The organism is Pandoraea sp. PE-S2R-1, from assembly GCF_002179865.1.
GTDB lineage: Bacteria > Pseudomonadota > Gammaproteobacteria > Burkholderiales > Burkholderiaceae > Pandoraea.
In genome coordinates this window covers 458,114-515,784 of record NZ_NGUR01000007.1, presented here as the reverse complement: position 1 = coordinate 515,784, position 57,671 = coordinate 458,114, and the positions used below count along the sequence as shown (strand labels likewise).

Sequence of the window (57,671 nt, the reverse complement as noted above, 5' to 3'; positions counted from 1 at the left end):
GCCACGCCCTGATTCACCTGAACCACGGGGCTCATGCGCTCCAGATTGATCTGGTGCAGGATGCCGTTGCCCGGGGGAATCACGTCGACGTTCTTGAACGCCTTCTTGGTCCAGTTGATGAAGTCGAAACGGTCCTCGTTGCGACGGTCTTCAATGGCGCGGTTCTTCGCGAACGCATCCGGATCGAACCCGCCGCATTCGACGGCAAGCGAGTGATCGACCACGAGTTGTGTCGGCACGACAGGGTTGACCAGCGCCGGGTCGCCGCCTTGCGCCGCGATGGCATCGCGCAGGCCGGCGAGATCGACGAGGGCCGTCTGGCCGAGAATGTCGTGGCAGACCACGCGGGCGGGGAACCACGGGAAATCCAGATCCCGGCGTCGCTCGATCAGTTGTTTGAGCGACTCGGTCAGCGCCGCCGGGTCGCAGCGGCGCACCAGGTTTTCGGCAAGCACACGCGAGGTGTAGGGCAGCGTGTCGTAAGCCCCCGGGGCAATCGCCTCGACGGCGGCCCGGGCGTCGAAATAGTCGAGCGACGTCCCGGGCAGGGATTTACGGTAGTCGGTATTCATCATTTGTGAGGAAGTTATAAGTCCGGCAAGTCCGACAAGTCCGACCTTAAGCCGGACAGCGCTCAGCGCTTTTCGATCGGCACGAACTTCTGATCTTCCGGCCCGGTGTAGTTGGCGCTCGGACGAATGATCTTGTTGTCGATGCGCTGCTCGATGATGTGCGCGCTCCAGCCCGACGTGCGTGCGATCACGAACAACGGCGTGAACATCGCGGTCGGCACACCCATCATGTGGTAGCTCACGGCACTGAACCAGTCCAGATTCGGGAACATCTTCTTGACGTCCCACATCACCGTCTCGAGACGCTCGGCAATGTCGTACATCTTCGTGTTCTGCTGATCCTTCGACAGCTCGTGCGCCACTTCCTTGATCACCTTGTTGCGCGGATCGCTCACGGTGTAGACCGGATGACCGAAGCCGATGATCACTTCCTTGTTTTCCACGCGGGCGCGGATGTCGGCTTCCGCCTCATCCGGCGAGTCGTAGCGCTTCTGAATCTCGAACGCCACTTCGTTGGCGCCGCCATGCTTCGGGCCGCGCAGTGCGCCAATAGCGCCCGTGATGGCCGAATGGATGTCCGACCCCGTGCCCGAAATCACACGCGCCGTAAACGTCGACGCGTTGAATTCGTGCTCGGCGTAAAGAATCAGCGAGGTGTGCATCGCACGCACCCACAGGTCGGACGGCTTCTCGCCATGCAGCAGGTGCAGGAAGTGTCCGCCGATGCTGTCGTCGTCCGTTTCCACGTCGATGCGCACGCCGTTCTGGCTGAAGTGGAACCAGTACAGCAGCATCGAGCCGAAGCTGGCCATCAGGCGGTCGGCGATATCGCGCGCGCCCGGGATGTTGTGATCGTCTTTCTCCGGCAGCACCGTGCCGAGCACCGACACGCCAGTGCGCATCACGTCCATCGGGTGCGCCGCAGCGGGCACGGCTTCCAGCGCCGTCTTGACCGCAGCGGGCAGCCCGCGCAGCGACTTCAACTTGGCCTTGTAGCCCTTGAGTTCGGGCACCGTCGGCAGCTTGCCGTAGACCAGCAGGTAGGCGATTTCTTCGAATTCCGAGGTCTGGGCCAGATCCAGAATATCGTAGCCACGGTAGTGCAGATCGTTACCCGAACGGCCCACCGTACACAGCGCGGTGTTACCGGCGGTCACGCCCGACAGGGCCACGGACTTCTTGGGCTTGAAACCGGTTGCAGTCGTCTCGCTCATGCTTTCCTCCAGATCAGGGGTTCGGTTATTTCTGTTGTGCGAACAGGGCGTCGAGCTTCTGTTCATAAGCGTGGTAGCCGATGCTCTCGTAGAGCTCGGCGCGCGTTTGCATCGTGTCGAGTACGGCCTTTTGCGTGCCGTCGCGACGAATCGTGTGATAGACGTTCTGCGCTGCCTTGTTCATGGCGCGGAACGCCGACAACGGGTACAGCACCAGACCGACTTGCGCGCTCTTGAGTTCTTCGACGGTGAAGAGCGGCGTCGAGCCGAATTCGGTGATGTTGGCCAGCACCGGCACCTTCACGGCATCGGAGAACTGGCGATACATCGGCAGTTCGGTCATGGCTTCGGGGAAGATCATGTCGGCACCGGCTTCGACACACGCACATGCGCGATCGATCGCCGCTTGCAGGCCTTCGACGGCCAGCGCATCGGTACGCGCCATGATCACGAAGTTCTCATCCGTGCGGGCATCGACGGCGGCCTTGATACGGTCGACCATTTCCTGCTGGGTCACGATCGCTTTGCCGGGACGGTGGCCGCAACGCTTGGCACCGACCTGATCTTCAATGTGCATCGCACCTGCGCCGAACTTGATCAGCGATTGCACGGTGCGCGCGATGTTGAACGCCGACGGGCCGAAACCGGTGTCGACATCCACCAGCAGCGGCAGATCGCATACGTCGGTGATGCGGCGCACGTCGGTAAGCACGTCATCGAGCGTGGAAATCCCCAGATCGGGCAAGCCCAGCGAACCGGCAGCGACACCGCCGCCGGACAGATAGATCGCCTTGAAGCCCGCGGCTTTCGCCAGCAAGGCGTGATTGGCGTTGATCGCGCCGACAACCTGCAACGGTTGCTCGGTCTTGACGGCCTCGCGGAAGGCGGCGCCGGCCGAACGAATGGTATGCGTCACTTGAGTCCCTCGGTCGTGTTGCGCCTGATGGCATCGACCACCGGCGTTCGATGGCGATGACCGCAGGCGCGGTGAGTGTGTGTTGATGCGTGCGGGTGCCGTCTGTACTGCCCGAAACGGCGAATAGTTCTTGGGTAGCGGCTTGTAGATAGCAATGGGCGTGCCAGCGAGCGGCCTCACTGCGGCGGCAATTCTCGCCTCGCCGCTAACACATTCATTTAGCAGCGGAAATTTGGCGCGCTTGTGACGTTTACGTCAAGTGCCGCGAGGCTCGGTCTCGCTTGGCAATTTCCCATATGTCGCAATGCGTTTCATTTTGAAACATGAAATGGAACATTTGAGACATCGTGCTACGATAACGCGATTCGTTTCACGGCGATAGCGGGATGTTGCCCCCCTTCCTGCGTCGCCAAGCCACTCAGGATCTGCGTATGCCCGCCTCCACCTCCGACGCTTCCCGTCTGCCGCTTGCATTGTCGCGCTCAGGCATTGCCTTGCCTGCCACCGCCGTGCGCAAGCCGGTGATCTGGGCGGTCGGCATCAGCAAGCTCGGCGAGTTGTATCGCGACATCGTTCCCGACTACGCAGCGCAGGCCGACGTGGAGATCATCGACAAGGGTTACGAAGCGGTCATCGAAGCGCTTGAGCGGCTTCCCGCAGGCAGTGTCGACGGTATCGTCGCGGCGGGCTCGAACGGGGCCTTTCTGCGCGAGCGTGTCGCGTTGCCCGTGGTGCTCGTCAAAGTGACCGGCTTCGACGTGATGCATGCGCTGGCGCGCGCACGCCGCGCGCTGCCCTCGACGTCGCCGGCCTCGCGCATCGCCCTTGTGTCCTATGCACGCCCGGCGCCGGAATTCGAGCGCTTCAAGCATGCCTTCGGCCTCGACATTTCACAGCACGCCTATCTCGATGCGCACGATGCTGACGACCTTGTTCACCGTCTGCGCGATGAGGGCGCGGAAGTCATCGTCGGCCCCGGCCTCGTGACCGAACTCGCCGAACGCGCGGGTCTCACCGGCGTGTTTCTGTATTCGCAGGACTCCGTGCGCGCTGCCTTCGATACGGCGCTTGAAGTGGCTCGCTTCGGGCGCATTGAAGCGCAACGCCGCGAGCGGCTCGACACGGTGCTGCGCCACCTTCGCGAAGGCGTCGCGGCGGTCGATCTGAACGGACGCATTGAAGCGATGAATGCGTCGATGGCGGGCATGCTGGGCGTGACAGTTGCCGACGTCGTCGGCCGGCCGCTCGACTCCATTGCCCCCGGGCTCGACATTTCCCGCACGCTGGAAAGCGCGAGCGCGGAACTGGAGGCGATCGTCACGATGGCGGGCAAGACGTGGGTCGTCAACCGCATTCCGCTGCTCGATCAGGGCACGCTTACGGGGGCACTGCTCACTTGTCAGGATTCACAAGCGTTTGCGCGGGTGGACCGCTCGTTGCGCTCACGGCATCGGCCACGCCATCTGGTGGCACGCTACCGGCTCGACGACCTGATCGGCGACTCGGCGGCCATGACACAAGTGCGCGCCCTCGCACGCCGCTATGCGCAAACCGATTCGACCGTGCTGGTGCACGGCGAGAGCGGCACCGGCAAGGAGTTGCTGGCGCAAGGCATTCATAACGCGAGCCGGCGGCGCGACTATCCGTTCGTCGCGATCAACTGCGCGGCATTTCCCGAGACATTGCTGGAAAGCGAGTTGTTCGGTTACGAGGACGGCGCGTTCTCCGGCGCACGGCGCGGCGGCAAGGCGGGGTTGTTCGAGACCGCCCATAACGGCACGATCTTTCTCGATGAAATCGGCGAAATGCCGATGCCGTTACAGACGCGTTTGCTGCGCGTGTTGCAGGAGCGGGAAGTGCTGCGCTTGGGCGCCAACGAACCGATTCCGTGTGACGTTCGGGTGATTGCTGCGACGCACCGCGATTTGCGCCAGCAAGTGGCAGCCGGTGTGTTTCGCGAGGACTTGTATTACCGGCTCAACATCCTGCGCATGGTGCTGCCGCCGCTGCGCGAGCGCATGGAGGATTTGCCGCGTCTCACGCCCCTGTTTCTCGAACGGGCGCTTGCGCGGGCAGGGGCGCGCATGAGCGTCGATGCGCTGCAAGCCTCGCTGTTGCCGCTGCTCGCCATGTATCGCTGGCCGGGCAATGTGCGCGAGTTGGAGAACCTGCTGGAGCGTATTGCGGTGGTGTGTGCCGACGTCGTGAATGCGCGCGAAATCAGCCGTGCGCGATTGATCGAGATTGCGCCGGAGTTGGGCGGCGCGGCGGAGTCCGAGACTTCGCGGGATTTGCAGGATGTTTCAAAAACGAACGGCGGCCGGGAAATACGTGCGAACGCAGATCAGGCGAACACACCTGCCGAGGCGCCGCTGACCGGCCGTGAACGCCGCGCTGCCGCCGAACTTGAGCGCATTCACACGACGCTTGCCGCCTGCGGTGGTGACCGCATGGCGGCATGCGAAGCGCTGGGCATCAGCCGTTCGACGCTGTGGCGCAAGCTGCGTTAATGCTGGTGGCGGATACGCTCCCACATATCGTGCCAGTCGAGGCGTTTGTGCTCGGGGCCTGACTCGTCGTGGTGCGTCACCCAGAAGTGATCTACGAGCATGCCGATCGCGAAACCCACCAGTAGCGCTACCAGCATCATCGAGACATTGATCATGGACATGGCAACCTCCTGTCGATCGGAATGTCGATTCCATTCTAGTCAAGGGTTGCCATATCAGAGGGGAAATCTGACGAATGAGCAGTCGTGGATGGCTCACCTGACACGACACTTCCACGCACGGAACAATATTTGAAAGTCATCTCGCCCGGGATATCCGAACATCGGCATCAAAGCAGGAGATGCGCACGTCATCGTCTCGCAATCACCTGATTCTGTAATTCTTATCGAAAGAAGGTATTCCAACACTTACCGCAACGCCTTCACGATGACAACTTCATCTCTGGTCTTTCGATGGCTCATTCCCGCAGTTGATGGACGCTCGGCTGCGGAGATTGAAGCTTTGACGGAAATGGCGAGGCAACTATCTTTGCCAAGGATCAAACGATATTCTGGATACGCCTTTGTGGCGTCCTTCTTTGCACCGTTGATTCTGTATGCGATTGGATACATCCAATGGGCCGCCGCATTTCCGCTCGAAATGTCAGCGATCCTTTCAGGCTTGGCAGGACTTCTTTCGGTACTGTCATACCGCGTTTTGACGGCGGTATTCGACGCACTGATTCTCAAACCCGCTATCCACGATCTTTTAGATGTTTCCCGCAGCGCGAAAACACCACGCTGTTGAACCCGCGAGGAATCACTCAAACTCGTGTTGCTTTGATTCGCTCAGCGGCACTTCGTACGACCAGCACATGTGTGCCGGGCGAGAGAAAGGGAACTGATCGGGCTGCGGACGGACTGACAAGCCCCCTAGCCATTACGTCGAGCGATATGGGCCAGGGCGTGGTGCAACTTACCCTGGGCCTGCTTCCATTCTTACCAGGTCGCGATCAGCGCACCCTTGAACTGCGTCTTGATGAATTCCTTCACTTCGTCCGAGTGGTAGGCATCGACCAGTTGCTTGACCCACGGCTTGTTCAGGTCTTGCGCACGCACGGCGATCAGGTTGGCGTACGGGCCCTTCAGGTCTTCAATGGCGATGGCGTCACGTTGCGGCACCAGACCCGCTTGCGCAGCGAAGTTCGTGTTGATCGACGCAGCGTCCAGATCCGGCAGTGCGCGCGGCAATTGGGCGGCTTCCAGTTCGACGATCTTCAGCTTCTTCGGGTTTTCGGCGATGTCCAGCGGCGTGGCGTTCTTGCCTTCGAGGCCGGCGCGCAGCTTGATCAGACCTTCCTTCTGAAGCAGCAGCAGCGCGCGGCTGCCGTTGGACGGGTCGTTCTGGATACCGACCTTGGCACCGTTGGGCAGATCCTTCAGCGACTTGTACTTCTTCGAGTAGAACCCCAGCGGCGAAACGTACGTGAGGCCGGCGGTCACGAGCTTGTAGCCACGGTCCTTGACCTGGCTGTCCAGAAACGGCTTGTGCTGGAAGCCGTTCGCGTCGAGGTCGCCCGCGTCGAGCGCGGCGTTCGGCTGGGCGTAGTCGCTGAATTCGATGATCTTGATTTCGAGGCCGCGTTGATGGGCCACTTTCTTCACGACTTCGAAGATCTGCGCATCCGAGCCGGCCATGGTGCCGACCTTGAGGGGCTTGTCGGCCGTTTGGGCCGAAGCGCCGAGCGAAGCGAGCGCAAACGTTGCGCCGATGAATGCGTTGATCAGTTGACGGGACAGCATGTTCGATTTCTCCTTCGATGCTTGTTTGACTTATTGGAACCTGTTGGGTCGCAAGGGTCGTCTGCGCGGTGTAAAGGCTCCGAGGTGCCTCACAAGTGCCAGCGCGCGGTTGGCGGCCAGCCGGCAGCGACCCAGACCCCGGATGCTGCCATAGATAGGGGTTAACGCGAAATACATTATCGGCATTTCGATATCCCTTGGCGATATCGATAGCGCAGGCAAATCACGGGGAAGTGGATCGAGACATGGATCAGTGCTCGCGCACAAAAAAACGCCCCTTCGGATAACCGAAGGGGCGCTTCGCCGGGAGAACAGCCTGATCACGGGCCGGGGGGGTGGCACGGCTGACGGTAACACCGGCAGCCGGTCGCGTCAGGAACCGACGAACAACCTGCGAAACTCGCTAGCCAACTTGATCTCTGGACAGACCCCGCACGCGCTGTGCCGAACGCGTGCGGGCCCGCCACCGCCACTGACTCAGGGGCACGGCTCTTCGCCGCCCTGGCCATTCATCGAACATCCGCCGCCTGCGCCGACATTGCCCGGACCGCCGAACGCGGAGAGTCCACCGCCGCCCGCCGCCCCGCCCAATCCGCGCCCACCCGGGCCCGCAACACCGCCACCGCCACCGCCGCTGCTGCCGCTAGCGCCGATGCCGCCTCCGGAACTGCCACCACCGGAGCTGCCGCCGGAACTACCCCCTGAGCTGCCACCTGAGCTGCCCCCTGAGCTGCCCCCTGAGCTGCCGCCGGAACTACCGCCCGAGCTGCCACCGGAACTGCCGCCTGAGCTGCTACCGCCGGAGCTGCCGCCACTGGAACTGCCGCCCGAGCTACTTCCACCGGAACTGCTACCGCCCGAGCTACTTCCGCCGGAGCTGCTACCGCCGGAGCTACTTCCACCGGAACTGCTGCCACCAGAGCTGCTGCCGCCGGAGCTACTGCCGCCGGAGCTGCTGCCGTGGCTCCCGCAGCCGCAGCCGCCAATCCCGACACCGCCGGGGCCTGTGCCCGTCCCGGTTCCGGTGCCACCAAATCCGCCGAGGCCGCCGAAGCCGCCATTGCCGATACCGCCGCCGCCGCCGAAGCCGATGCCACCGCCTCCGCCGCGTCCACCCCCGCCGCCACCGGCCGCATAGGTTGCATTGATCGCAATTCCGCAGAGCATCAGCGCTGCTGCTGTACCTACTAATGTCGCCTTGAACCCGTTCATGGTCCCCTCCCCGCGCACGCGCACGACTCACTTCGGAACACACCCGACCCCGCCAAAAGGTCCGGCATTACGGCGTGAGCGCAGCTACGAAAAACGCGGGCAATACTGGGCCGGCCCGTGCACCAATGCACAGGAACCCCTTGCCAACAGCCTGCGGAAATCCGGGTTGGCGCTTCGCCATACACGCTCGATGTACGCGAATTTCGTGCCAGAGTACTCAACCCATTGATTTATAAGGAACCATTAATTAGATTTGCGAGACATCGAAGGTCGAGGTGCAGAAAGTGTTTCGTTCATGAAACGCTTACAACCTGTGCCTCGGCGAAAGCGGCCGGTTTTGTCGGCCCGTTTTCGCATGAAGCCGCATGAATGCTGGATTAGCGCGGCATGACGGCCGAATGGTCACGTCCGTGGCTCGCGATACACCCGTGCGTGCCTCGCCGGGCTGGCGCGTGTTACCCGTGGTTGTGAGCAGCGCGCCCGCCCGGATCAGGCGCGAACGCGCTCCCTCGCCTCGCGCAACAGCGCTTGCGGTGGCTTGCCCAGCGTGCGGACAAACGCACGGCGCATGCGCTCTTCATCGCCGAAGCCAGTGATATCGGCCACTCGCGCAATCGACGCTTCGCCGTCCTCCAGCAACGCCTGCGCCGCTTCGAGCCGCAGCTTCTCGATGGCCTTGGCCGGCGTCAGCCCGGTCTGCAACGTGAATTCACGGCTGAAGTGGCGTGCGCTCCAATGCACCTGTGCAGCCAGTTGCTCCACCGACAACGGTTCTCGCAAATGTTCACGGGCATAGGCGAGCGCGGTGCGCACCCGATCCGAATTCGGCTCCAGCGTGGATAACGTCGAGAACTGCGACTGCCCGCCAGTACGCCGGTAGTGCACCACCAGCTGGCGCGACGCCTCACGTGCAACGTCGCCGCCAAAGTCCGCCTCGACCAGTGCCAGCGCCAGATCAACGCCCGCCGTCATGCCGGCCGATGTCCACACGTGGCCGTCATTGATGAAGATGCGGTCCTCTTCGACGATCACCTCGGGATAGTTCTGCGCGAGCGCATGCGCCTGTCCCCAGTGCGTGGTTGCGCGGCGCCCGTTGAGCAGGCCCGTGTCGGCCAGCACGAAGGCGCCGGAGCAGATGCTCGCCATTCGCCGCATGCGCGGCGCGACACGACGCAACGCCGCGATCAATTCCGGCTCGGTCGGCATCACGATCGTCGCCCCCGCGACCAACAGCGTGTCGAAGCGCCGACGGCCAATCGCCTCGGTCGCCACGGAAATCCCCGCCGAATCGCGCACCAATCCCCCAGACACGGAGACAACGCTCACGTCGTAGAGCGGCGCCGGCCGCCCGAAATTGGCGATCTCGAAAACGGACATCGCCGCGAGCGAAATCATCTGAAACCCCGGATACACCACCAACCCGATGCGTAACGCCATGGCTGACAACGTGCCGGGTGCACGCCGGCGCGAGAGATTGCAATGCTTTGGATTCTAGTCGGCGGCGCAATTCAGCGCCGGACAAAAATGTCCTGAAAAGTGGTTTTCCTGTCATTTGAGACATTGGCAATCGAGACCACACTGAAGTCATTGGCCAGCGTCATGCCGCAACTCCGCTACTGGCGTCATTGCGAACCACGCGGCCAACGCACTCAGTCACGCACTCGACTTGTTACTCATTCGCATAGGAAATTCATCATGTCGCACGCCACAGTCAACACCACAGCCACTCCCTCACACGCACCGGGCACCGCCCTCGTGACCGGCGCGTCCTCCGGCATCGGCGCTATTTATGCCGACCGTCTTGCCCGTCGCGGTCACGATCTGATTCTCGTGGCCCGCAACACCGGCCGCCTGCGCGAAGTTGCCCAACGCATTCAGGCCGAAACCGGCCGCCACGTCGACATTCTCAGCGCCGATCTCGGCACCCGTGAAGGACAGGCCCGGGTGGAAGCGCGTCTGCGCGAAGACGCCCGCATCGACACGCTCGTCAACAACGCCGGCTTCGGCGCCGTTGCGCCGCTGCTGCAAGCCGACGTCGAACAAATGAACACGATGATCGACGTCAACGTGACCGCCCTCACCCGCCTCACCTATGCCGCCGTGCCAGGTTTTGTCGCGCGCGGGCGCGGCACGATCATCAATATTGCGTCAATCGTTGCCATCGCGCCCGAGCTGCTCAACGGCGTCTACGGCGCAAGCAAGGCCTTCGTGCTCACGCTGTCGCAATCGCTGCATCACGAGTTGGCGGATAAGGGCGTGCGCGTGCAGGCGGTTCTGCCCGGCGCCACGGTGACGGAATTCTGGGATGTGGCGGGCAAGCCGCACGGCGAGTTGCCGCAGGAATGGCTGATGTCGTCGCAAGACTTGGTCGACGCCGCGCTGGCCGGACTCGATCAGGGGGAAATCGTCACCATTCCGCCGTTGCAGGACGGTGCCGAGTGGACCGCCCACGAAGCCTCGCGCCGTTCGCTCTCGCAGCACCTCGGGCATGGCACGCCGGGGGCGCGCTATGGCGTGAAACGCGCCGCGCTGGCGACGGCTTAAGCACCCGGCAAAGGCACCGCTCAACCCGCCTCGATCAATTCGGCCGACGATTCGCGCAGACAAGCGGCAAAGAGTTGCGCGGCGGGTGTGGTGGTGTCTTCGCGCCAGTACAGGATTGCCTCGCCCAGCGGGGCCAGCGGCGGCAGCGGCAACACGCGCATGCTGCCCCGCTGCACGTAACGGCGAGCCAGCGAGAGCGGCAGGATCGAGACAAAATCGCCGCCGCGCAGTAACGACAGATTCAACGCCAGAGAACTCGATTCGATGGCCGGATGTTGCAGCGTCACGCCGTGCTCGGCCAGCATTTCGACCATCGTGGCGAAGGCAGGCGAGCCGCGCATCGGGGTGATCCAGCGCACGTCATGCAGGTCGTCCCAACTGACCACCGTATCGGGGCCGCCCAACGCGTGGCGGGCGCCCACCACAAAGACGAACGGCTCGTGATGCAACGACTCGTGGCGCATCACCGGCAAATGCCCGGCCACGCGATTGCGCCCCAGCGCGAGGTCGAGATTGCCCTCGTCCATCATCTTGAGCAGCCGGTCGAGCGTGGCTTCGACAAACGAAAACGATGCCGTCGGTGCGCGCCGGGTAAACAACTCAACGGCGTGGGCGATGAGCGGTTGGGGAATCGTCACCACGGCACCGAAGCGCACGTGGCCTGCCGTCCCCGCAGTCAGCGCGCTCACATCGCGCCGCGCGAGTTCGATCTGCCGCAGTATTTCCGTGCCCCGCTCCACGAGCACGCGCCCGATGCCTGTCAGCTCAACCGCGTTGCCAACCCGTTGCACGACCGGTGCGCCCAGCGCCTCTTCCACTTCGGCAATCTGCTTGGAGATAGCTGGCTGCGTCACGTGGAATGCCGCAGCCACCCGCGTCACCTGACGCAACTCGCCCAACGTCACCAGAATGCGCAGATGGCCAAGCTTCAGGCCGCTGCGAAAGAAGCGCTCGATGGTGTTGTCGGTTGTTGCCACGGCAGATGCCTCGCGAGATCGGTGAGCGCCGCCCCTTGGCGGCAAAGAATGGTTCAGGCGCCGACATCATAACCAAACGGTAATGCCGCAGGGTGAAAGTGTGATTTGCGGGGAGCGCGTGCCTGACATTACCCTTTCAGCGAGCAGCGCTGTCGTGCAGGGCTTTTGACGGCATTCAGCGGATGTCTCCCGCTTCCCGGGAGCTTCCGCGATGTCGAACAAACCACCTCACCTCGCATAACCTGATGCGCGAGCGCCACGCTGCCAGATAACTCGACGTGCCCTACGGCACGCGTCCACGGAGACAACACCCATGAGCACGTCCCTGAGCGGCGGCGCAAGCGCAGCCGTCGACCCGGTGCAACGCGATGCGTTGTATCGCAAGCTGACCTGGCACATCATCCCGTTCCTCTTTCTCGCCTTCATCGTCGCCTACATCGACCGCGTGAACGTGAGCTTCGCCAAGCTGGAAATGCTCGCCGACCTGTCGCTGTCCGAGACGGTCTATGGCGCGGGCGCCGGTGTGTTCTTCCTCGGGTATTTCATTTTTGAAGTGCCCAGCAATCTGATCCTGCATCGTGTGGGCGCGCGTATGTGGATCGCCCGCATCATGGTCACGTGGTCGATCATCTCGTGCCTGACCATGTTCACGCAGGGGCCGGTGTCGTTCTACGTGCTGCGCTTCCTGCTCGGCGTGGCCGAAGCCGGCTTCTTCCCCGGCATCGTGCTGTATCTGTCGAAGTGGTTCCCGTCGAGCAAGCGCTCGCAGATCATCGCGCTGTTCATGGTGGCGATTCCCGTGTCGGGTGCCATCGGCGGCCCGCTGTCGGGGTGGATCATGCAGCACTTCGGCGGCGTGCACGAGCTGGCCGGCTGGCAGTGGCTGTTTCTGATCGAAGGGCTCGCCTCGCTCGTGGTCGGCATCGCGGCGTTCTTCGTGCTGCAAGACCGCATCGAAACCGTGAAGTGGCTCTCCGACGACGAGAAGCGTCTGCTCGCCGCCGACCTCGCCGCCGATGACCGCACGCGCGCGCATCACAGCGTGCGGCAAGTCTTCGGCAGCGGCAAAGTGTGGATGCTCGGCCTGCTGTACTTCTGCATCGCCATGGGCAACTACGGGCTGGTGTTCTGGCTGCCGACGATGATTCGCGCGGCGGGCGTCGCCAATCTCGGCAATATCGGGCTGCTCTCGGCAGTGCCTTCGTTGATCAGCGCGGTCGCGATGATTCTGGTCGCACGTCATGCGGACCGCCGCAACGAGCGCCGCCTTCACGTCGCCATTTGCTGCCTGCTTGGCGCGGCGGGCATGCTCGCGTCGGTGCTGCTGGCACAACATCTCTGGTGGTCGATGGCGGCACTCGTCGTGGCCGCCATCGGCATCAACTCCATCGCGCCGGTGTTCTGGGGCATTCCCACGGCGATGATGGGTGGCGCAGGCGCTGCCGCCGCCATCGCCCTGATCAACTCGACCGGCAATCTCGCGGGCTTCGTCAGCCCGTATGTCATCGGTTTTCTCAAAGACAGTACCGGCCAGTTGCTGCCGGGCATGATCGTGCTGGCGTGCGCGTTGGTGGCAGGCGCCATCCTCGTGATGACGCTCAAGCCGCAACGGAGTCACGCATGAGTTTTCCCGTTTGTCTCGTCACCGGTGCCGCCACCGGCATCGGTGCCGCCACCGCGTTGCGCTTTGCCCGTGACGGCTGGGCCGTGGCCATCAACAATTTCGACGACAGCACGCGAGACGCCGCCGAGACCGTGGCCGCGCAATGCCGCGACGCCGGCGCGCAGGCGCTCGTCGTCGATGCCGATGTGGCCGACGACAGCGCCTGCCGCCGCATGGTGGCGCGTGTCGCCGAGCAGTGGGGCCGTCTCGATGCGCTCGTCAACAGCGCAGGCACCACGCGCGTGATTGCCCACAGCGATCTCGAAGCCATCGATGCCGACGAGTTCGAGCGGATTTATCGCGTGAATCTCATCGGCATGTTCCAGATGACGCGCGCCGCCACGCCGTTGCTGCGCGAGAGCGCTGCGGCGGGCCGGTCGAGCGCCGTCATCAACATTTCGTCGCTGGCGTCGCTCAATGGCACGGGGTCGTCGATTGCCTATGCGGCGTCCAAAGGTGCGGTCAATTCGCTGACGTTATCGCTGGCACGCAATCTCGCCCCGCAAGTCCGCGTGAATGCCATTGCCCCCGGCATGGTCGACGACGGTCTGCTGCGCCGCGTGCTGGGCGACGAAGCCTACGGGCGCGTGGTCGACGGCATGCGCGAGAACGCGCCGCTCAAGCGGGTATCGCAACCGGCGGAAATCGCCGAATTGGCGTGGTTCCTCGCCGCCCATGCGCCGGCCATGACCGGGCAGGTGCTGGCGATCGAAAACGGCCTGCTGCTCAATACCTGAGCCCGAGCACGACGGCGCCCCAGCCCCCACAGAACAACAGGACTCCCCATGACTGATCTGCACAAACACCGTTCGCGCACGGTCACCGAAGGCATTACGCGCACACCGCACCGCGCTTTCCTGCGCGCCACCGGTCTTGACGACGAGGCCATCGACAAACCGTTTGTCGCCATTGTCGACACCTTCGGCGAGAACACGCCCTGCTCCATGTCGCTCGGCCAGATCTCCGACAACGTTCGGCTCGGCGTCGCGGCGGGTGGCGGTGTACCGATTCGCGGGTCCGCGATCTCGGTCTCCGACGGCACGTCGATGAACCATTCCGGCATGCGCTTCTCGCTGGTCTCGCGCGAAACCATTGCCGACAGCGTGGAATTGTTCGTGCGCGCGCACTGCTACGACGCGCTCGTGGGCGTGGCCGGCTGCGACAAGACGCTGCCCGGCATTTTGATGGGCATGGTGCGAGTGAACGTGCCCGGCGTCTTTCTCTTTGGCGGCGCCATGCTGCCGGGCGTCGCACCGGATGGTACGCAGGCCACCATTCTCACCGCCATCGAAGCCGTGGGCGCGGCGCAGCGTGGCGATATGTCGCTCGATACCCTGCGTGGCATCGAAAAGCGCTGCACGCCGACTGCCGGGTCGTGTCCGGGACAGTTCACCGCGAACACCATGGCGATGGTTGCGGAAGTACTGGGACTTGCGCCGCTGGGCTCGGCGATGGTGCCAGCCGTGTACAGCGAGCGCATCGCCATCGCCCGCCGCGCGGGTGAAAACGTGATGCGCGCACTGCGCAATGGCGGGCCGCTGCCGCGCGATCTGGTCACGCGCAAGAGCCTCGAAAACGCCTGCGCTGCCGTGGCCGCCACCGGTGGCTCGACCAACGCGATGCTGCATATCCCCGCCATCGCACACGAGGCCGGCATTTCATTCACGCTCGACGACGTCTCCGAAGTGCTGGCGCGCACGCCCCTCATCGGCGACATGCAGCCGGGCGGGCGCTATCTGGCCGTTGATCTGCATCATGTGGGCGGTGTGCCGGCCGTGCTGAACGCGCTGCTGGCCGGTGGTCACATTCACGGCGACACGCTCACGCAAAGCGGCGAAACGCTCGAAGCCGCACTGCGCGCTTTCCCTGGCCCCGATGGGCGCGTGGTGAAACCGCACACGGAACCGCTGTCACCCAATGCGGGGCTGGTCGTGCTGCGCGGCAATCTCGCGCCGGACGGCGCCGCACTCAAGACCGCCGGGCTCAAGCAGTTGGTGTTCTCGGGCACGGCGCGCGTTTTCGAAACGGAAGAAGACTGCATGGCGGTGGTCGCGGCAGGCACCTATCGCGAAGGGGACGTGCTGGTGATTCGCAACGAAGGGCCGAAGGGCGGCCCCGGCATGCGCGAGATGCTTAGCGTGACGGCGGCCATCTACGGGCAAGGCATGGGCGAGAAGGTGGCGTTGCTCACCGACGGCCGGTTCTCGGGGGCGACGCGAGGCATGTGCATCGGCTATGTCGGCCCCGAGGCGGCCGCTGGCGGGCCGATTCGTCTGCTGCGCGATGGCGACCGCATCCATATCGACGCGATCAAGGGTAAGCTCGACGTCGAACTCTCCGACGACGAACTAGCCGCCCGCGCGGCCAGCACCAAGCCATTCGTGCGCGGCCGCCTCGGCGGTGTGCTCGAGAAGTACGAAGCGCTGGTGCGTCCGGCCAAGCTCGGTGCCGTCACGCACTCGGGTGCGGTCGAATGGCCCTACGAAGCGTCGATCGGGGAGACGCCAACCACCGCCAAGGAATAACGCATGGAATCGAAGCATCCCCTACGAGTCGGGTTCTGCGGCATCGGCCGCATGGGCGAGCCGATGGTGCAACGGCTGCTGGCCGCCGGGCACGACGTCGCCATCTGGAACCGGTCCGCCGCCAAGCTGACCGCACTGACCACGGCGGGAGCGCGCGCCTGCGATAGCCCGCAGACGCTCGGCGAGCAGGTCGACATTGCCCTGCTGTGTCTGGGCGACGGCAAGGCGGTGGAAGACGTGGTGTTTGGCGAGCACGGGCTCGTGCACGCAGCCAAGCCCCCGCGTTATCTCGTCGATCACTCCACGCTGTCACCGGCGCTCACGCGCTCATTGGCGGCACGCTGGACAGAAGCGACGGGCAACGTCTGGATCGATGCCCCGGTCTCTGGCGGCACCGGGGGTGCAGAAGCCGGCACATTGGCGGTGATGGCCGGTGGTGCGGCAGATGCCGTGGACGCCGTGACGCCGACGTTGCGGGCGTTCTCGGCACGAGTGACGCGCATGGGCGACGTGGGTGCCGGGCAAACCACCAAGCTCGCCAATCAGGCCATCGTTGCCACCACGCTGGCCGGGCTCGCTGAAGCGTTCGTGCTCGCCAAGCGCAACGGTATCGATACGGGCGCAGTGCCGTCAGCCCTGTTCGGCGGCTGGGCCGACTCGGTGTTGATGCAAACGCTCTGGCCGCGCATGGTCACGCCGCCCGATCACGCGACCGGCACGGTCCGGGTCATACTCAAAGACTTGGATGCGATTGCCGAACTGGCCGACACGAGTGCGACCGTGCAACGGGTGATTCCCGAAGTTCGCCGTCTGCTGCAAGATGCCGCCGATCGCGGCATGGCCGATGCCGATCTCTCGCAGATTTTCCGAATCGCAGAGGAAGAGAGTGAAGCGGAGAATCAAGCGAAAAGCCAACGCGGCAATTGACGAAAAAAGAACCGCCGCGCTGATTCGGATGACTTCGAATCAGCGCGGCGGTTCGGTACTACTGCGCAGTGCTACCGGCGTAGCGCTGCGGCTTTAGCTGCTTACTTCGCTTCCACGTTGGCGAAGTATTGACGGCCGAACGGGCTGACCTGATAGCCCGTCACCCCGGCGCGCGTGATCACTGCCGCGTTCGGATGGGCCAGCGGAATCCACAGCGCATCGTCCTTGATCACCTTCTGTGCCGCCTGATACTTGACCGTACGGGCGGCGATGTCGTGCGTGCGCTTGCCGTCCGCAATCAGCTTGTCCAGATTGCTGTCGCAAAAGCGTGCGAAGTTCGTGCCCGACGTCACTGCGGCGCAGCTGAATTGCGGCGTCAGGAAGTTGTCCGGGTCGCCGTTGTCGCCCGACCAGCCCATGAACAGCAGGTCGTGCTCACCCGCCTTGCCGCGACGAATCAACTCACCCCACTCCACCGTGCGAATCTGGGCGCGTACCCCAATCTTCGCCAGATCGGCCTGCAACATCTCTGCGCCCACCTTCGGATTCGGGTTGAGCAGACTGCCGCTGGGACGCGTCCAGATCGTCGTATCGAAGCCGTTCGGGAAGCCGGCATCGGCAAGCAGCTTCTTCGCCTTCTCGATACTGTGCGGATAGTCGGCGACGTTCTTCGCATAGCTCCACGTATTCGGCGGATAGACATTCACCGCCGGGGTCGCCGTGCCTTCGAAGACCTGCTTCACGTAGCTCGGCTTGTCGAACGCCATGTTCAATGCCTGACGCACGCGCTTGTCATCGAGCGGCTTGTGCTGCGTATTGATCGCGACGAAGGCCGTCATGAACGCCGGCGTTTCCACCACTTTCAGCGCCTTGTCGCTGCGAGCCGCCTGCACATCGAGCGGCTTCGGCGAGAGGGCAATCTGGCACTCGCCGACCTTCACCTTCTGCGCACGCACGGCGGCGTCCGGCACGATGGTGTAGATCAACTGGTCGGAAGCCGGCTTGCCCGCGAAGTACGCCTTGTTGGCATCGAAGCGCACGATGGCGTCTTTCTGATAGCTGCGGAAAACGAACGGTCCCGTGCCGATCGGGCGGGCATTCAGGTCATCCGTCTTGTTGGTCGCGACCAGCTTGTCGGCGTATTCGGCCGAATAGATCGAAGCGAAGCCCATCGACAGCATCGACAGGAACGTGGCGTCGGGTTCCGACAGCGTGAAGCGCACCGTGTCGGCATCGACCTTCTGCACCGACTTGATGAGCTTGGGCAGCGACAGCGATTGTGCGTGCGGGAAACCCGACGGCGTGAGCTTGTGCCACGGCGCGTCCGGGTTGAGCATGCGGTCGAACGTGAACACCACGTCGTCGGCGTTGAGCGCACGCGTCGGCTTGAAGTCCGCGTTGCTATGGAATGCGACGTTCGGGCGCAGCGTGAACGTGTAGGTGAGGCCATCAGGGCTCACTTCCCACTTCGTTGCGAGACTCGGCACCACCTTGGCCTGTGCGGCGTCGAATTCGACGAGACGGTTGAACACCGTATCGGCCGACGCGTTGGTCGTGGTGAGCGAGTTGTATCGCACCACGTCGAAGCCTTCAGGGCTGGCTTCAGTACAGACCGTGAGCGCTTTTGCGTGAGCTGCCAGCGGAATCAGCGGCAGGGAAAGAACCGTTAGGACAGCAGCGAGCGTATGACGATAGCGACGACGCATGAGCTTCTTCTCCAGGAAGTCGATGACGGGATGGCACAACAACGGGGCAGAATAGCGCAAATTCCCGCGGGCTGCCGATGCCGCCCTCGCCCCCGCTACCGCCATCACGTTTCACCACGCCTGTCATACCCGCCAGACTCACCCGCCACACTCACCGTCAAGAGGTGAAGCCGTCGGCTATCGCTCAGTTCTGCCAACCAAAGCCACGCATGCGATGCACGATCGTGTCGCGTGCGGCCACCACCGTCAGGCGCGAGCCGACGGAAATATCATAGAGATAGCGCGTGCGCCCCGCGTAGGGCACGCTCACGTAGGGGTGCGCAAGCAGCGGCACGTTGGCGCCTGATGCGAGCGATTCACCCTCGCCTGCCAGTCGCGCCAGACACAGTCGGTGGGCAGCGTCGCGCGCCACGGCGAAGGGGTCTTGCGCAGCCAGCACCTCGCTGTCGTCGGCGATCTCCGCGACCGCGCCGACGGGCGCATGCGCGGCGAGAGCCAGCGGCCCGTGACCAAGGGCGACAAACAGCCAGAGGCCAGCATGCGCCATGTCGATCCACACCTTGCCGTGCGGGCTGTCACATTCGAAGGAGGAAACCCCGGGCGTCGCCGCGGGGACGGGGGCAGCGGCGGGCGTGCAGCGAAACCAGCGGCCGAAGATCCAGCGCAGCGCGATACGTTCCGACATGAAGCGGTGGCGCATTTGGGTACGCGGCAGACGGCGGGCCAGCGCATGCTCGGCGGGCGAGAGCCAAGTCGCGCCGTCGTCCGGCCCGCCAACGGCGGCCCCGGTGGCACCGAACGGGCGGCCGGCCAGTAAAAACCGCCAGAGCCAGAGTTCGTCGCCTTCACATTGCGGCGATTGCCTATTGGCGGGGCCGACTTCCCCGTCGATTGCGTCGCTACTGGCAAGCGCCCGGTGGCGGGCGCCACCGGACACCTTGCGCGCGCCTTGCCCGAACTGACCAAGCGGCACGTAGGTCAACGCGGGAGATGGAATCGACAACACGCGAGGCGTGAGATCGACAGTACGTTTCAACATGAGCATTTGCGACCTCCACGGGCGAGGTCTCCGATGACGGCCAGCGCGGCTTCATGTCATCGTCGGCCATTCATTAGGTTGATTCCGATAATTGTTAATGAGAATCATTACCAAATGATAGCACGTGCGTCCACGCGATGCAGGTCACAAAACCCTCAAAAACAATAGGAAACGCCCTAGATAGACGTCATGCCCCGATGGGGCATGCGGTGCTGGGATGGCGGGAACTGGGGCGACAGCGCCGAGGGGACGATACCCCCGGGACGCTTAAACGCTGGCGATCAGGCGCTGGCAGGCAGCGGTGGCCGGTAGCCGAGCGCGTGACTGGCGGCGAGTGCTTCGCGGCGAACCGCTTCCCCGATGGGGCTATCGAGGCGTGGGTCGAAGCCGCCGGTGGCGCCCAGTGCCGTGATCACGCCCACGAGGCGGCCGTCGTAATTGAACACGGGCGCAGCCAGCGCGCTGATACCGGTCAGGTTCGTATCGCGAACACTGGCCCCTTGCGCCGTACGCACCGATTGGCGAAGCGTGCCGATCGGATCAACCGGATCGAGTTGGGCGCGATGTTCCGGCGTCGCGTTGGCGAGTTCGGCCTCGGCCATCGCCAGCACTTGGGGATCGTCCAGCAGACCGAGGAACACGCGGCCGGCGGCTGACCAGAGGACCGACATCACCGAGCCGATGCGCACGTTGATCGTCACCGGCAGCCCGGGTTCTTCGAAGCGCACGATCGTCGGGCCTTTATTCCCCATCACTGCGATGAAGCACGTGACTTCGAACGACTCGCGCAGCCGGACTAGTGCGGGCTCTGCGGCACGCACCGGATCGGCCTGCCGCATCGCGGCCACACCGATCAGCATCGCTTCGAGGCCCAGATGGTAATGCTGAGAATCCGTGTCCTGCGCGACGAGCCCCTCTTCCACCAGACTCATCAGATACCGGTGCACCTTCGCCGGACTTTGCTGGACGTACTGCGCCAGCACCGTGAGGCTCGCGCGTCCGCCCAGTCTGGCGAGGCCCTTGAGCACCACCATGCCGGTCTCGGCGGATTGCACGCGCTGGCGCCGGCCGCGCTCGCGCGGAGCATCGCTGTCGGCGCCCGCAGCACCGGAAGCAGCGGAAAGCGTGGCCGCGCTACGCGGTCGGCCGGCGGTGGGTCGTTTGTTTGTTGTCATCGGCGAGATTTTATGACGCAATGCCGCGTCGTCCGACGTCATGAGACGTAGAGGTTAACCCCAGTCTACTTATTTACGCAATGCGTATTATATTTACGCTTAAGAGATTTACAGAATGCGAACGTCCGTCTGCCGACGAAAAGGTGACGTAAGAGAACGTATCGCATCGAGCTGAGGAGACGTCCCCGCCTTGCGCGCGTGCCGTAGGTAACCGCGATGACGATGATGGCTGAGCCGTGTGTCATGTGTCATGCGCTGGGCCGAACCGGCGACGCTCCTCTACACTTGTTTGATTGCGTGTGACGTCGCAGGCCGTAAGTTGGCGACGCCGCACCGGACCCAGAGAGCGTGACCGGATGAACCAAAGCACTTCCCCCAATACCGAAGCTAATGAAGCTAACGCAGCCGAAGCCGCGCGCGCCGCTGGCTGCCCGTTCCATCAGGCACCGGCGGCCTCGCCTGCTGCCACCGTCGCGCCGAACGGCTGCCCCATCAGTGCCCGCGCCGCCGAGTTCGATCCGTTCGAAGACGGCTATCAGCAAGACCCGCCCGAGTACGTGCGCTGGGCGCGCGATCAGGAGCCGGTGTTCTACAGCCCCAAGCTCGGCTACTGGGTGGTCACGCGCTACGACGACATCAAGGCCATCTTCCGCGACAACCTGACCTTCAGCCCGTCGATTGCGCTTGAGAAGATCACGCCGACCGGCCCCGAAGCCAACGCCGTGCTCGCGTCGTACGGCTTCGCGCTCAACCGCACCCTCGTGAATGAAGACGAGCCCGCGCACATGCCGCGCCGTCGCGTGCTGATGGAGCCGTTCACGCCGGAGCATCTCAAGCATCACGAACCGCTCGTGCGCCAACTGGCCCGCGAGTATGTCGACCGCTTCATCGACGATGGCCGTGCCGACCTCGTCGACCAGATGCTGTGGGAAGTGCCGCTGACCGTCGCCCTGCACTTTCTCGGCGTGCCCGAAGAAGACATGGACAAGCTGCGCGAGTATTCCATCGCGCACACCGTCAACACGTGGGGACGTCCGAAGCCCGAAGAACAGGTGGCCGTCGCACACGCCGTCGGTAATTTCTGGCAACTGGCGGGCAAGATTCTCGACAAGATGCGCCAGCAGCCGGACGGCCCGGGCTGGATGCAATACGGAATTCGCAAGCAGAAGGATTACCCCGAAGTCGTCACCGACTCTTACTTGCACTCCATGATGATGGCGGGCATCGTCGCCGCGCACGAGACCACGGCCAACGCCACCGCCAACGCGATGAAGCTGCTGTTGCAGCATCCGGACGTCTGGCGCGAAATCTGCGAAGACCCGTCGCTGATTCCCAATGCGGTGGAAGAATGCCTGCGCCACAACGGCTCCGTGGCCGCGTGGCGACGGCTTGCCACGAAGGACGTCACCATCGGCGGCATCGACATCGCGGCGGGTTCGAAGCTGCTTATCGTCACGTCGTCGGCCAATCACGACGAAGGCCACTTCGCCGACGCCGACTTGTTCGACATTCGCCGCGAGAACGCGAGCGATCAGCTCACCTTCGGCTACGGTTCGCACCAGTGCATGGGCAAGAACCTTGCGCGTATGGAAATGCAGATCTTCCTCGAAGAGTTCACGCGCCGTCTGCCGCATATGAAGCTCTCTGAACAGCAGTTCTCGTATGTGCCGAACACATCGTTCCGTGGCCCCGAGCACGTGTGGGTCGAGTGGAATCCGGCGATGAACCCGGAACGCACCGACCCGTCGGTGCTGACGAACCACTCGCCGGTGCGCATTGGCGAGCCGTCGGGTCATAGCGTGACGCGTCCGGTCGTGGTCGAGTCCGTGACGCCCGTTGCCGAAGGCATCGTGAAGCTGCGTCTGGTCGCACCCGATGGGCGTGCCATGCCACGCTGGGCCCCGGGGTCGCACATCGATATCGAGTGCGGCGACACGGGCTTGTCGCGTCAATACTCGCTGTGTGGCGACCCGGCAGACGCGGGTGCGTTCGAGATCGCCGTGCTGCACGAGCCGGAAGGCCGGGGCGGTTCGAACTGGGTGCACACCCGGTTGCAAACCGGCGACCGCCTGCGCCTTCGCGGTCCGCGCAATCACTTCCGTCTGGATGAAACGACGCCGCGCGCCATCTTTGTCGCCGGGGGCATCGGTGTGACGCCGATCGCTGCGATGGCGCGTCGTGCGAAAGCGCTGGGCATCGATTACGAGATTCACTACAGCGGCCGCAGCCGCCGCACCATGGCGCTCATCGACGAGCTTCAGGCTCAGCACGGCGAACGTCTGCATCTGTGGGTCAAGGACGAAGGCCAGCGCGCCGATTACGCGAATTTGCTTGCGGCACCGCGCGCCGACACGCAGGTCTATGCCTGTGGCCCGGTGCGCATGCTCGACGGTCTGGCCGAGTGCTGCGCGCATTGGCCGGAAGACACCCTGCGCGTCGAACACTTCCAGTCGCAACTGGGCACGCTCGATCCGGAGAAGGAACACGCGTTCGAAGTCACGCTGAAGGATTCGGGTATTACGGTGATGGTGCCGGCCGATCAGACGCTGCTGACTGCACTGCGTGCCGCCAACATCGACGTGCAGAGCGACTGCGAAGAAGGCTTGTGCGGTTCGTGCGAAGTGCAGGTGCTTGAGGGTGATGTCGACCACCGCGACGTGGTGCTCACCCGCGCAGAGCGCGATGCGAACACGAAGATGATGTCGTGCTGCTCGCGCGCCTGCGGGAAGAAGCTGGTGCTGGCGCTGTAATAGAGACGGCGCAGGTCTCGGGCACGCCCAGCAGTTTATTGCTGGGCGCGCTGCGACATCGGCACTGGAACTGGGGAGGGGGCCGGGCCCGAGGTCAACGCCGGGACCGGGGCGGGCGCCAGACTCTCCGTTTGCGCCTTGGCGCCCGGCTTCGGCAAGTAGCGGCGCACCATCGAGGCAATGATCCAGACGCCCACCAACAAACCGATCACCGTGAAAAAGCTTGCGCCGCGTATCAGGTTGACCGCGCACTCAACGGCATCCAGTCGACAGACCCTGCCCGGCGAGACCAGCAGCACCAGAAAGAGCGGCAACGCCACCAGCAACACCATACAGATTCGCACCCAGAAATCAGCACGCTCGCGGGTACCGCACAGATCCGTGAGCACTCTGCCAAGCACCGGGCCAAGGTATCGGGTCACCAACAACCCGCTGGTCATGGGAATCACCAAAGACAAGGCGAAGAAAAGCATCGATTGCATTTCACATCTCCTACAGTAATTTCTGTATAAACAGAAATATTGAAGTAAAAAAATGCGGACGACCCTCTGATGTTTCGCCCGCCGGTCTACCTGCCTCTCTGCTTTACGACTTCTTGCGCCGCACCGTGCGGCTGATCTTTGCGCCCACGCCCAGTGTCTTCATCAGTGTCTCGGGCTTGAGCCGCAGCATCTCGTCCGACCACGTCGTGAGTGTTTCGAGAAAGTCCAGCGTATCGCGCATGCGCTGCTCGGTTTCGCGGCTTTCTGCCGACATCTCGGGGCTCATCAGCGTGTCGCGCAACATCGTCAACGTGGGATCGATTTCACGCTGGCGCCGCCCTTCCACGATCAGTTTGAACAACTCCCAGATGTCGGTCGACGTCTCGAAATGCTCCCGGCGATCGCCCAGCACGTGCACCGTGCGCACGAGCCGCCACGACTGAAGCTCCTTGATACTCGTGCTCACGTTGGAGCGCGCCACCTGAAGCGTGTCGGTAATTTCGTCCGCAGGGACGGGCCGTCCGGCCAGATAAAGCAGCGCATGAATCTGCGCCACAGTCCGGTTGACGCCCCAGCGCGAACCCATCTCGCCCCAGTGCAGAATGAATCGTTCAGTGATCGGTGTGAGTTCCATGGACTCAAATCTAGACATTACGGAAATTTCTGTCAAGACAGAAATTTCATCTTGACGACGGCGTCGTTACGGCCTAATTTCGTTAATGACAGAAACAAATGAAATCGGAGGTTTGCGATGGGCGCTACGGCACTGACGGTGTACTTCGACGGCAATTGTCCAATCTGCGTGAGGGAAATCAGACAACTGCGCGCCAGAGATCGGGCAGAGAGATTGGCGTTCGTGGATATTTCCGCGCCGGCATTCGACCCCGCACCACTCGGCGTGAGTCTCTCCGCACTCAATGCGCAGATGCATGCGTGGGACGCCGAGGGGGCGTGTCTGATCGGCATCGATGCCATCTTCGCCGCCTACACGCTGACCGGACGCGGCTGGCTGGTGGCACCGTTGCGGGTACCTGCGCTGCGGTCTGCGGCGCGCGTGCTCTACCGCCTGTTTGCGCGCAACCGCCTTCGCGTCTCCCGGTGGCTTGGGGTACGCGCCGCGCCCGATTGCGTGGACGGCACCTGTGCTACCAAGGTCTATGGCGATCCGCGCCGTAAGCCCTAGGCCGTAAGCCGCCAGCGGCGGCGGCTTGATGTCGCGATCAACGCACCGTCACGCCGCCGCGCGCTTGCCCGGCAACATCAGCAGCATCGACACCAATGCCAGCAACGCGAAGGCGCACATGACAGTGGCCAGCGGTCGCGGCGAGCCGTCATTGAGCACGCCGAGCAGCGCACCCGCAGCGAAACCGAAACCGTACTGCACGCTGCCGACCAGCGCGGCCGCCGCACCCGCGCGTGTCGGGTGGTTCGCCATCGCCCCGGCCACCGAATTCGCAGTAATGATGCCGCGCAGCGACATGAACAGGAACAACAGCGCCACCATCAACGGCAGGATCGCCATGCCCAGCCACGCCGTCGCGCACAGCACCGACGTCACCACCGCGCAACCGATGATGCCGGCCCGCATCAGACGATACGAGCCAATCTGCCCGACGCGGCGCGAGTTGAACATCGTCATCGAGGCCATACCGACGATGTTGATGCCGAACAGCACGCCGAAGAATTGCGGCGACACGTGGAAGTACTCCATGTACACCAGCGGCGTGCCGGTGATGTACGTGAACGATGCGCCGAACACTGCACCGCCCGCCACCATGTAGCCGACGAAATGCTTGTCGCGCAGCAGATGCCAATACGACATGACGATGGCACGCGGGCCGCCCACCGTGCGCGCATGCACCGCGCCGGTTTCCGGCAAACGCCACAACGCCAGCATGGCCACCACGCCAAACGCCGCAAGAATTCCGAAGATCACCCGCCACGTCGTAAAGCGCAGCAACTGGCCGCCCAGCAGCGGCGCCACAATCGGTGCCACGCTCATCACGAGCAACATGATCGAAAACGCGCGGGCGCTGTTTCGCGCGCCGTACACATCGCGCACGATCGCCTGCGCAATCACCGGCATCGCGCAGCCGCCGAGCGCCTGCACGAAACGCCACATCATCATGTGATCGATGGTGTCGGAAAACGCGCAGCCCACGCTGCCGAAGATATAGAGCGCGATGCCCGCAGCCATCGGCCAGCGCCGCCCGAAGCGATCCGCCAGCGGCCCCCAGAGCAGTTGCCCGAACGCAAACCCCAGAAAGAAATACGAGAGCGTGAGCTGCGCGGCCGCCGCACTCGCGCCAAGTTCGTGGCGCATCGTCACCAGCCCCGGCAGATACATATCTGTCGACGCCGGGGCAATCATCATGAACAAGCCAAGAATGCCCAGCAATACACGCTCGGTCGGCAAGGCGGGAGAGAGTTCGGACGTCTGTGTCATTTTTCGTTTTAGTTATAACGTGCTGATAGCGTGCTCGAGATGCCGTGCAAAAAGCACAACGCCCGCCATGATACCGCTGGCGGGCGTTGAACCACGTTACCTTGCGCTCAATTTCAAGCGCACGGACACGGCAGAAAAACCATCACGACTTAGCTCGCCGTCGCAGCGCGCATCTTGCCGCCGTCGCCGCGTTGCATGCGGGCAATCGCCAGCACGCCGATGAGCGAGATGCAGGCCGGCACGGCTGCCGCCAGGAACAGCGACGACGACGACCATTGCAGGTGCATCAGCGCACCGCCCAGCACCGGGCCCAGCACCGAGCCGATGCGGCCGACGCCGAGGCTCCAGCCGATACCCGTCGAGCGCAGCGATGTCGGGTAGTACGTCGCGGCCAAGGCGTTGAGCGCCGGCTGACCGCCGATGATCGAGAAGCCTGCGAAGAAGATCGCCGCGAACACCGCCACCATCGACACCATCACCGCCGGATTGCCGATCGCTGCCGTCGCCGCAATCGCGATCAGGAACGTGACGGCCAGCACACTCGTGAAGCCCACGCGGTCGATCACACGGCCCAACAGCAACGTGCCGATCACGCCGCCCGTCCACAACGCCGTGCCGGCCATGACCGCCACCTGCGTCGAATAACCGGCGTCGCGAATCACCGTCGGCAGCCAGTTCGACAGGAAGTACATGTCGAGCAGATTGGCGAAGTTGATGACCCACAGCAGCAGCGTCATGCGCGCGCGGCCATCCTTGAACAACTCGATGAACGGCACGCCCTTGGCCTTCTGTTCGTCGAGCACGAAGCGGGCGTCAGCCGGCAGGTTCGCCGACGGTGCCACGCGCTGCAATTGCTTGCGAATGCGCGCCGCGTCGCTCTTCTTGAACATCAGGAACTGAATTGACTCCGGCAGCGAGGCCCACATCAGGAAGCCGAGCACCAGCGGAATCGCGCCGCCGATGAAGAACACCGCGCGCCAGCCCAGACTCGGGATGATCGCCGCCGTGATCAGGCCGCCAACCACGCCACCCAGCGTAAAGCCGCACGACACCATCATCATCAGCGAGACGCGAATGCGGCGCGGGCTGTATTCGCCCGCCAGTGCCATCGCATTCGGCATGATGCAGCCCAGACCCAGGCCCGCCGCAAAACGCCAGACGACGAGCTCGGTAATCGAATTGGCAAAGCCCGTGACGATCATGCACACGGCAAAGAACAGGGTGGCGCCGATCAGCACCGGACGGCGGCCCAGCTTGTCAGCCAGCGCCGAGAACGTGAGCGAGCCCACCAGCATGCCGAACAGCCCCGCGCCAAACACCGGCGAGAGCGTTTCCTTCGCGATACCCCACTCGCGAATCACCACCGGGGCCACATAGCCCATGGCCTGCACGTCGAAACCATCGACCACCAGACACATGGCGCACAGCGCAATCACCCACCACTGATAACCGCCCAGACGGCTTTCGTCGATCAGCGCGCCGACATTCACTTCTGCTGCTTTCATCCTGTCTCCAAACGTTCTTGTCACTGCGTCCCGGTCGATGCGCCGGCTGGTGTTGTCTCTGCCGTGCGCCGGGCACCTCGCCGCGCCGGTAGGCGGGCGAAGCATTTCATGCGTCGGGTCGAAGGACGGGCACGGCAAATCCTCACACGCATGAAATTACGCTTTGCGGAAGTTTATATCGCCGAACGTAATTCGATGCTTGGTGTTAACACTTAGATTCTCAAGGCAAATAGCGAACGGATTCGCCGGCGGACAAGCCGTCGGGGAATCCATCGAGAACGCTGAATTGGGAGGCTGGAAGACGCGCTCAGCGCGCGACGAGATTGGGGCTATCGGGATTGGCGTAGCCGGAGATGAAGCTGCGGCGGGTGCCGTCCGGCAAGTACACGGCGCGCTCCACCCGGCCGATGTCCGCACCATAGACGTGGATGCTGATCGACACGCGATCATCGAAGGCGTTGCGCACTTGATGAATGTCGCCGAGCGAGGGGGAAACGGCTTCGACGGTGCCGGGCGAGAGCCGGACCGGGTCACCGGCCGACACCAGTTGCCCGTCGCCGGCACGGGCGAACGGCAGCGAATCTTCGGCACCGCGCAGCATGCCGATCAGCCCCCAGACCGTGTGGTCGTGCACGGGCGTCGACTGCCCCGGCCCCCAGACAAAACTCACCACACTGAAGCGAGCCTGCGGGTCGACATAGAGCCGGTATTGCGTATAACGCGCAGGATCGGGGCGTGTGTATTCCTCGGGAAGCCAGGTATCGTCGGCGATCAGCGCCGCCAACGCGGCACGCCCCTCGGCCACGATCGTGGGCTCATCGGGCTGGCGATCGACCAACGCCGTCAGGGTGGCGACGAACGTCTGCAAGGGCGCGAGCGCATCGGCACGTGTGCCGGGCAACGGCGCGGGTTCGCGGGAGATCGGCGCGACGGCAGCGTGATTGCCCCACTTTCTAGCGTTGGAAGACATCGGATACCTCTCCTCGAAGACGGTCGGCGGTAGCGGCAGTAACGGCGGCAACGGCAGTAACGGCAGTAACGGCGGTAGCTGCGGTAACGCGCTGCCCGGACTTTGTGGTTTTTCTCCATCCCCCGCACGGGAAATGGCTCGGCTGACGCACCTGAGAGGTATATCAGGCGTGGAATTGCGGGTTTGGCGTCCCAAAAAGCGACGAATTGTCGCAGTTGTGGTTTTTCTACATATTTTTTCGTCGCAGGTTTACCCGTTCAGGGATTTCCCTGATATAGTTGCACCTGTCTCCTCCACCTCCTCCTGGTGGATTTCACGGCCAGCAACGCGCTGGCCGTTTTTTTTGCCTGTCGATTTCGAACAGGTGCAACCCGTGCCACATGATTCACAAGTGGCTAGCGCGTGCTTAATCGATCGTAATGCAAACGCAGTTCAATATCGTGGCGCTGGCCCACGGTGCTGCGATTTCCTGCGTTACACTCCTCGCCATGAAAATCGCTCCGCTCGCCGCTTTGCTCTGTGCCCTGCCGCTCGCCGGTTGCTACGTCGTGCAATATCCGGGCGGTGCGCTGACGTTTTCGCAAGATCCCAATGCGCCGCAAGCCATGCGCGCGGCCCCCGGTTCAGCCGGTTCCGCGACCGATGTGTCCACGGCCCCCGTGCCCACGCCGAGTGTTTCGGCAGCGCCAGTGCAAGCCCAACCCGCGCCCGGCATCAGCATGCCGCCACCGCCACCGGGAAAATCTGCGCATCAGGCGTATCCGAACGGCTCGCCGGTGCCACCGGACTATCGACCGGGCAGCGGCAACGGTGCTACGCCGCCTGCTTATCCGAATGGTTCGCCGGTGCCGCCAGACTACCGGCCGTCGCCGCAGCGCGCGCCCGTGTATCCGAACGGTTCGCCCGTGCCGCCTGATTACGTGCCGCCGCAGTCGTCGCAAATGCCGTCAAACGCGCCGGTGTATGCTACCTATCCCGCGACGTATCCCGCGTATTCGGCCTACCCGACCTACGCGACCTACGCGACGTATCCGACTTACGCGACCTACCCCGCCTATGCGGCCTATCCGGCATACCCGGCCTATCCGGCATTCCCGGACTATGCGCCGTTTTACCCGGGCTTCGCCCCGTCGCCATGGGGCAGCAACGTATCGCTCTCATTCTCGTGGGGGCGTGGCTGGGGAGGCGGTTGGGGTGGCCACTGGGGAGGTGGCTGCTGCCGGCGCTGGCGCTAAACGCGCCAGCTGGCATTCAAGGCTTGCAATGCGGTCAATGTGTGACCGGATGCTCACGAGCGACGCGATCTTCGATGCGTCGCTCGATGCGTTTACGGATTTGTTCGGCGGCCAGTGACGCATCACTGGCTTCAATGCTCGAATACTCGCATCGGCCGATGTAATTCCCGTCTGAGTATGCATCGACGGCACCGTCAAAGCGGTCGTCGGCGCGCGGCGTGACCGCGCCCTCAAGGTCGAACGGCACGCCGGGAGCCGTGTCGCTCACGTAGTGCCAAGAAAAACGAAAAGATTTATCCATATGTCCCCCATCTGCAAATCGACAGCTGTGGCGTCACAAAACCAATGCTGCTTTTTTGGAGAATCCTAACATGCGAACAAATCATGGTGCATCACGGGAAAAAAAAGCGGCCCGCCAGATCGGCGAGCCGGATAGTCCGTGGAGGTCGGGGGCACATCAGGACCACGGTGGTTCCAATCTAGCGCCGAATGCGTGTCGTTATTCTCGGTAATTCGCCCGATATAACGAAAATAATCATTACCAATTTTTGCCGGCCATTTCTCTCACCACCGGAGAGCCGCCACAAATAGTTCACAGAAACACACGCACGAAAAACCCAATCCCGGCGCTCAGCAAGATTTAAGCGACCGTCTCCGCATCGTCTGCCATCGCTTTCATAAGGGCTTCCGGCGACGGCAATTCATCGTCCGGAACGGCTTTGCCGAAAAGCCACCCCTGCCCCACTGCCTCGGGACAATGCGCGAGCATATAAACGGCCTGAGCGCGCGTTTCCACGCCCTCGACGATCACGCCCACTTTCAACAGCGCCGCCATCTTGCAGATCTGATCGACAATCGCGCTGCCCACCGTATCGGCGCCAATCGCCTGCGTGAACATGCGGTCAATCTTCAGGGCATCGACATGGAGCGTCGACAGGTAAGCCAAATTCGAAAAGCCGGTGCCGAAGTCGTCAATATGAATTTGATAACCGTCGGCACGCAACCGATCCAACGCATCTCCCAGACGTTTCATGCTATCGGTGGAACGCTCCGTTATTTCGAGTGCAATTTGTGTCCGTGGCACGCGTAATGACGCCGCAATGTGATTCAGGAACGCGTGAAACGTCGTGTCCACGACATCTTCGGCGGCGAGATTAATGCTGATGTGAAATTCGGAATCGGCCAACGCGCGCCCGTGCATGTCGATGAGCGCACGCCGCGCGACTTGCCGCGTCACCAGTCCGATGACACCACGCCGCTCGGCAATCGGGATGAACATCTCAGGAGAGATCGGTTTGCCCGCGCTATCGTTCAGGCGAGCCAGCGCCTCCACGCCGATCATCTTGCGATCGCGCAGGCGAACCAGCGGCTGATACACCACCGTGATGCCCCCGGTCTCGGCGGCGTGTTGCGTCGCCCAGTCCACCGACATGCGGTAGCGTTTGCGCGATCGCCACGACAGACCCACTGCGCCGCCCAGCGCCGCGCCGATGCCGAACGCCATCGCCAGACCGATCGGGTTATGCAGAATGCTCGATGACGTGTAAACCGCCGACGCGCAGACATCCACCGCGTTCGAACACGTCGCGTAATGACGCACTGGGCCGATTTCGAACCACCGCGATGTCACACCGAGTTCGACCTGACGTTGATCGTCGAACAGACCGGCACGCCAGAACTGAAACCGCTTGTCGTAAGTGGAGGCAATCGATGCAAACCCACGATCGGGGGTGCCGAGTCGCGGCGGCAGCACCGGAGAGCTGAACACCACGATGTCGCCCCAACCGACCGCATCGACCTGAACGCCGGGCGTGATGACGCCGGTGATGGTGTGCCAGAGCTTCACGCCGTTAAGTGTTTCGTGGTCGGGGGGTGGCAGCGTGGGGTTCGTAGCGAGACGGCCGACCATGGCCGTACAAAGCAGCTTCGCGTCGTGGACTCGCCCGATATCGTGAAAATACGGGCTGCGCATCGCCACGCGGCGCAGGCCGAGGATATCCTCGTCGGTACAGGGAACGTCGGTGTTCTGAGGGGCTTGAAACAGTGCGTTGCGGCGCGAGATCGAAGCGTCGTTCATGTAGCCCATGATGTCGCGCACGAACAAACGCAGGCGAAAATCGTCGACGCGCGTCTGAACCACTTGTGCGGCCACCAGCATGACGATCACACCTGCGATGGCACCGATGAGGACGGGGAGCCAACGGGTCAGCCTTCGAAGAGTGCGCATGGCAGTGGGAGTCCCCATAGGGCCCCGGATCCCGACGGGGCATGGTCGAAGTGTAGCCTACCTGTTCCACCGCAAGTTGCCGGCGCTCAAATACATCGGATTGCCACATGACTTGAGGGCGGGAGGGCGAAAAAATGGATAGGACGGGGTAGGACGAAATGGGGTCGTCACTCGTGTAACGTGGGTTTCTGCTCAACAGCGTCCCCCACCTCGCGATGACACTCAAATTTCGCAACCCGGCAAGCGGGGATGTCGTCGAGATCACCTATTTGTCATGCGTGGCGGCGTTCTTCCTCGGACCGCTTTACCTGTTGGCGCATGGTTTTGGCTGGCACGCACTGATCTGGGTCGTGCTTGCGCTGGGCCCGGCGTTCGTCTGGGATGAGTCGGCACTGGTGGTCTCGCTGCCGCTCACGTGCCTGCTCTACTCACTGCTGATTCATCCCATGCTGGTGAATCAATTGCGTGTGAGGGGCTGGTTGCCGACGCGTGCGGATGCCGTCACAAGCCCAAGCCACCGTGGCTATGGCGACTACGCCGACGGTGGCAAATCGAGCAGCACGGGCCGCTCGCTCAATGGGATCGTGCTGGCGCCCACGCGGGTGATTGCCGCGGCGCCCGCCATCAGCCCTGCGGCCGGTTCGCCCGGTGCGCGTGCTGCCAACGAGATAACCAACGAAGCAAAGCCCGCTGGCGATCAGGCCCCCAGTGACGCGATGCCGCCGATCTCGCCGTCCGGCAAGCCCGATGGCGACATCGCAATAAAGTGACCGAGCGCCGCCGAGCCATGCGCGGCGCGAAACGCGAGGCTGATCGGCGCACGCGGCACCTCGCCCATCGCAGCATCAATGGGCCAAAAACCCATGCCGGGCGTACGAATCTGACTTACTGACGCGGGCACCAGCGACACCCCGAAGCCCGCCGCGACCATCGGCACGATCGACGTAATCTGTGGTGCCTCCTGCCCCAATTTCGGCCGGAACCCGGCCGCCTCGCACGCCGCAATCGTACGGTCATACAGCGCAGGGCTGATCTCACGCGGCAGCAGGATGAACTCGTCCTGCGCCAGCGCCGCAAGCGGCACGCGCTCACGTGCGCACATCGGATGCCCCAGCGGCAGCACCAGCACCATCGCCTCATCCACCACCGGCACGGTCACGATACCCGGCGGCGCGTCGACCGGCGTGCGTACAAACGCCGCGTCCACCTCCTCGTTCACCAATGCCGCCAGCAGACTCGCCGTATTGCTTTGCTGCGGATGCAATTGCACGTCCGGATAGCGCGCCCGGAAATCACGAATCCATGCCGGAATGGTCGGTTCGAAGTACGTCGCGCCCGCAAAGCCGATACGGATATGGCCCGCATCGCCACGCGATATCTGCTGCATCTGCCGCTTCACCCGCTCGACGCGCTCGAGAATATGCCGCGCCTCCGGCAAAAATGCCTCCCCCAGCTCCGTCAACACCACATCGCGCGGCAGCCGGACGAATAGCGGCCCGCCCAACTCCTCTTCCAGTTGCCGGATCTGAAGACTGAGCGGCGGCTGCTGAATGCCCACGCGCGCCGCAGCGCGGGTGAAATGCCGCTCTTCGGCGACCGCAATGAAATATTGCAAATGCCGCAATTCCATACCCACTCCCGCGTCAGCCCAGCCCCATAAGGGCGAACCGAATCAATACATAAAAAGTATTCAAACAACGCTTTCAATATATTGGAAATGTAGCCGATGGGTCAATACACTTCGAGTCAAGCGTGACAGGTGTACCCACCGCCGTTGCGTCAAAGCGATCGATCGGCCGAGTTCAGCCTCAAGCGGCGGAATGCGGACCGGATGATCGGATAAGAAAGAGACGAGGAGCCTCAAGATGTATGAAGACCGCATCCGCCTGGCGTCGCTACGCGACCGGGTGATGAGCGCCGACGATGCTGCCCGGCTGGTCGGTGACGGCATGGTGGTCGGCATGAGCGGGTTCACCCGCGCCGGCGACGCCAAGGACATGCCCATTGCGCTCGCCAAGCGTGCCAAAGCCCACCCGATGAAGCTCACGCTCATCACCGGTGCGTCGCTCGGCCACGATTCCGACAAGACCCTGACCGAAGCCGGCGTGCTGGCCAAGCGCCTGCCGTTTCAAGTCGACACCACGCTGCGCAGCGCGATCAATCGCGGCGAAGTCATGTTTGTCGACCAGCATCTGTCCGAAACCGTCGAATTCCTGCGTACCGGTCAATTCGGCAAGCTCGACGTGGCCGTGATCGAAGCCGTGGCCATCACCGAAGACGGCAGCCTCGTGCCCAGTTCGTCGGTCGGCAACTCGGCGAGCTTTGCCATCCTCGCCGACAAGGTCATCGTGGAGATCAATCTCGCGCAGCCGCTCGCGTTCGAGGGCATGCACGATATCTGGATCCCCGGACAGCGCCCGCATCGCTCGCCGCTGCCGATCGTCGACGTGCGCGATCGTGTCGGCACGGCCGCCGTGAAGATCGCCCCGGAGAAGATCGCCGCCATCGTCATTACCGACACCCCGGACAGCGCCTCCAATGCCCTGCCCGCCGATGCCGAGACGCAGCGCATTGCCGGTCATCTCATCGAATTCTTCCAGCACGAAGTCTCGCGCGGGCGGCTGCCCCGCACGCTGCCCGCGCTGCAATCGGGTATCGGCACCATTGCCAACGCCGTGCTCACGGGCTTCATCGATTCGCCGTTCGAGCAGTTGACGATGTACTCGGAAGTGCTGCAAGACTCGACCTTCGAATTGATGGACGCGGGCAAGATGGACTTCGCCTCCGGGTCTTCGATCACTGTCTCGCAGGCCGTGCAGGATCGCGTATTCGGCAATCTCGAACGCTATCGCGACAAGCTCGTGCTGCGCCCGCAGGAAGTGAGCAACCATCCGGAAGTCATTCGCCGATTGGGGCTGATTGCGCTCAATACCGCGCTCGAAGCCGATATCTACGGCAACGTGAACTCCACCCACGTGGGCGGCACGCACATGATGAACGGTATCGGGGGGTCGGGAGACTTTGCGCGCAACGCCCGCATGGCCATCTTCGCCACCAAGTCGGTCGCGAAGGACGGCAAGATTTCCAGCATCGTGCCGATGGTGCCGCACGTCGACCATAACGAGCACGACGTCGACATCATCGTGACGGAGCAAGGGCTCGCCGATCTGCGCACGCTCGCACCGCGCGAGCGCGTCAATCTGGTGATCGACCGCTGCGCCCATCCGTCGTATCGCGACGTACTGCGCGACTACTACCGCGACGCCCAGCGTTACGGTGGCCACACGCCGCATGCGCTGGAACGCGCCTTCGAGATGCACATCAACCTGCGCGATCGCGGGTCGATGCTCGCAGGCAAGTAAGCGCCGCCGATCACACGCACGCAAGACAATCGACAAGGCAACGACCGCCACGCCGGGGGGCAGGCGGCCAGTTGCCGGTGACGGCCGCATGAGCCTCGTGCCGGCCGAGCGAGATACGCCCGCGCCAATGTCGCGGCAGAAAGAACATGGGACGCATGCGGTCCCGTGGGCCGGACGCTGGTGAGAGCGTTCTGGCATTCGCGGTTCGCCGGCTGACGTCGGCGAGCCGCTTTTTATTGGCCGGTTGAAAACGTCAGGCGGACAAGCGATGCGGCGCGTTGGACTGATTGGCCGCGCCATCGAGCTTGAAGATCGACACCAGCTCGCGCAAGCCGCTCGACTGGGCAGCCATCGACTGTGCCGCCGCCGAGGCTTCTTCCACCAGCGCCGCGTTCTGCTGCGTAACCGTATCCATCTGCATCACCGCCTGATTGACCTGCTCGATGCCGGTGCGCTGCTCCGTCGACGCCGCCGCAATTTCCGCCATCAGATCGGTCACACGCTTCACCGCCTGCACCACTTCGTCCATCGTCGTGCCGGCTTCCGAAACGAGCTTTGCGCCCTCGTTCACCTGACGGGTCGACGCGTCGATCAACTCCTTGATCTCCTTGGCGGCATTAGCGCTGCGCTGGGCCAGCGTGCGCACTTCGCCCGCCACCACGGCAAAGCCACGGCCTTGCTCACCGGCGCGCGCCGCTTCCACGGCGGCGTTCAAGGCGAGGATGTTGGTCTGGAAGGCGATACCTTCGATCACGCTGGTGATGTCGCCCACGCGCGATGACCCTTCGGAAATCTCGCGCATCCGCTCGACCACCTGACGCACGACGTCACCACCGCGCAGCGCAATCTGCGACGCATTCGAAGCCAGAACATTGCCTTGCTCGGCGTTGTCGGCGTTTTGCTTGACCGTCGTCGTGAGCTCTTCCATGCTGGCCGCCGTCTCTTCAAGCGATGCGGCCTGCTGCTCCGTGCGCGACGACAAGTCGGTATTGCCCGCCGCGATCTGTGCCGAGCCGGTCGCAATGCTCTCGCTGGTGTTGCGCACCTGCCCGACCACCTGCGCCAGCTTGCCGTTCATGTCGCGCAACGAGCCAAGCAACATCGCAAGTTCGTCCTGCCCATGCACGTCGATGCGCGAGCTAAGGTCGCCCCGCGCCACCGTCTGGGCAATATCGACGCAGCGGCCGATTGGCACCGTGATCGAACGGGTAATGACCAGCGCGATAACGATGTTCACCCCGAGCGCCAGCACGATCAGCACGATGGTCGCGATAAACGCCGCGTGATAGTCGGCTGCTGCGGCATCCCCCGCCGCCACCGAGCCCGCGCGATTGACCGCCACGTGTTCAGCGAGCTTCTGGCTGAGTACGGCGAAAGACTGCACCGCGTCGGTCATGGCGAGCGTGCGCGCCTGCCCCTGCGCGGCCTCGTCGCCCTTGGCCAGTTCGGCGACGCGATTATCGATGGCGAGATAGTTGGACCACGCCTCGCGCACGGCCTCGTAGGCACGGCGGTCCTCGTCGGAGGCCACCAGAGTGCCGTAAGCCGAAATTGTCTTGTTGACCAACTCGATGGCCGCTACGCGCTTGTTCGTCTCGTCGATCCGGCTCTGCTCCACTGTGGTCAACAGTGCGGCGAGCGTGGCACGCCGTGCCGCGTTGGCGCCGACCTGCACTGTGCCGAGCGTCTGCACGCTGGGCAGCCAGTTGTCGGCGAGATCGCGTGTGCCGCCGTAAATGCGGGATGCCTGATACACGGCCATACCGCCAACGATGCACAGCAGCACCAGCGTGATGGCGAACCCGATGGTCAGGCGCGTGCCGATTTTGAGACTACCCAAGAACTTCATGCCAACTCCAGAATGCGATAAAACACGAACAATCGCATGGCATAACGGAAGTCCATTCAATAATCTTGAGTCAATAATCCCTCGATTCCCACGGAATGACTTTCACAATATTTCCGGAAATTAAAAACGGCGCGATTGATGCGCCGTTTCGTTTTCCGGTTTTGCATGACAAACCATCATCAGCAAAATCCAAATAATGGTATCCGCTTAAATATACGATTTCGTCTATTAACAGGAATTCGGAATGAGATGCAATTACAAGCTGGCACCATCGACCGGCGTGGGGTGCACGGTATCGAGATCGATGCCGTCGATGCAGCGTACGTTGACTGCCGCCATCTTCGTGCCGTCGGGCATCTCGCCGAAGGCAAACGCCTCGACGCCGCACTTCTGGCAGAACTGATGGTGAATCAGATGTTTATTGAAGAGATATTCGCGATTCGAATCCACACCGGACGTCTGCGTGAATTCACCGCGCGGTGCAAATGCGAGAATCAATCCACGTTTTTTGCAAATCGAACAATTGCACGCAATTGTTTTGGACAAATCAATATTTACGGAAAATCGTAATTCACCGCAATGACAGCCGCCTTCGTATTGCTGAGTCGTCATGATGTGTCTCCTGAATGAAGATGAGATACCCGCCAGACAGCGTCCTATTCTGCGACAAAATCTGGCGGGCGGGCAGCGCGATGACGAATGGCGGTAGATCACCGCCGGTTCGTTGGCTGCCGGCTCAGGAGACGTAGGGAAGTGGCTTCGGCTTAGGCCGCGAGTGCCGGTTCGTCGCGATGCGAACCCGACCCGGTGCGCGTGTGCATGACCGTCACGCCGTGACGGCTATGCTCGCGCAATTGGAACAGCGCAACCGTATCGGCGAGATTGCGAGCCTGCTCGCTCAACATGGCCGATGCGGCGGCGGATTCCTCCACCAGCGCAGCATTTTGCTGCGTCGATTGATCCATTTCCGCCACGCTGCGATCGATCTGGCTGATGCCCGTGCTCTGCTCGGTCATCGCGCTGTGGATTTCCACGATCAGGCGGCGTACGCGCCCAATGCCATCGACGATCTCGCCCATGGTATTGCCCGCCGCCTGCACACGCTGCGTGCCGCTCTTGACGTTCTGCACCGAGGCTTCGATGAGCGTCTTGATCTCTTGCGCAGCCGCTGCGCTGCGCTGTGCCAGCGTGCGCACTTCGCCTGCCACCACGGCAAAACCACGGCCTTGCTCGCCAGCGCGCGCCGCTTCCACGGCAGCGTTCAACGCGAGAATGTTCGTCTGGAACGCGATGCCGTCGATCACGCTGATGATCTCGGTGATGCGCTCCGACGACTGCGCAATCTCGCTCATCGTCGTCACAGCCCCGGTGACGACGTCTCCGCCGCGCGCAGCGGCTTCGCTGGCATCGTTTGCCAGACGCGTGGCGTGTTCGGCGGCTTCGGCGGTCTGCTTCACGCTGGCCGTCAACTCGGTCAGGGCCGCCGACGTTTCCTGCAAGGTGCCGGCCGAGGCTTCGGTGCGTTGCGACAGATCGCGGTTGCCCATTTCGATTTCGCTCGTCGCCGACGTCATGCCGTGCACGCCGGAGCGCACGTCGATCATCACCGTGCTGATCTTGTCGACAAACGCGTTGAACGATCGCGAGATATGCGCCACTTCGTCATTGCCGACGACATCGAGGCGGCGCGTCAGATCGCCGCCGCCCGAGCCGATGGTATCCATCGCGTCACGCACTTGCGACAGGCGCTTGAACGCCTGCGACGTGAAGAAGCTCGCGATACCGATGGCGCACAGCGTGAGCACGATCAACGTGATGATGGTCGCGCTAAGCACTTGCGACAGACCGGCAGTCGCTTCGGCCTTGTCGAGGGCGACCACGAACAGCCAGTCGGTACCCGGCACCGGCTGCACCTTGAGCAGCTTGGCGTCGCCGCCCAACTGCACTTCCATCGGGTCTTTGGCGCGCTCAAGGTTGGCGAGCGCGTCGGGCGTGAGGGCTTGCGCGAGATCGCTCGACTGCTTGAGCATCAGCTTTTCGTCGGGGTGCGCGATCACGAGACCGTCGCGCGAGACCACGAAGGCCAGGCTCGACGGCGTGGGATGCACGGCCTTGACGACTTCCTGCACAGCATCGAGCGGCACGGCACCGCTCACGGCACCGAGCGTCTGGCCGTCGCGCAGAATCGGCGCGGCGAACGACACGTAGAGCTTGCCCGAGGCGATGTCGGCGTACGGCTTGACGACGGTCAGCTTGCCTGCCGCGGTGGCGCCCTTGTACCAGGGGCGTGCGGTCGGATCGTAGTCGGGCGGCGTGGGGCCGCTCGAGAAGTACGACTTGTCGCTCCAGCCGATGCTGGAGATCGGGAAGCCGTTGGTCGCGCCAAGCAGCTTGGTGAGCGCAACGCCCTGCTCGCCCTTCTCGACGGCAGCCGCCGTGCCGACCACCGACTGGCCCTTGGCGGCCGCCCAGCGCTCGACGGCGAGGGTGTTGCCGCGCGCCACGGCGTCGAGCGTGTTGGAAATGGTCGACATCATGCTGGTGCGCACGATGAGGTAGGTAGTAATGCCGGAGAGAATCAGCGCACCGACGACGGTGGCACACGCGATCAGAATGATCCGTGTTCTAAGCGAAGATACTGTCATGCTGAATGGACTGGCAGGCCTGCGGCTAGGAGTTCAAAGACCAGAACCGGCGCCCCAGGCCACCGGTTCCACTAGGTGGGAGGTTCCACCTCATGACTTACGGCCAGACCCGGCGAAACTTTAGGTGTTAACCCGAAATCACCTCAAAAAGGGAAACCCGTTTCACGATAATCTCGCACGAAGGTGCAACCGCATCCGGCCGCGACGTTACGGATAGCGAAACATCAGGCATGCCAAGCGGGCCGCTCCCGGCGGGGCCAGTTGCGTGTCCCTGTCAGTGCTGACAGGATGACAGCGCCCGTCATCGTGACGATGATGGTGCGCAGGTATCATCGTGCGCGCGCTCGCGGCGCCATAACGTCAAAACACCACGCTTCTCGAAAATAATGAAAACGCAAACGTACGTGGAAGGGGGACGGTGGGTCACCGACCATATCGGTCCGATCAACGCCGTCATGACAATTTCCACCGCCATCCTGATCCCGGTGCTCGACTTCGTCCGGCCGTTCTTTCCCTACATCAATTACGTGGCAGGGTTCGCGGTGCTGGTGTTTGCCGTGCTGCTTGCCACGCGCCTGATCGGCGGACAAAAACGCATGCATGGCAGTCTTGTCGTCTGCGCCGGGCTGTGCGCGGGCGCGTTCAGTTTCGGCGCGATCGCGAGCAGCCGGCACGCCGAGCAAGGCGGGCTGGGTGCCGCCAATGTTCAGTGGGTCGCCAATGTGCAAAAGCTGCTGCTCGATATCAAGAACGGCAAGAGCGACGACCCGCGCGTCGAACTCAACAACATCGGCATGAAGTGGGACCCCTACGAGTTCGCCAAGGCGAGCCGGATGGGTGACCTGCGCGCGATCGAGCTGTTTCTGCGCGGCGGCATGGGCGTCACGATGCCCGGGACCGGCATGGACGTGAGCCTGCCCTATCTCGTCGTGAAAGACGACTACCCGAACGCGGTAGAACAACTGACGCTCTTCAAGAAATACGGGGTCAATCTGAGCGACCCGAGTCTGGTGTCGCGCAGCCACCCGGGCGCACCGGACACGCCGCCGAATCTTTACGCCGTCGCCAAGGATGCGAAGAACGAGAAGGTCGCCGGCGCATTGATTTCGCTGGGCGTGGCCACCGACAGCTATCCCGGCTGGCACGCCGGTGCCGAAGAACGGCGCAAGCGCGGCGGCGTACCGGCGGCATGGCTGTAAAAGCCCATCGGGCCGGGGCGCACGCGGGGTGAACGCGATCTGAACGAGGTGCCGGGGAGGTCCCAGCGAGCCCCTCACGGGCGGTGCTATGCTGGCGAAGCTTCCCTTCGCACAACACATCGTTCATCGGGGGTACTCATGACTGAGAATGACGTACTGGCCATGGAGCAGCGGGCCGCCGAACTCGTTCACGCGCAGGTGTTGGGAATGCTGCTCGCCCATATGAATCATCTCGACGGACGGCCGGATGCTTCGTTCGACGTCATCAAGCGCGCGATGATCGGTGAGATTGCCAGACAAGTCGCGGCGCAAGTCGGTGCCGCAGCCTGTCAGGCAGAGACCCGCCTGCTGTTCAACGCGGCCGTCATGCGCGCTGCCGATAGCGTGTTCGACGTCGCCGACGTGCACAACGCCGCATTCTTCCGCCGATTGCAACAGCGCAAGGTCGCCGAAGAGCCTGCGTTGGACTAAACGAAAAAAGGCCAGCCTCACGGGCTGGCCTTTCTCGTTCTACAGGTTTTACGGGCTTATCGATCAAGCCCCCCTCTCACCGCTCAGAACGGCGCGGTGAAGGTCAATCGCACACCCTGCTGCAAGCCGCCCATCCCCGTCGTCACGCTGTAATCCAGCCCGAAGACGAGCACGCCGGTGCGCAACTTCGAACCGAACCCGACCTGCACGCGATCGCTGCCATACGGGCTGCCCGGCACGAAGTACACCGGCCCGCTGCCTGCAATGTCGGCATAGGCCAGCCCGGCCATGCTTTGACCGTTGAAGTCGTGCTGCAACTCCACCCGGATATACGGCGAGAAGGTGCCAATTGGCGTGGCCTTGGCAAACCCGGCACGCACACCGAGCGTGCCCGACAAGGTGTTCACGTTCTGCTTGAAGTACGTGAGCGCATTTAGCCCAGCGCCGGTTTCGCTGTATTGATCCAGCGTGGAGCGCGACGCCGTCAGACGGCCATACGGTGAGAACAGCCAGTCGTCGTTGCGGAACTCGTAACCCGCCGACAGCGAGCCGAAGAACTGCTGGCCGTTGCGCTTGCCGCTCGCGAAGTCGTTCGCGTCGATGACCCAGCGACGCGAGCTGAAGTTCAACGTCCCGAAGCCCGCCACCGCATCGACGAACAACGTCGGGATCGGACGGAAGCTCGCATACAGCGCGCCGCTGTAGCTATCGCCCGTGCTGCGCGTGCCCGAACTGCCGATATCGGTCGCGTCATGTCCGTAGCCGACGCCCGCCCCGAGCGATAACTGGTCGGACAACCGATAGTCGGCACCGAGCGTGACACCGCCCGTCGTGAACTTGAAGCCCGAGCGTTGTGCAGCGGAATTGGCGGCCATATTGGCGAAACCGAAGTCCACCGAACCAGCCGTCCAGTACGCGAAACGCTTGTCGTCGTTGGCACCCTCGCCCGGCAGATCGGGCACGCTGCTGTCACCCGTACCGACCCCGCTGGAACCCACGCTCTTGTCGCGCACGTCGAGGCTCTTAGCCTTGTTTAGTGCCAGCGGACTGACATCGCCCCGCAGACACGCGTCGCGCTCGGAGATACCCACGACATCCTGACAGCGCGACACATTGCGATCGCGATCCGGCGACGGCAGTACCACATTCAGCCCATTGCTCGACGGGGCGCGCCCCTTGCCGTGCAGCGCTTCGAGACGTTGGTTGAAGTTGCCGATCTGTGTCGTGGCGAAACGGCGTGCCGCCTCCACCTGCGCCCCGATAAGACCGGTCACGTCCGGGTCCGTCGACGGATCCTTACGCGGCGCAACAGTCACTTGCAACGTGCCCGGTGCCGACGTGGCGTTCTCGTTGGACAACGTGTACGTGATCACGGCCATGCCCGCGAAGGCAGCCGCGGGCACAAAGCGCACGCTGTACTGCGTGGGCGCGACCACAGCAGCGCGAAGCCGCTGAACGCCGCCTGCACTCGCCGGCGCCGCACCGGCAACCGCCACGATGGTGGCCGTGCCTGCATTCGCTGGCGAGACCGCAATGACGTTCGCCGCCGTGAACGGGCCGCCCGTCGCACCGGTCGTGATGTCGATATTGGTCGCCTCGTTAGCACTGACGCTCGCTTGCAGCCCCGGGGCCGTCACCGGCACCACCTGCACCGTCACCGTGACGGAAATCGGTGCCGAGGTACCCGCAGCGTTAGTGAGCGCGTAGGCGAACGTGACCACGCCATTCGTATTGGCCGCCGGGGTGTAGACGATGTCTTCACCGTTGACGACTGCCGTACCGCTGGCCGGCGGTGTGACGATGGCCACGCGGGTGAACGGGCCGCCTACGGCGTTCGCTGTCGCGTGAATCGTGATCGGGGCGTTGGACAGTGCCTTCACATCGATCGCCGGTGCCGATGCAGCCTGCGCCGTGATGTTGAAGGTAAAGCTCTGCGAGGCGGTCAGCGGCGTGCCCGGTCCGGTGCTGGCATCGGTGACCGAAATCGTGAACGTGCTGGTCCCCGTGGCGCTCGGCGTACCGGTGAGCGCCCCCGTCGTGGCATTCAGCGTCAAACCCACTGGCAAGGTGCCGTTCGTCACGGTAAATCGGTACGGCAAGGTGCCGCCCGACGCCGTCATCGTCTGGTTGTAGGCTTGCCCCGCCACCGGCGTCGGCAATGTCGTCGGCGCCAGGGTGACCGCAGCGGGCGACGTGTAGGTGAACTGATTGGCAGGGGTGGTACTGCTCGTGCCGTTCGGCGTCGTCACCGTGATGTTGGTCACGCCTGAGGTACCCGGCGGCGATACCGCGGTGATCTGCGTTGCGCTGACGACGGTGACAGAGGACCCGTTGACCGTACCGAACTTAAGCGCCGTGGCGCCGGTGAACCCCGTGCCAGTGATAGTCACGGGCGTGCCACCCGTCGTTGGGCCGGTATTGGGGGTGACGTTGGTCACCGCAGGCGCACCGAGATAAGTGAACTGATCCGCCGCCGTAACGGGGCTCGTCCCCCCAGCGGCGCTCACGCGCACGTCGACGACACCAGAGCCCGCCGGCGCCGTTGCCGTAATTTGTGTCGTGCCGTTGACCGTAATGTTCGAGCCGGACGTGCCGCCGAACGACACGCTCGTCACATTGTTGAAGCCCGTCCCCGTAATCGTGACGAGAGTCCCGCCGCTCGCCGGGCCGCTCGTCGGCGAAATCGACGTGACGGCAGGCGCCGCGTAGTAGGTATAGCCGCCGACCACCGTCTTGCTGCCCAACGGCGTCGTGACGAGGATGTTGGCAGCGCCTGCCGTGCCCGCCGGTACCGTGGCCGTCAGCGACGTCGAGCTGTTGACCGTCACGCTGTTCGACAATTGAGCACCAAACATCACGACCGTCACGCCGGAGATGAAATTCGTGCCGGTGATGGTCACGGTCGTGCCACCGGCCACTGGCCCGTAGGCCGGCACCGCCGATGACACCGTCGGCAAACCGGCGTAGGTGTAATTGTCCGCCGTCACGATGGCGCTCGTGCCCGCTGCGTTCGTCACGCGCACGTCCACGACCCCGGTACCCGCCGGTGCCGTCGCGCTGATTAGCGAATCGCTATTGACCGTGAAGGCTGCGGCCGTCGCCCCGAACTTCACCGCTGTCGCGCCCGTGAAACCGCTCCCCGAGATGGTGACGGGGGTGCTTCCACTCGTCGACCCATACGCCGGGGAAAGCGAAGTCACGACAGGCACCGCGACATAGGTGAAGGCACCACCTGTCGTGGAGGTTCCGCCGGGCGTATCGACCATGAGCGTTGCCGCACCTGGCGAGCCCGCCGGTGTCGTGATCGTGATCGTGGTCGAACTGATCGCGGTGATCGTTGCCGTGTTACCGCCGAGCTTGACTGTTGTGACCCCGTTGTAGAAATTCGAGCCCGTGATCGTGACCGAATCGCCACCCGCCGTTGAGCCGGTAGTGGGCCCCAAACTCAAAACCGTCGGTGGCGCCGCGTAGGTAAATTGGCTCGACGGACCGACGGCACTCGTGCCATTCGGCGTGGTCACCACGACATTGACAGTTCCCGCCGAGCCGGCAGGCGATGTCACCGTGATCTGCGTGTCGCTGTCGATATTGAAAGTCGTCGCCGGTGAGCCGTTGAACGTCACACTGGTCGTGCCGGTAAATCCGGTGCCCGTAATCTTGGTCTGCGTGCCGCCCGCCGGAGACCCCACGGTCACCGAGAGGCTGGAGATCACTGGCGCCGGCAGATACGTGAATTGGTCGTTCAGGCTGGTCGCGCTGGTGCCGCCGGTGGTCGAGACCCTCACGTCGACGGTGCCCGTGCCAGCAGGTGATCGAGCCGTTAGCTGGGTTGCGCTCACGAACTGGACATTCGTCGCCGCCGTGCCACCGAAACTCACCGTTGCCGCGGAGGTGAAGCCGCTGCCACTGATAGCCACGGTCGTACCCCCGGCGGCCGGGCCGGACGTCGGCGCGAGGCTCGTTACCGTGGGCAGGCCCATGTAGGTGAATTGATCAGCGGTACTGGTCGCGCTGGTGCCGGCGCTGTTGGTCACTTTGACGTCGACCGTGCCCGTCCCGGCGGGCACGTTCGTCACCGTGATCGTGGTGTCGCTCATGATGGTATAGGGCAGCGCAGCGTTCGTCCCGAAGGCCACCGACGTGGCATTGGTAAAGCCGGTTCCCGTGATCGTTGCCGACACACCGCCGCCGACGGGCCCCGACGTCGGTGACACCCCCGTCACCGTCGGCGTGTACGTGAACCTGTCGTTCGGCGCGTTGACCACGCTGGTGCCAGCGCTGGTGGTGACGGTGACATCGACTGGCGCCGTTCCGGCAGGGGATGTCGCGACGATCGTCGTATCGGTCAGCGCCACAACACTTGTCCCGGGGGTTGTACCGAAGTTGACCCCGGTGGCCCCGGTAAAACCGGTCCCGGTGATCGTCACGGCCGTACCGCCGCTGTTCGGCCCCCCGTTCGGGGCGAGCGAGGTGACCGTCGGCAGAGGCGGCTGGTTGTAGGTGTAGGCGTTCGTCAGCGTAGCCGACCCGCCCCCTCCGCCGCCAGTGCCCGTCGTGTCGACGACAACGTCGACAAGGCCCGCTGCGTGAACAGGCGTGGTCGCCGTAATCGACGACGTACTGTTCACGACAACGCCGGTCGCGGCCGTTCCGCCAAACTTAACGGTCGCGCCAGCCACAAAATTGGTACCGGAGAGCGTGACGGTCTGGTTGCCGGATGTTGGGCCGGAGGATGGCGTCACGCTGGTGAGCGACGGGGTGCCCGCGGCGATTTTGATGGCCACGGTCACCGGCGCATCGCTGAACCGGTACAACGTGAACGTCCACGAGGTCTGCGTCGTGTTGGGTTTCGGCGTGAAGACCAGGATGTCGTAAGGGAAGGTGCCAAGATCGACGGACAACGACGAGCCATCCGACGCAAGCGCAGTACCAACGATCTGCCCCGGCGACGTGTACAAACCTTCCCCCGTGGGATCGCATGCGTCATTCAGCGGCAACGTGTAGCGGTAGCTCCCGCCGGAGAGCTGCGCTGGCGTGGGCGTCCATGTGACGCATGCCTGCGACCAGGCCGACGACGACGCCGTGAACAACACCAGCAGCGTCAGCAGCGCACGCAGCCAGTGAAACCAAGCGACGTGCGCCACAGATGACCGACGGCGTACGGACTCGAGAGGAAATTGAAGACTAGGCAACATGGCGAACCGGGAGAGAAGCAAATGACTTGGCGGGGAGCCGACACGCGTGAGCGGCAGGGCACTGGCTTGTCACGCGCAGGCATGAAAAGCGGGCACGCACGCGAAGACCGCGAGTGCTGACTCGCGGCGTTCGCTGGCTCAGATCAATCGGGAAGGACTTGTCGCGTGGGTATTTGAGACAGGCCGGGCAACACACATGTATTGCGGCCGACCGATGGGCAGAACGCCCATCGTATGAATACCGACTCGCCCCGTTGGTATTGCGTTTTCATTTGACTTCCCCCGAAGTCCCCGCCCGTTATGCGGCAAAGACCCATTTGTAATTTTGCTTTCGTGCTCCGGAAATGCCCGAAACATCGTTTATTCGTGAATGCCCGGAATGAACTGACGGACACCTGACTAATTTCTGCGCAAGGGTAGGCACCATTGCCTTGCGCGTCAAGCACGATTCTCTGCAAACCTAACCTGCCTCAATGAGCCAAGGGTATTCACCAATACAACGATGTCTTTTTTATTAAAAATCAGGCATTTCCAAACAATCGTTTTACTCATCGAAATTTAATAAGGGAGCCGAAATATATTTGAAATGAAATATGTCGGTGGCAAAATGCGCGCCTATAAGAATTCGAAGATCGTGGCGTCGCCACTTAACCAGGAAGAAACGGATGGACTCATATCTCGGGGAAATACGTTTGTGTGCTTTTCCGGTCGTACCAAGGGGGTGGCTACCGTGCGACGGGCGCCTGCTCAACGTGAACATCAATCAGGTGCTGTTCTCGTTACTTGGCACGCAATACGGTGGCGACGGCCGAGTCACCTTCGGGCTGCCGGACCTGCGCGGGCGCGTCGCGATGCATCGGCTGCCAGGGACGTACAACCAAGGTGCGCCCGGGGGTACCGAAACGGTGGCGCTCAATGCTCAGCAGGTGCCCACGCATTCGCATGAGTTCCGTGCAGCGACCAACGATGCGACGCAACCGCTCGCCGGCACCGGCAAAGACCGTCTGCTCGCCAAGAGTGTGATCTCGCAGCCGGACACAGCGACGGTAGATGGCACCGCGCTTTATGGCCCGGTATCGGCGCAAACGCTCACAGCCGAGTCACCCGAAGCGAGTGGCGCGACGAGCGACGCCACCGGCCACAACAACATGCAATCCTCGCTGGTCCTGAACTACATCATTTGCGTTCAGGGCGGCCTCTACCCGCCACGCCCCTAGGAGCCGGACATGGAAGCCTACATTGGTGAAATTCGCATGTTCGCCGGCAACTACGCCCCGTTGGGGTGGAAGTTTTGCAACGGGGAACTCCTCAACATCGCTTCCGATTACGAGGTGCTGTTCTCGCTGATCGGTACGACGTACGGCGGCGACGGCAGAAGCAACTTCCGGCTGCCCGACCTGCGACTGCGGGTGCCCATCGGCGCGGGACAAGCGCCCGGAGCCACGCAGCGGCTCATCGGCCAACAGGTCGGCAGCGACACGGTCACGCTCCAGCCGTCGGACGTGCCGGGCCACTTGCATACGATCAACGCCTCGACGGCCGACGCCACGTCGCCCACGCCGGGCCCGGGTGTGACGCTGGCGAAAACCAGTGCGGTGTTTTATGACTCGGGGGTACGTTCCGCACCCACCAAGGCAGCACTGGCGGCGCCCGCCATTGCACCGGCCGGCAATGCTCAGCCCACTGCGCACCCCAACGTCATGCCCACGGCGTCGATGAACTACATCATCTGCGTCTCCGGCCTCTACCCATCGCAAGGCTGACCAGAGAGCTCCATGGACGATTACTACATTGGTGAAATTCGGCTCTACGCCTTCAACTATGCGCCGATCGACTGGGTTGTCTGCGACGGTACGATCCTTCAGATTCGCTTATTCCCTGAGCTCTATGCCGTGATTGGCACGACGTATGGCGGGGACGGCAGGACCACGTTCGCGGTGCCGGATCTGCGTGGATTGGTATCGCGGGGAACCACGGAGGCGGCCCAGATCGGCAAGGTGGAGGGGAGTCCGACGGTGACGCTCCAAGACCAGCACATGCCGCTGCACACGCATACGGCCTATGTGAACTCCACGCGTCCGGCAGGCGACTCGGCCAGCGACAAGTTGCCCGCCCGCTTTGTTGTTGGCGGCAACAATGCGTATCGCGAGAATACGTCGGATCTGTCGCTCGTAGCGCTCTCGCCGTTGACGGTCGGCCCCGCCTGCACAGGCGGTGCGCACAACAACATGCAACCGTATCTGCCGTTGAATTTCTGTATCGCGATTAAAAACGGCGAGTTCCCGCCGCGCCCTTAAAGCGCGCGTCGAAATCGTCGTTGTTTTAAAACCGGCACTTCCGCCATTCGCTGGCGGGGTGCCGGTTTTCTATTTCCCACCAGACGTTATGCGGCTTGCGCGATCAGCCAGTCGAAGACTTCCGTCACGAATGCCGAGCGCGGCTCGCCCTCGACGCGCGACACCCACCATGTGCGCCCTGCTATGCGGGGATAGCCGGGAAGCACGCGCAGGCGGTCTTGTTTCAGACTTTCGTCCGCCAGCAATCGCGAGATGCACGCGATGCCCTGCCCGCGCAACGTGGCATCGAGCAGGAGACGTTCGTCGTCATAAATGGCGCGCTTGCGAAACGGCGCCAGCGCATCGCGAAACAGCGCCGCCGTTTCGTCACGCGTGAAGCTCTCTTCCAGACAGATCAGCGAAGCGTGCGCTGGATGCTGATCGTGGGGGATGCCTGCCAGTCGTTCTGCCAAGTCTCGCTCGGCGACGATGACCCACTCGTCTTTCAGGAACGGTATTTCCAACAGCCCGGTTTGCTGAAGCGGCCGGTCGCTGATGGCAATGTCGATGTCCGTCTCGTCGATGAACCGCGCCGCTTCGTCGGTCGATAACATCGGACACAGTGCCGGGTTGCTCGCCTGAAGTTGCTCGATACGCGGACTCAGCCAGCCATGCAGCAATGACGCCGGGCCCGCGATAGCGACGAGGCCGGGGTCGAGATAGGTTGCGATGCGGCCGAGCCCGTTCCGCAACGTGTCGACCGAGCGTTGCACGCTGCGCTGGAGCACTTCGCCTGCGACCGTCAATTCCACGCCCCGCCCGACGCGCCGAAAGAGCGGCTGGCCGATTTCGGCCTCCAATTGCTGGACCTGATGGCTGACAGCCGATTGCGAAATATGCAATTCGTCTGCCGCCCGAGAGAAATTGCCGTGGCGGGCCGCCGCCTCGAAGCCCATCAGCAATTTGAGCGAAGGAATACGCTGCCGAGTCATCGATGCCCACCAAGATATGAGAAAAATTGATTAATCATAGCAATAAACCTCGCTTTTTATTATCAACGGGATGACGCAAACTGCGTCGACTGCCTGAATTGCCGACGCACCGGCGATCGCTCGATGGCGTAATCTCGTGCGGAAATGCATCGACAGGATGGAGATATGCAAGCAAGACGTCGTTTTCTGAAGCGCGGATTGGTGGCCTCGGGCGCGGCACTGGTAAGCGGCGCCGTCACCGGCGGTCTGGCCCGTAGCGCCTTCGCCGCTGGCGCGCCGGACGGCAATGCGCTGTCGTGGACGATGCCGGACGAAGGCGAACGTCACACAGCCACGTGGATGGCCTTCGGGCCGAGCGAGGACATCTGGGGGCGCCGCATGCAGCAGGCGGCTCAAGACGGGTTAGCGCGGATCGCTCAGGCGATTGGCGATTTCGAGCCGGTCAATATGCTCGTGCGCGAGGAAGACTACGACGTGGCCCAACGCAAATGCGGCGACGCCGTGAACCTGATCGTGCAGCCGATCGACGATTTGTGGATACGCGACACCGGGCCCGTGTTTGTCCGGGGGCGCAGTGGCGAAAAGGCAGGCATCAACTTCAACTTCAACGGTTGGGGGAAAAAGCAGGCTCACGCCGACGACGCAAAGGTTGCCGCGTTTGTCGCACAGGAAGCCGGTGTGCGCCTGTTGAGTACGCGTCTGGTGCTCGAAGGCGGTGGCATTGAGGTCGACGGCGAAGGCACCGCCATCATCACCGAGAGTTGCGTGCTCAATCGCAACCGCAACCCCGGCGTCGACAAGGCGGCATGCGAGTTGGAACTGAAGCGGCTATTGGGCCTGCGCAAGATCATCTGGTTACCGGGGATCGCAGGCAAGGACATTACCGACGGTCACACCGATTTCTACGCACGATTCGCCCGCCCGGGGGTGGTGCTCGCCCATATGGAGAGCGATACGAGTTCCTACGACCATGCGGTGACCGTGCGCCACCTCGACATTCTGCGACAGACGTCGGATGCCGCAGGACGCAAGCTGCAAGTGGTCGTGCTGCCCGGTCCGAACAGCGTTCGCAGCACGTATGAGTCAGACGAGTTTGCCGCCGGCTACGTCAACTTCTACGTGTGCAATGGCGCGGTGATCGTGCCCCAGTTCGGCGACAGTCAGACCGACAAGAGCACGCGCGACAAGCTGCGCGATCTGTTCCCGAAGCGAGAGATCGTGCAGATCAATATCGACGGCATTGCAGGGGGCGGCGGCGGCATTCACTGCACGACGCAGCAGCAGCCCGCCTGATCACCCCAATGACGGCGGTGCGGCTTGTGCGACGTCGATGCGCTTGGGCAGCAGATTGAGCTCAAGGAACGCGTCGGCGATCTGCTGCTGTTCGGCCAGCGTGGCACGCGTGATCCGCTCGATGCCGAAGCGCTGGCGCGACAGCACCAACTCGACCGCATCGCGCGGCACACCCCACAACTGCGCGTATTCGGATGCGGCCGCCGCACGATTCGCCTCGACCCATTTGTCGACGCTGTTGAGTTCTTCGATGACCACGCGCAGCACGTCCTCGTTGTGTTGAACGTAGGTGCGCGACGTGAAGAAGTACAGGCGATTGCCAACGAGGCCCGTGCCGTCGGCCACGAGTCGCGCGTCGAGCGACTTCTGCGCGACCGCGAGGAAGGGGTCCCATATCAGCCACGCGTCGATAGCACCACGCTCGAACGCCGCGCGCGCATCGGCAGGTTGCAGGAACACTGGCGTGACGTCCTGCGGCTTGAGGTTCGCCTGTTGCAACAGGCGTACATACAGATAGTGCGTGTTCGAGCCCTTGGTGAACCCGACGCGCTTGCCTTTCAACTGCGCAAACGACGTGATCGGCGACGCCTTCGGCACAAGCAACCCTTCGCTGTTGGGCCGCTGGACGCCCTGCCCGAAATAGACGAACGGCGCCCCGGCCGCGAGGGCAAATACCGGCGGGGCTTCGCCGACATCACCAAAATCGATCGACCCGACATTGAGCGCTTCGAGCTGCGGCGGCCCCGACGGGAATTCGGTCCATGTCACGTGAACGCCCAGCGGCGCCAGCCGCTTTTCCAGCGTGCCGCGCCCCTTGAGCAGCGTAAGCAGCCCCTTCTGATTGCCGATACGAAGCACTCGACCACCGGTCGCGCCTGCGGCCCCCGGCGCCCCCGATTGTGCGGAGGCGATCGGGGCGGCAGCGGCATAGGCAAGCGCCGCAGCGCCGGTCGTCAGCAAACGGCGGCGAGCCGCGGAGAAGTGGGCAGACATGGCGAATCCATCGAAGTTGAGTGTGCCGTCCAGACTAATCGGCCACCGGTACGATGGGAACGAATCGCTTGTGGAATGCTTATGACGCCGCGGCTGCATCTTTTCGAAAGCGCGTATCCCAGCTATTACAATCGAGCCTTTAGCCGCCCCATTGAATTGACTGGAAAACAGCATGCTCTCGGGCAAATTAAAACTCTGGTTCCGCCAGTTCCAAAAGTACTACTTCACCTACAGCAAAGGGTTCTACCACTTTCCCTACAGTGGCAAGGCGCCCGACAAGCTGGTCGACAGCTTCAAGGGGCTGCCGTTCGTCACGCACTCGGTGAGCCAGCAATACTTGCTGACCGCGACCCCGTTAATGGAGGGGCAACTCCACTATCGCGAACTGGAAGACGGGTTCTGGCTAATTTATTCGAAGATGCGGTACAAGGCCAATGTGGCCTTCGATTTGATTCACGACGACGCCGAGAATAATGACTACTACATGCTGAGTCTGAACAACATCAGCAACGTCGTGCGCACGTATCGCAAGTTTCACGAGGGCGAGGTGCTGTTCCCCAAATACAGCTGGACGTTCTTCAAGCCCTTCGTGCGGAACTGCTCCGTGAACTTCAAAGGGGACGACAGCCGTTTCATCACCCTCTTCTTCAACGAGCGATGGCTGCAAAAGAACCTGATTCCGAGTGAGCTTTTTGCCGAGGCCAGTCTTGACCAGTTCATCGAGTCGGATGCCGATTACCTGCTTTGGCCACTCGCGGAACGAGAGGTGCCGCTCGAACATTTCGCCTTGTTCGATCAGTTGACCCAGATAGGTGTCGAGACGCAACGGCCCGACCTGCTGAAAATAAAACTCTCTGTCCTGAATCTGATCATCGATTTTCTGCGGCTATGCAAAGCGCAAGATGTCGTGGGGAATCATCTGCCCGTCGACCACGCGGACCGATTCACGACGCATCGTGTCGCCAACTATCTCGACAACCACCTGCTGGAGAAATTTCCGGGGCTGGACTTTCTCGCCGAAAAATTCGAAATCTCCAAAACCCGGCTCAAGGACGAATTCAGAAATCAGTTTGGTGCGCCCGTTTATCAATACTTCCAAGCCCAGCAAATGATGCTGGCGCGCACATTGCTGGCGGACAAGCAGCTATTGGTCAAAGAACTCTCGTCAAGGCTCGGCTACGACAACCCGAGCAAATTCTCTGCCGCCTTCAAGAAGCACCACGGCATTCTGCCCTCGGAACTTTGATCCCTTCGGCTTTTCGGAGTGTAAAAACACGATCTCTCCGGCTTTTCGGGCGAGTAATAGGGCTAAAGGCGGCCAGTTTTTTCGCCGTTTACCTGACATGTGCTGACGTCAACGCAACGTCTAAAGTGACGCACAAATCGGGGAGAGCCAAATGGGGTACACAACAAGACATGCCGGACTGGCAGGCAAATTCGCATTCGCGCTGACGTTTGCGTTGACGGGAATCCCATCCGGCTTTGCCGTCGGCAGCGGATGGACGACGGTGTATCGGGACAACTACGATTACTCGACCGATACCGCCACATTCAACACATGGTTCTGGCGAGAGGACTCCACTGCGACGCACGGCTTCAACGTGACGACGGCAGACGGCGCGTGTTCCGCTGCGACCCCGTGCGTAAAGCTCACCGCACTCGCTTCGCCTGACAACACGGCCTACGTCAATGCCGAGATGTACAACAACTCGTGCCCGCGCTACGACGACGGCAGCCTGGATTCCCTGAAGAAAACCGCGTGGGGCCGGTCGCTTTATGCGCAGATCGTTTTTAATTGCGGTCTCCCTTACCCGTATCGGGTAAGCGATCCGAAGACGCCAAGCGTGGCACCGACCGGCGTTACCAACTCATGGATCACGCGTGCGGCACCCGTCCCGCGTCTGAACCAGAACACGTTTGCGTTCTCCGCGTTCGATGCCGAGTCGCCGTGGAAAGCCGTGCGCGATGCGGCCTTCAATAATCCCTTTTCTTTGCAGCGCTCGCTCGCTGTGCGCATGACGGCAGACATCAAGGCCGAAACCAGTGACCAAGGCGGCAGCCGCGGTTGGGGTTTCTGGAATACGACGATGAATCCCGCAGACATGCAACTGGCGTGGTTCATGGAATACAGCCAGCCCGGGGCCGATGGGGCGAGAGGTGTCTACGCACAAACCATCGGCAAGGACGCTGCCGGCAAGTGGGCGTTCTGCCAGACAAAATTGCCCGATGCCGCCGCGAATGGCATCTATGACGGCTTTCACCAATACGCCGTCATGCTGGTTTCGATGCCGATCAATGCGCAAAGGTCGGCCAACGCAGTGATCTACGCCATCGATGGAAACGCAGTCGCGACCCATTTGCTGAAAGTCGACCAACCCATGGCGTTCCACAACTGGGTCGACAACCGCGACTACACCAACGCGAAGCCTGCGAACTACCCGCTGACCAAAGACAAATCGAATTTGATTCGGCGTTTCGTCGTTCAGCGTATCGAGCGTGCCGGGCGGGGCGATGGTGAATTGAAGTCGATCCCGATGACCCAAAGCGAAGGCACCACCTGCGTTGACATGAACTCGATGACGCCCATTCACGGGATCGCACGCTGAGATTCGCCGTCGACAGCCAACTCGGCGTGTCGTCACAAAAAAATATATCGAGATAAATAAAGAACAATGACCCGTTCCCGCACGAAAACACCCCTCAGGATCATCGCAGCCGTCGCATTCGCCAGTGTGTGGGGACACGCCTCGGCGGCGTGCGATCCGACGATCCGCTACATGCAACCGGCCTACCCGCCGGGCGGTGATCCGGTCGGCGGCATCAGCAATTATTCGTATGTCCTCCGAAACGGCGAACTGGTCAAACTCTATGCAGATTGGACGTTATGCACGTTGGCCGGTACCAGTGACACCGTCGTCAACACGGCGGGGTACTCGATCACGGTGGGCAACAGCGCGCCGACGGGTTCGGCGAACACCTACGCGGGCGTGTTGGACGGCGCCGGGGGGCTGGCGGTCATCAACGGTGTGAGCCTTACGCTGTCGGGCGTGAACACCTACACTGGTCAGACGACCATCACCGGGAGTACGCTGGCCTTGACGGGGGTCGGAAGCATCGCCAATTCGAGCAACGTGCTCAACAACGGCACCTTCGATATCTCCGGCACGAATGCCGGTGCGTCGATCATCAGCCTGTCGGGCGCGGGTAACGTCTTGTTGGGCGCGCAGACGCTCACGCTGACCAATGCGAGCGGCACGTTCTCCGGGACGATTTCCGGCAGCGGCGGGCTGACCATTGCCAGCGGCACCGAAACGCTGAGCGGTACCAACACCTATACCGGCACGACGCTCATCAACAGCGGGGCAACGCTTGTACTCGCGGGCCTCAGCAGCAATCTGCTGGGTAATGTGGTCGCGCTCGGCTCACTGGTCGTCTCGGGCACGAGCGCTACCATTTCGATTGCTAACGTGTCGGGATCCGGCAGCGTCAATATCGGCGCGTCGTCGCTGACGTTGACGAACCCCAGCGGCACTTTCAGCGGCAGCTTGATCGGCACCGGCACGCTCACGACACAAGGTAGCGGGTCTCTCGTGCTCAACGGCAATAACGCGGCGTTCACCGGCACGACCCGAATCGCCAGTGGCACGCTCGAAGTTGGCGATATCAATACCCCGGCGGCCGTGCTCGGCGGCAATGTGCTCGTCGATACGGCCGGCACGCTTCGCGGCCATGGCTCGATTACCGGCAACGTCACGAACAACGGGACGGTCGCACCGGGCGGCTCCATCGGCACGTTGTCGGTCACCGGCAACTATGTGCAGGCGAGCAACGCCACACTCGCCATCGAAGTCAGTCCGACGGCGGCCTCGATGCTCAAGGTCAGCGGCAGCGCCACGCTCGGCGGCACGCTGGCGATCACCTACGATCCCGGCACCTACAGTGCGAAGACCTACACGCTGGTCTCGGCGAACGGCGTGAGCGGCACGTTCGCCAACACGACCAGCACCGGCACGGCCAATATCGGCAACCTCACATCGTCGCTGGCTTACGGGTCGAATACGGTCGATCTGGTGCTGGCGGCCGCTGCGTCAGGTACACCGGTAGTGATTGCGCCGACGGGCACGAGCATTTACGCGGCACTGGGCACGACGGCGGTGCTGGGTGCGCAAGCACAAGCATCGACATTGCTGGAGCGGATGGGGCGAATGGGGTTGTCATCGCCCGGGACGACGGGGAGTGATAGACAAGACCGGCAAGGCTGGATCGATGCCACGGGCAGCCGAACCAAAGTGGGCGGCACGAACGGCGAGCCGGGATTCAATGCCAATCGGTATGGATTCCTCGCGGGGCTGGATCAGCGGCTGGGCGAGTACACGGTCGGTGTAGCGGGCGGGTTCTCCCACGCGGACGTCAAAGAGGACAGCACGGGCAACGCCGGCACGATCGACACCATTCGTGCGTCGCTGTACGGCAGCCGCGACGTCGGTCCGGTCAACTTGGCGGCGACGGTGGGTGCTGGCCTCGCGTTCCTGTCGCAGAAGCGGCCGTTCGGCGCGCAGGGGACCGCCGAGGGCGACCACATGGGACAGGAAGTGAACCTTGGTTTGCAAGGCAGCCTGCCGATGTCGTTCGGCGGCGTGACGGTGACGCCACGTGTCGGGCTACGATATGCCTACGTCCATGCGAACGGGTTTGCGGAAAGCGGTGCGAGCGGCAAAGATCTGAGCGTTGGCACGGACAACGTGCATAGCCTTCAGCCGTATGTCGGCGTGACGTTGGGCAAGGCCTTCGGCGATAGCCTGAACCCGGTCGACGTAGAGCTGCGCGTTGGCTATGCGCACGAACTGCTCGACGCCAACCGCGCGCTCGTCGTCACGTCTCAGGACGGCACGCTGTTTGCCGCGCCGGGGGCATCCCTGCCCCGCGGCTATCTGACGGCAGGCGCAGGGGCGAAGATGCATCTGACGAAGTCGCTGGAAATTTCCCTGAACTACGACACTGTGTTCAATACGTCGCGCGC

Annotated in this window: 46 protein-coding genes (2 of these 46 running past the window's edge); 23 read left to right on the top strand and 23 right to left on the bottom strand. The window is 62.9% G+C overall.

Translation table 11 applies throughout. From position 1 onward, the window contains the following. The 3 genes from acnD to prpB all read right to left on the bottom strand — a co-directional run. On the bottom strand, positions 1-572 hold the 5' end (the start) of the coding sequence (gene acnD, locus CDV44_RS04965) for a Fe/S-dependent 2-methylisocitrate dehydratase AcnD (protein ID WP_170935875.1). Its footprint begins 2,041 nt before the window's first position; the window shows 572 of its 2,613 coding nt (coding positions 1-572); the start codon lies at positions 570-572; its stop codon lies off the left edge, out of view. A 62-nt stretch (positions 573-634) separates the two neighbouring features. Then, positions 635-1,786: a 2-methylcitrate synthase gene (prpC, locus tag CDV44_RS04960; RefSeq protein WP_087686920.1), complete on the bottom strand. Its 1,152-nt coding sequence runs from the start codon at positions 1,784-1,786 to the stop codon at positions 635-637. Positions 1,787-1,811: 25 nt separating this feature from the next. Then, complete coding sequence (gene prpB / locus CDV44_RS04955) at positions 1,812-2,702, bottom strand: methylisocitrate lyase (RefSeq protein ID WP_058378019.1); 891 nt, start codon at positions 2,700-2,702, stop codon at positions 1,812-1,814. A gap of 431 nt (positions 2,703-3,133) precedes the next feature. Between prpB and prpR the strand changes: the two genes are divergently transcribed. Further along, entirely contained in the window at positions 3,134-5,212 is a 2,079-nt protein-coding gene (gene prpR / locus CDV44_RS04950) for a propionate catabolism operon regulatory protein PrpR (RefSeq protein WP_249277408.1), read from the top strand. Here the strand turns inward: prpR and CDV44_RS27985 are convergent. Next, positions 5,209-5,373 carry a hypothetical protein gene (locus tag CDV44_RS27985; RefSeq protein ID WP_157125726.1) on the bottom strand — a complete coding sequence of 55 codons (165 nt, stop codon included), beginning with the start codon at positions 5,371-5,373 and terminating at the stop codon, positions 5,209-5,211. The genes prpR and CDV44_RS27985 overlap by 4 nt on opposite strands. 265 nt (positions 5,374-5,638) lie before the next feature. Between CDV44_RS27985 and CDV44_RS27745 the strand changes: the two genes are divergently transcribed. After that, entirely contained in the window at positions 5,639-5,998 is a 360-nt protein-coding gene (locus tag CDV44_RS27745) for a hypothetical protein (RefSeq protein ID WP_141118677.1), read from the top strand. A gap of 191 nt (positions 5,999-6,189) precedes the next feature. Here the strand turns inward: CDV44_RS27745 and CDV44_RS04945 are convergent, their stop codons facing one another. After that, entirely contained in the window at positions 6,190-6,993 is an 804-nt protein-coding gene (locus CDV44_RS04945) for a MetQ/NlpA family ABC transporter substrate-binding protein (RefSeq protein WP_058378018.1), read from the bottom strand. Between the two features lie 960 nt (positions 6,994-7,953). On the opposite strand from CDV44_RS04945, the gene CDV44_RS27980 reads away from it, so the two are divergent. Next, positions 7,954-8,184, top strand: a complete 231-nt coding sequence (locus CDV44_RS27980) for a hypothetical protein (RefSeq protein WP_170935852.1) — start codon at positions 7,954-7,956, stop codon at positions 8,182-8,184. 510 nt (positions 8,185-8,694) lie between these two features. On the opposite strand, the gene CDV44_RS04935 is transcribed toward CDV44_RS27980, so the two are convergent. Continuing rightward, positions 8,695-9,642 carry a GlxA family transcriptional regulator gene (locus CDV44_RS04935; protein ID WP_087686919.1) on the bottom strand — a complete coding sequence of 316 codons (948 nt, stop codon included), beginning with the start codon at positions 9,640-9,642 and terminating at the stop codon, positions 8,695-8,697. A 258-nt stretch (positions 9,643-9,900) separates the two neighbouring features. On the opposite strand from CDV44_RS04935, the gene CDV44_RS04930 reads away from it, so the two are divergent. Then, positions 9,901-10,749 (top strand): SDR family oxidoreductase, encoded by an 849-nt coding sequence (locus CDV44_RS04930; RefSeq protein ID WP_087686918.1) that lies wholly within the window; start codon positions 9,901-9,903, stop codon positions 10,747-10,749. Positions 10,750-10,769: 20 nt separating this feature from the next. On the opposite strand, the gene CDV44_RS04925 is transcribed toward CDV44_RS04930, so the two are convergent. Beyond that, complete coding sequence (locus CDV44_RS04925) at positions 10,770-11,726, bottom strand: LysR family transcriptional regulator (protein WP_087686917.1); 957 nt, start codon at positions 11,724-11,726, stop codon at positions 10,770-10,772. Between the two features lie 313 nt (positions 11,727-12,039). Between CDV44_RS04925 and CDV44_RS04920 the strand changes: the two genes are divergently transcribed. The 4 genes from CDV44_RS04920 to CDV44_RS04905 are packed head-to-tail and all read left to right on the top strand — an operon-like array spanning position 12,040 to position 16,841. Continuing rightward, a complete protein-coding gene (locus tag CDV44_RS04920; protein ID WP_087686916.1) occupies positions 12,040-13,350 on the top strand; it encodes an MFS transporter in 1,311 nt (436 codons plus the stop codon). Further along, complete coding sequence (locus tag CDV44_RS04915) at positions 13,347-14,126, top strand: SDR family NAD(P)-dependent oxidoreductase (protein WP_087686915.1); 780 nt, start codon at positions 13,347-13,349, stop codon at positions 14,124-14,126. Before CDV44_RS04920 ends, CDV44_RS04915 begins: the two co-directional genes overlap by 4 nt. A gap of 48 nt (positions 14,127-14,174) precedes the next feature. Further along, positions 14,175-15,914, top strand: coding sequence for a dihydroxy-acid dehydratase (gene ilvD / locus CDV44_RS04910; protein ID WP_087686914.1), 1,740 nt, complete (start codon positions 14,175-14,177; stop codon positions 15,912-15,914). Positions 15,915-15,917: 3 nt separating this feature from the next. Next, positions 15,918-16,841: an NAD(P)-dependent oxidoreductase gene (locus tag CDV44_RS04905; RefSeq protein ID WP_087686913.1), complete on the top strand. Its 924-nt coding sequence runs from the start codon at positions 15,918-15,920 to the stop codon at positions 16,839-16,841. A 101-nt stretch (positions 16,842-16,942) separates the two neighbouring features. Here CDV44_RS04905 and CDV44_RS04900 read toward each other — a convergent pair whose 3' ends face one another. From CDV44_RS04900 to CDV44_RS04890, 3 genes are all read right to left on the bottom strand, one after another. Beyond that, the gene (locus CDV44_RS04900) at positions 16,943-18,547 is read right to left on the bottom strand and encodes an ABC transporter substrate-binding protein (protein WP_058378009.1); all 1,605 of its coding nucleotides are present in this window, start codon (positions 18,545-18,547) and stop codon (positions 16,943-16,945) included. A 184-nt stretch (positions 18,548-18,731) separates the two neighbouring features. Further along, the gene (locus CDV44_RS04895; protein WP_141118676.1) at positions 18,732-19,586 is read right to left on the bottom strand and encodes a hypothetical protein; all 855 of its coding nucleotides are present in this window, start codon (positions 19,584-19,586) and stop codon (positions 18,732-18,734) included. 281 nt (positions 19,587-19,867) lie between these two features. Continuing rightward, positions 19,868-20,620: an IclR family transcriptional regulator gene (locus CDV44_RS04890; protein WP_371328733.1), complete on the bottom strand. Its 753-nt coding sequence runs from the start codon at positions 20,618-20,620 to the stop codon at positions 19,868-19,870. A gap of 497 nt (positions 20,621-21,117) precedes the next feature. On the opposite strand from CDV44_RS04890, the gene CDV44_RS04885 reads away from it, so the two are divergent. After that, on the top strand, positions 21,118-23,511 hold the full coding sequence (locus CDV44_RS04885; protein WP_087686911.1) for a cytochrome P450/oxidoreductase: 2,394 nt from the start codon (positions 21,118-21,120) through the stop codon (positions 23,509-23,511). A gap of 35 nt (positions 23,512-23,546) precedes the next feature. Here CDV44_RS04885 and CDV44_RS04880 read toward each other — a convergent pair whose 3' ends face one another. Continuing rightward, positions 23,547-23,993: a hypothetical protein gene (locus tag CDV44_RS04880; protein WP_087686910.1), complete on the bottom strand. Its 447-nt coding sequence runs from the start codon at positions 23,991-23,993 to the stop codon at positions 23,547-23,549. A 103-nt stretch (positions 23,994-24,096) separates the two neighbouring features. Next, positions 24,097-24,627 carry a GbsR/MarR family transcriptional regulator gene (locus tag CDV44_RS04875; RefSeq protein ID WP_058378005.1) on the bottom strand — a complete coding sequence of 177 codons (531 nt, stop codon included), beginning with the start codon at positions 24,625-24,627 and terminating at the stop codon, positions 24,097-24,099. A gap of 117 nt (positions 24,628-24,744) precedes the next feature. Between CDV44_RS04875 and CDV44_RS04870 the strand changes: the two genes are divergently transcribed. Further along, positions 24,745-25,176: a thiol-disulfide oxidoreductase DCC family protein gene (locus tag CDV44_RS04870; protein WP_087686909.1), complete on the top strand. Its 432-nt coding sequence runs from the start codon at positions 24,745-24,747 to the stop codon at positions 25,174-25,176. A 48-nt stretch (positions 25,177-25,224) separates the two neighbouring features. On the opposite strand, the gene CDV44_RS04865 is transcribed toward CDV44_RS04870, so the two are convergent. The 3 genes from CDV44_RS04865 to CDV44_RS04855 form a co-directional block, all read right to left on the bottom strand. Beyond that, entirely contained in the window at positions 25,225-26,439 is a 1,215-nt protein-coding gene (locus CDV44_RS04865; RefSeq protein WP_087686908.1) for a multidrug effflux MFS transporter, read from the bottom strand. Positions 26,440-26,588: 149 nt separating this feature from the next. Continuing rightward, positions 26,589-27,944 carry an MFS transporter gene (locus CDV44_RS04860; RefSeq protein WP_087686907.1) on the bottom strand — a complete coding sequence of 452 codons (1,356 nt, stop codon included), beginning with the start codon at positions 27,942-27,944 and terminating at the stop codon, positions 26,589-26,591. Between the two features lie 307 nt (positions 27,945-28,251). After that, the gene (locus tag CDV44_RS04855) at positions 28,252-28,914 is read right to left on the bottom strand and encodes a cysteine dioxygenase (RefSeq protein ID WP_087686906.1); all 663 of its coding nucleotides are present in this window, start codon (positions 28,912-28,914) and stop codon (positions 28,252-28,254) included. A gap of 488 nt (positions 28,915-29,402) precedes the next feature. Here CDV44_RS04855 and CDV44_RS04850 point away from each other — a divergent pair, with 488 nt between their 5' ends. Continuing rightward, on the top strand, positions 29,403-30,149 hold the full coding sequence (locus tag CDV44_RS04850) for a hypothetical protein (protein ID WP_141118675.1): 747 nt from the start codon (positions 29,403-29,405) through the stop codon (positions 30,147-30,149). A gap of 34 nt (positions 30,150-30,183) precedes the next feature. On the opposite strand, the gene CDV44_RS04845 is transcribed toward CDV44_RS04850, so the two are convergent. Both CDV44_RS04845 and CDV44_RS04840 read right to left on the bottom strand, forming a co-directional pair. Next, positions 30,184-30,396: a hypothetical protein gene (locus CDV44_RS04845; protein ID WP_141118674.1), complete on the bottom strand. Its 213-nt coding sequence runs from the start codon at positions 30,394-30,396 to the stop codon at positions 30,184-30,186. A gap of 393 nt (positions 30,397-30,789) precedes the next feature. Beyond that, positions 30,790-32,376 (bottom strand): EAL domain-containing protein, encoded by a 1,587-nt coding sequence (locus CDV44_RS04840; RefSeq protein WP_170935851.1) that lies wholly within the window; start codon positions 32,374-32,376, stop codon positions 30,790-30,792. 215 nt (positions 32,377-32,591) lie between these two features. Here CDV44_RS04840 and CDV44_RS04835 point away from each other — a divergent pair, with 215 nt between their 5' ends. Then, complete coding sequence (locus tag CDV44_RS04835; protein WP_087686902.1) at positions 32,592-33,146, top strand: hypothetical protein; 555 nt, start codon at positions 32,592-32,594, stop codon at positions 33,144-33,146. Here CDV44_RS04835 and CDV44_RS04830 read toward each other — a convergent pair. Continuing rightward, positions 33,074-34,006, bottom strand: coding sequence for a LysR family transcriptional regulator (locus CDV44_RS04830; protein WP_087686901.1), 933 nt, complete (start codon positions 34,004-34,006; stop codon positions 33,074-33,076). The genes CDV44_RS04835 and CDV44_RS04830 overlap by 73 nt on opposite strands. A 235-nt stretch (positions 34,007-34,241) precedes the next feature. Here CDV44_RS04830 and CDV44_RS04825 point away from each other — a divergent pair, with 235 nt between their 5' ends. Next, a complete protein-coding gene (locus CDV44_RS04825) occupies positions 34,242-35,738 on the top strand; it encodes an acetyl-CoA hydrolase/transferase family protein (RefSeq protein ID WP_087686900.1) in 1,497 nt (498 codons plus the stop codon). Between the two features lie 253 nt (positions 35,739-35,991). On the opposite strand, the gene CDV44_RS04820 is transcribed toward CDV44_RS04825, so the two are convergent. Beyond that, the gene (locus tag CDV44_RS04820) at positions 35,992-37,587 is read right to left on the bottom strand and encodes a methyl-accepting chemotaxis protein (protein ID WP_087686899.1); all 1,596 of its coding nucleotides are present in this window, start codon (positions 37,585-37,587) and stop codon (positions 35,992-35,994) included. A gap of 249 nt (positions 37,588-37,836) precedes the next feature. Between CDV44_RS04820 and CDV44_RS28705 the strand changes: the two genes are divergently transcribed. Beyond that, positions 37,837-38,157, top strand: a complete 321-nt coding sequence (locus CDV44_RS28705; RefSeq protein ID WP_371328725.1) for a hypothetical protein — start codon at positions 37,837-37,839, stop codon at positions 38,155-38,157. Between the two features lie 194 nt (positions 38,158-38,351). Here CDV44_RS28705 and CDV44_RS04810 read toward each other — a convergent pair whose 3' ends face one another. Further along, a complete protein-coding gene (locus CDV44_RS04810; RefSeq protein WP_087686898.1) occupies positions 38,352-40,232 on the bottom strand; it encodes a methyl-accepting chemotaxis protein in 1,881 nt (626 codons plus the stop codon). Positions 40,233-40,618: 386 nt separating this feature from the next. Here CDV44_RS04810 and CDV44_RS04805 point away from each other — a divergent pair, with 386 nt between their 5' ends. Both CDV44_RS04805 and CDV44_RS04800 read left to right on the top strand, forming a co-directional pair. After that, complete coding sequence (locus CDV44_RS04805; protein ID WP_087686897.1) at positions 40,619-41,431, top strand: hypothetical protein; 813 nt, start codon at positions 40,619-40,621, stop codon at positions 41,429-41,431. 138 nt (positions 41,432-41,569) lie between these two features. Next, entirely contained in the window at positions 41,570-41,902 is a 333-nt protein-coding gene (locus tag CDV44_RS04800) for a hypothetical protein (protein ID WP_140413455.1), read from the top strand. Between the two features lie 83 nt (positions 41,903-41,985). Here the strand turns inward: CDV44_RS04800 and CDV44_RS04795 are convergent, their stop codons facing one another. Further along, positions 41,986-47,046 carry an IPT/TIG domain-containing protein gene (locus CDV44_RS04795; RefSeq protein WP_170935850.1) on the bottom strand — a complete coding sequence of 1,687 codons (5,061 nt, stop codon included), beginning with the start codon at positions 47,044-47,046 and terminating at the stop codon, positions 41,986-41,988. Between the two features lie 716 nt (positions 47,047-47,762). Here CDV44_RS04795 and CDV44_RS04790 point away from each other — a divergent pair. Genes CDV44_RS04790 through CDV44_RS04780 form a run of 3 tightly spaced genes read left to right on the top strand, consistent with a single transcriptional unit; the run spans position 47,763 to position 49,394 of the window. Beyond that, entirely contained in the window at positions 47,763-48,314 is a 552-nt protein-coding gene (locus CDV44_RS04790; RefSeq protein ID WP_087686894.1) for a phage tail protein, read from the top strand. 9 nt (positions 48,315-48,323) lie between these two features. Beyond that, positions 48,324-48,860 (top strand): phage tail protein, encoded by a 537-nt coding sequence (locus tag CDV44_RS04785; RefSeq protein WP_087686893.1) that lies wholly within the window; start codon positions 48,324-48,326, stop codon positions 48,858-48,860. A gap of 12 nt (positions 48,861-48,872) precedes the next feature. Next, positions 48,873-49,394, top strand: a complete 522-nt coding sequence (locus CDV44_RS04780; RefSeq protein WP_087686892.1) for a phage tail protein — start codon at positions 48,873-48,875, stop codon at positions 49,392-49,394. Between the two features lie 86 nt (positions 49,395-49,480). Here the strand turns inward: CDV44_RS04780 and CDV44_RS04775 are convergent, their stop codons facing one another. Continuing rightward, complete coding sequence (locus CDV44_RS04775) at positions 49,481-50,365, bottom strand: LysR family transcriptional regulator (RefSeq protein WP_087686891.1); 885 nt, start codon at positions 50,363-50,365, stop codon at positions 49,481-49,483. Between the two features lie 165 nt (positions 50,366-50,530). Here CDV44_RS04775 and CDV44_RS04770 point away from each other — a divergent pair, with 165 nt between their 5' ends. Beyond that, entirely contained in the window at positions 50,531-51,658 is a 1,128-nt protein-coding gene (locus CDV44_RS04770; RefSeq protein ID WP_087686890.1) for an agmatine/peptidylarginine deiminase, read from the top strand. On the opposite strand, the gene CDV44_RS04765 is transcribed toward CDV44_RS04770, so the two are convergent. Continuing rightward, a complete protein-coding gene (locus tag CDV44_RS04765) occupies positions 51,659-52,651 on the bottom strand; it encodes a sulfonate ABC transporter substrate-binding protein (RefSeq protein ID WP_087687236.1) in 993 nt (330 codons plus the stop codon). A gap of 172 nt (positions 52,652-52,823) precedes the next feature. Between CDV44_RS04765 and CDV44_RS04760 the strand changes: the two genes are divergently transcribed. From CDV44_RS04760 to CDV44_RS04750, 3 genes are all read left to right on the top strand, one after another. Further along, positions 52,824-53,897, top strand: coding sequence for an AraC family transcriptional regulator (locus CDV44_RS04760; protein ID WP_087686889.1), 1,074 nt, complete (start codon positions 52,824-52,826; stop codon positions 53,895-53,897). 151 nt (positions 53,898-54,048) lie between these two features. Beyond that, positions 54,049-55,257 carry a hypothetical protein gene (locus tag CDV44_RS04755; RefSeq protein ID WP_087686888.1) on the top strand — a complete coding sequence of 403 codons (1,209 nt, stop codon included), beginning with the start codon at positions 54,049-54,051 and terminating at the stop codon, positions 55,255-55,257. A gap of 66 nt (positions 55,258-55,323) precedes the next feature. Further along, on the top strand, positions 55,324-57,671 hold the 5' portion of the coding sequence (locus CDV44_RS04750) for an autotransporter domain-containing protein (RefSeq protein WP_087686887.1). The gene runs 43 nt beyond the window's last position; 2,348 of the gene's 2,391 nt are visible here — the first part of the coding sequence; it begins with the start codon at positions 55,324-55,326; the stop codon falls past the right edge of the window.

Excerpts from the sequence above, each read along its gene's own strand:
- prpC (WP_087686920.1), bottom strand. The coding sequence starts at position 1,786 with ATGAGCGAGACGACTGCAACCGGTTTCAAGCCCAAGAAGTCCGTGGCC.
- prpR (WP_249277408.1), top strand. The coding sequence starts at position 3,134 with ATGCCCGCCTCCACCTCCGACGCTTCCCGTCTGCCGCTTGCATTGTCG.
- CDV44_RS27985 (WP_157125726.1), bottom strand. The coding sequence starts at position 5,373 with ATGTCCATGATCAATGTCTCGATGATGCTGGTAGCGCTACTGGTGGGT.
- CDV44_RS27745 (WP_141118677.1), top strand. The coding sequence starts at position 5,639 with ATGACAACTTCATCTCTGGTCTTTCGATGGCTCATTCCCGCAGTTGAT.
- CDV44_RS04945 (WP_058378018.1), bottom strand. The coding sequence starts at position 6,993 with ATGCTGTCCCGTCAACTGATCAACGCATTCATCGGCGCAACGTTTGCG.
- CDV44_RS04935 (WP_087686919.1), bottom strand. The coding sequence starts at position 9,642 with ATGGCGTTACGCATCGGGTTGGTGGTGTATCCGGGGTTTCAGATGATT.
- CDV44_RS04930 (WP_087686918.1), top strand. The coding sequence starts at position 9,901 with ATGTCGCACGCCACAGTCAACACCACAGCCACTCCCTCACACGCACCG.
- CDV44_RS04920 (WP_087686916.1), top strand. The coding sequence starts at position 12,040 with ATGAGCACGTCCCTGAGCGGCGGCGCAAGCGCAGCCGTCGACCCGGTG.
- CDV44_RS04915 (WP_087686915.1), top strand. The coding sequence starts at position 13,347 with ATGAGTTTTCCCGTTTGTCTCGTCACCGGTGCCGCCACCGGCATCGGT.
- ilvD (WP_087686914.1), top strand. The coding sequence starts at position 14,175 with ATGACTGATCTGCACAAACACCGTTCGCGCACGGTCACCGAAGGCATT.
- CDV44_RS04905 (WP_087686913.1), top strand. The coding sequence starts at position 15,918 with ATGGAATCGAAGCATCCCCTACGAGTCGGGTTCTGCGGCATCGGCCGC.
- CDV44_RS04900 (WP_058378009.1), bottom strand. The coding sequence starts at position 18,547 with ATGCGTCGTCGCTATCGTCATACGCTCGCTGCTGTCCTAACGGTTCTT.
- CDV44_RS04895 (WP_141118676.1), bottom strand. The coding sequence starts at position 19,586 with ATGTTGAAACGTACTGTCGATCTCACGCCTCGCGTGTTGTCGATTCCA.
- CDV44_RS04890 (WP_371328733.1), bottom strand. The coding sequence starts at position 20,620 with ATGGTGGTGCTCAAGGGCCTCGCCAGACTGGGCGGACGCGCGAGCCTC.
- CDV44_RS04885 (WP_087686911.1), top strand. The coding sequence starts at position 21,118 with ATGAACCAAAGCACTTCCCCCAATACCGAAGCTAATGAAGCTAACGCA.
- CDV44_RS04880 (WP_087686910.1), bottom strand. The coding sequence starts at position 23,993 with ATGCAATCGATGCTTTTCTTCGCCTTGTCTTTGGTGATTCCCATGACC.
- CDV44_RS04875 (WP_058378005.1), bottom strand. The coding sequence starts at position 24,627 with ATGGAACTCACACCGATCACTGAACGATTCATTCTGCACTGGGGCGAG.
- CDV44_RS04870 (WP_087686909.1), top strand. The coding sequence starts at position 24,745 with ATGGGCGCTACGGCACTGACGGTGTACTTCGACGGCAATTGTCCAATC.
- CDV44_RS04865 (WP_087686908.1), bottom strand. The coding sequence starts at position 26,439 with ATGACACAGACGTCCGAACTCTCTCCCGCCTTGCCGACCGAGCGTGTA.
- CDV44_RS04860 (WP_087686907.1), bottom strand. The coding sequence starts at position 27,944 with ATGAAAGCAGCAGAAGTGAATGTCGGCGCGCTGATCGACGAAAGCCGT.
- CDV44_RS04855 (WP_087686906.1), bottom strand. The coding sequence starts at position 28,914 with ATGTCTTCCAACGCTAGAAAGTGGGGCAATCACGCTGCCGTCGCGCCG.
- CDV44_RS04850 (WP_141118675.1), top strand. The coding sequence starts at position 29,403 with ATGAAAATCGCTCCGCTCGCCGCTTTGCTCTGTGCCCTGCCGCTCGCC.
- CDV44_RS04840 (WP_170935851.1), bottom strand. The coding sequence starts at position 32,376 with ATGCGCACTCTTCGAAGGCTGACCCGTTGGCTCCCCGTCCTCATCGGT.
- CDV44_RS04835 (WP_087686902.1), top strand. The coding sequence starts at position 32,592 with ATGACACTCAAATTTCGCAACCCGGCAAGCGGGGATGTCGTCGAGATC.
- CDV44_RS04830 (WP_087686901.1), bottom strand. The coding sequence starts at position 34,006 with ATGGAATTGCGGCATTTGCAATATTTCATTGCGGTCGCCGAAGAGCGG.
- CDV44_RS04825 (WP_087686900.1), top strand. The coding sequence starts at position 34,242 with ATGTATGAAGACCGCATCCGCCTGGCGTCGCTACGCGACCGGGTGATG.
- CDV44_RS04820 (WP_087686899.1), bottom strand. The coding sequence starts at position 37,587 with ATGAAGTTCTTGGGTAGTCTCAAAATCGGCACGCGCCTGACCATCGGG.
- CDV44_RS28705 (WP_371328725.1), top strand. The coding sequence starts at position 37,837 with ATGCAATTACAAGCTGGCACCATCGACCGGCGTGGGGTGCACGGTATC.
- CDV44_RS04810 (WP_087686898.1), bottom strand. The coding sequence starts at position 40,232 with ATGACAGTATCTTCGCTTAGAACACGGATCATTCTGATCGCGTGTGCC.
- CDV44_RS04805 (WP_087686897.1), top strand. The coding sequence starts at position 40,619 with ATGAAAACGCAAACGTACGTGGAAGGGGGACGGTGGGTCACCGACCAT.
- CDV44_RS04800 (WP_140413455.1), top strand. The coding sequence starts at position 41,570 with ATGACTGAGAATGACGTACTGGCCATGGAGCAGCGGGCCGCCGAACTC.
- CDV44_RS04790 (WP_087686894.1), top strand. The coding sequence starts at position 47,763 with ATGGACTCATATCTCGGGGAAATACGTTTGTGTGCTTTTCCGGTCGTA.
- CDV44_RS04785 (WP_087686893.1), top strand. The coding sequence starts at position 48,324 with ATGGAAGCCTACATTGGTGAAATTCGCATGTTCGCCGGCAACTACGCC.
- CDV44_RS04780 (WP_087686892.1), top strand. The coding sequence starts at position 48,873 with ATGGACGATTACTACATTGGTGAAATTCGGCTCTACGCCTTCAACTAT.
- CDV44_RS04775 (WP_087686891.1), bottom strand. The coding sequence starts at position 50,365 with ATGACTCGGCAGCGTATTCCTTCGCTCAAATTGCTGATGGGCTTCGAG.
- CDV44_RS04770 (WP_087686890.1), top strand. The coding sequence starts at position 50,531 with ATGCAAGCAAGACGTCGTTTTCTGAAGCGCGGATTGGTGGCCTCGGGC.
- CDV44_RS04765 (WP_087687236.1), bottom strand. The coding sequence starts at position 52,651 with ATGTCTGCCCACTTCTCCGCGGCTCGCCGCCGTTTGCTGACGACCGGC.
- CDV44_RS04760 (WP_087686889.1), top strand. The coding sequence starts at position 52,824 with ATGCTCTCGGGCAAATTAAAACTCTGGTTCCGCCAGTTCCAAAAGTAC.
- CDV44_RS04755 (WP_087686888.1), top strand. The coding sequence starts at position 54,049 with ATGGGGTACACAACAAGACATGCCGGACTGGCAGGCAAATTCGCATTC.